The 45596-nt window shown below is 67.4% G+C and carries 46 protein-coding genes (1 of these 46 only partly in view); 35 read left to right on the forward strand and 11 right to left on the reverse strand.

Features of this window, described 5'->3' with window-relative positions; translation table 11 throughout:
* Both EWE75_RS12870 and EWE75_RS12875 read left to right on the forward strand, forming a co-directional pair.
* On the forward strand, nucleotides 1-1604 hold the 3' portion of the coding sequence (locus EWE75_RS12870) for an efflux RND transporter permease subunit (RefSeq protein WP_130158089.1). The gene continues 1576 nt to the left of window position 1, outside the view; only the last 1604 of its 3180 coding nucleotides appear in the window; its start codon lies off the left edge, out of view; its stop codon occupies nucleotides 1602-1604.
* Nucleotides 1605-1616: 12 nt separating this feature from the next.
* Nucleotides 1617-3059, forward strand: coding sequence for an efflux transporter outer membrane subunit (locus EWE75_RS12875; protein WP_130158091.1), 1443 nt, complete (start codon nucleotides 1617-1619; stop codon nucleotides 3057-3059).
* Nucleotides 3060-3166: 107 nt separating this feature from the next.
* Here the strand turns inward: EWE75_RS12875 and EWE75_RS12880 are convergent, their stop codons facing one another.
* Nucleotides 3167-4180: a polyprenyl synthetase family protein gene (locus EWE75_RS12880; RefSeq protein WP_130158093.1), complete on the reverse strand. Its 1014-nt coding sequence runs from the start codon at nucleotides 4178-4180 to the stop codon at nucleotides 3167-3169.
* A 106-nt stretch (nucleotides 4181-4286) separates the two neighbouring features.
* Between EWE75_RS12880 and EWE75_RS12885 the strand changes: the two genes are divergently transcribed.
* A complete protein-coding gene (locus EWE75_RS12885; protein ID WP_130158095.1) occupies nucleotides 4287-4571 on the forward strand; it encodes a chorismate mutase in 285 nt (94 codons plus the stop codon).
* Between the two features lie 6 nt (nucleotides 4572-4577).
* On the opposite strand, the gene EWE75_RS25080 is transcribed toward EWE75_RS12885, so the two are convergent.
* The 7 genes from EWE75_RS25080 to EWE75_RS12915 all read right to left on the reverse strand — a co-directional run bounded on the left by EWE75_RS25080 (nucleotide 4578) and on the right by EWE75_RS12915 (nucleotide 11821).
* A complete protein-coding gene (locus tag EWE75_RS25080) occupies nucleotides 4578-4724 on the reverse strand; it encodes a hypothetical protein (protein WP_165388373.1) in 147 nt (48 codons plus the stop codon).
* 139 nt (nucleotides 4725-4863) lie between these two features.
* On the reverse strand, nucleotides 4864-7395 hold the full coding sequence (locus EWE75_RS12890) for a TonB-dependent receptor (RefSeq protein ID WP_231708338.1): 2532 nt from the start codon (nucleotides 7393-7395) through the stop codon (nucleotides 4864-4866).
* A 57-nt stretch (nucleotides 7396-7452) separates the two neighbouring features.
* Nucleotides 7453-7725 (reverse strand): ribbon-helix-helix domain-containing protein, encoded by a 273-nt coding sequence (locus EWE75_RS12895; RefSeq protein ID WP_130158097.1) that lies wholly within the window; start codon nucleotides 7723-7725, stop codon nucleotides 7453-7455.
* Nucleotides 7726-7729: 4 nt separating this feature from the next.
* Nucleotides 7730-9562, reverse strand: a complete 1833-nt coding sequence (gene cobT, locus EWE75_RS12900) for a cobaltochelatase subunit CobT (RefSeq protein ID WP_130158099.1) — start codon at nucleotides 9560-9562, stop codon at nucleotides 7730-7732.
* A gap of 114 nt (nucleotides 9563-9676) precedes the next feature.
* Entirely contained in the window at nucleotides 9677-9973 is a 297-nt protein-coding gene (locus tag EWE75_RS12905) for a nucleotidyltransferase family protein (RefSeq protein WP_130158101.1), read from the reverse strand.
* 37 nt (nucleotides 9974-10010) lie between these two features.
* Nucleotides 10011-11015, reverse strand: a complete 1005-nt coding sequence (gene cobS, locus EWE75_RS12910) for a cobaltochelatase subunit CobS (protein WP_130158103.1) — start codon at nucleotides 11013-11015, stop codon at nucleotides 10011-10013.
* 134 nt (nucleotides 11016-11149) lie between these two features.
* Complete coding sequence (locus tag EWE75_RS12915) at nucleotides 11150-11821, reverse strand: winged helix-turn-helix transcriptional regulator (RefSeq protein ID WP_130158105.1); 672 nt, start codon at nucleotides 11819-11821, stop codon at nucleotides 11150-11152.
* A gap of 65 nt (nucleotides 11822-11886) precedes the next feature.
* Here EWE75_RS12915 and EWE75_RS12920 point away from each other — a divergent pair, with 65 nt between their 5' ends.
* The 6 genes from EWE75_RS12920 to EWE75_RS12945 are packed head-to-tail and all read left to right on the forward strand — an operon-like array spanning nucleotide 11887 to nucleotide 14847.
* Complete coding sequence (locus tag EWE75_RS12920) at nucleotides 11887-12318, forward strand: VOC family protein (protein ID WP_130158170.1); 432 nt, start codon at nucleotides 11887-11889, stop codon at nucleotides 12316-12318.
* A 23-nt stretch (nucleotides 12319-12341) separates the two neighbouring features.
* A complete protein-coding gene (locus EWE75_RS12925; RefSeq protein WP_130158107.1) occupies nucleotides 12342-12743 on the forward strand; it encodes a DoxX family protein in 402 nt (133 codons plus the stop codon).
* Nucleotides 12740-13108: a DUF1428 domain-containing protein gene (locus EWE75_RS12930; protein WP_427915783.1), complete on the forward strand. Its 369-nt coding sequence runs from the start codon at nucleotides 12740-12742 to the stop codon at nucleotides 13106-13108. Before EWE75_RS12925 ends, EWE75_RS12930 begins: the two co-directional genes overlap by 4 nt.
* A 22-nt stretch (nucleotides 13109-13130) precedes the next feature.
* Nucleotides 13131-13907 (forward strand): VOC family protein, encoded by a 777-nt coding sequence (locus tag EWE75_RS12935; RefSeq protein WP_130158109.1) that lies wholly within the window; start codon nucleotides 13131-13133, stop codon nucleotides 13905-13907.
* Nucleotides 13904-14404: a VOC family protein gene (locus tag EWE75_RS12940; RefSeq protein ID WP_130158111.1), complete on the forward strand. Its 501-nt coding sequence runs from the start codon at nucleotides 13904-13906 to the stop codon at nucleotides 14402-14404. The genes EWE75_RS12935 and EWE75_RS12940 overlap by 4 nt, the downstream gene beginning before the upstream one ends.
* Nucleotides 14401-14847 (forward strand): SRPBCC family protein, encoded by a 447-nt coding sequence (locus tag EWE75_RS12945; RefSeq protein ID WP_130158113.1) that lies wholly within the window; start codon nucleotides 14401-14403, stop codon nucleotides 14845-14847. The genes EWE75_RS12940 and EWE75_RS12945 overlap by 4 nt, the downstream gene beginning before the upstream one ends.
* 95 nt (nucleotides 14848-14942) lie before the next feature.
* Here the strand turns inward: EWE75_RS12945 and EWE75_RS12950 are convergent, their stop codons facing one another.
* The gene (locus EWE75_RS12950) at nucleotides 14943-15569 is read right to left on the reverse strand and encodes a J domain-containing protein (RefSeq protein ID WP_130158115.1); all 627 of its coding nucleotides are present in this window, start codon (nucleotides 15567-15569) and stop codon (nucleotides 14943-14945) included.
* A 40-nt stretch (nucleotides 15570-15609) separates the two neighbouring features.
* Between EWE75_RS12950 and EWE75_RS12955 the strand changes: the two genes are divergently transcribed.
* The 22 genes from EWE75_RS12955 (at nucleotide 15610) to EWE75_RS13060 (ending at nucleotide 37089) form a co-directional block, all read left to right on the forward strand.
* Complete coding sequence (locus EWE75_RS12955) at nucleotides 15610-15894, forward strand: BolA family protein (RefSeq protein ID WP_130158117.1); 285 nt, start codon at nucleotides 15610-15612, stop codon at nucleotides 15892-15894.
* A gap of 1 nt (nucleotide 15895) precedes the next feature.
* Entirely contained in the window at nucleotides 15896-16606 is a 711-nt protein-coding gene (locus EWE75_RS12960) for a glutathione S-transferase (protein WP_130158119.1), read from the forward strand.
* The gene (locus tag EWE75_RS12965) at nucleotides 16603-17058 is read left to right on the forward strand and encodes an NUDIX hydrolase (protein WP_130158121.1); all 456 of its coding nucleotides are present in this window, start codon (nucleotides 16603-16605) and stop codon (nucleotides 17056-17058) included. Before EWE75_RS12960 ends, EWE75_RS12965 begins: the two co-directional genes overlap by 4 nt.
* Nucleotides 17055-17954: a pirin family protein gene (locus EWE75_RS12970; RefSeq protein WP_130158123.1), complete on the forward strand. Its 900-nt coding sequence runs from the start codon at nucleotides 17055-17057 to the stop codon at nucleotides 17952-17954. The genes EWE75_RS12965 and EWE75_RS12970 overlap by 4 nt, the downstream gene beginning before the upstream one ends.
* The gene (locus EWE75_RS12975) at nucleotides 17951-18796 is read left to right on the forward strand and encodes an alpha/beta fold hydrolase (protein WP_345789382.1); all 846 of its coding nucleotides are present in this window, start codon (nucleotides 17951-17953) and stop codon (nucleotides 18794-18796) included. Before EWE75_RS12970 ends, EWE75_RS12975 begins: the two co-directional genes overlap by 4 nt.
* Before the next feature lie 123 nt (nucleotides 18797-18919).
* Nucleotides 18920-20566 carry a GGDEF domain-containing protein gene (locus EWE75_RS12980; protein ID WP_231708339.1) on the forward strand — a complete coding sequence of 549 codons (1647 nt, stop codon included), beginning with the start codon at nucleotides 18920-18922 and terminating at the stop codon, nucleotides 20564-20566.
* Between the two features lie 53 nt (nucleotides 20567-20619).
* Nucleotides 20620-20817 (forward strand): hypothetical protein, encoded by a 198-nt coding sequence (locus EWE75_RS12985; RefSeq protein ID WP_130158129.1) that lies wholly within the window; start codon nucleotides 20620-20622, stop codon nucleotides 20815-20817.
* Nucleotides 20818-20944: 127 nt separating this feature from the next.
* Nucleotides 20945-22081, forward strand: a complete 1137-nt coding sequence (locus tag EWE75_RS12990; RefSeq protein ID WP_130158174.1) for a bile acid:sodium symporter — start codon at nucleotides 20945-20947, stop codon at nucleotides 22079-22081.
* Nucleotides 22078-23409, forward strand: coding sequence for an AtzE family amidohydrolase (locus EWE75_RS12995; RefSeq protein WP_130158130.1), 1332 nt, complete (start codon nucleotides 22078-22080; stop codon nucleotides 23407-23409). The genes EWE75_RS12990 and EWE75_RS12995 overlap by 4 nt, the downstream gene beginning before the upstream one ends.
* On the forward strand, nucleotides 23406-24752 hold the full coding sequence (locus EWE75_RS13000; RefSeq protein ID WP_130158131.1) for an NCS2 family permease: 1347 nt from the start codon (nucleotides 23406-23408) through the stop codon (nucleotides 24750-24752). The genes EWE75_RS12995 and EWE75_RS13000 overlap by 4 nt, the downstream gene beginning before the upstream one ends.
* Entirely contained in the window at nucleotides 24749-25684 is a 936-nt protein-coding gene (locus EWE75_RS13005) for a 5'-methylthioadenosine/S-adenosylhomocysteine nucleosidase (RefSeq protein WP_130158132.1), read from the forward strand. The genes EWE75_RS13000 and EWE75_RS13005 overlap by 4 nt, the downstream gene beginning before the upstream one ends.
* A gap of 5 nt (nucleotides 25685-25689) precedes the next feature.
* Nucleotides 25690-27270: a gamma-glutamyltransferase family protein gene (locus EWE75_RS13010; protein WP_130158133.1), complete on the forward strand. Its 1581-nt coding sequence runs from the start codon at nucleotides 25690-25692 to the stop codon at nucleotides 27268-27270.
* Entirely contained in the window at nucleotides 27264-28646 is a 1383-nt protein-coding gene (locus EWE75_RS13015; protein ID WP_130158134.1) for a Zn-dependent hydrolase, read from the forward strand. Before EWE75_RS13010 ends, EWE75_RS13015 begins: the two co-directional genes overlap by 7 nt.
* A 50-nt stretch (nucleotides 28647-28696) precedes the next feature.
* Nucleotides 28697-29878: a pyridoxal-phosphate-dependent aminotransferase family protein gene (locus tag EWE75_RS13020; RefSeq protein WP_206364762.1), complete on the forward strand. Its 1182-nt coding sequence runs from the start codon at nucleotides 28697-28699 to the stop codon at nucleotides 29876-29878.
* A 103-nt stretch (nucleotides 29879-29981) separates the two neighbouring features.
* Nucleotides 29982-30863, forward strand: a complete 882-nt coding sequence (gene puuE, locus EWE75_RS13025; RefSeq protein WP_130158137.1) for an allantoinase PuuE — start codon at nucleotides 29982-29984, stop codon at nucleotides 30861-30863.
* Nucleotides 30860-31240: an oxalurate catabolism protein HpxZ gene (gene hpxZ, locus EWE75_RS13030; protein ID WP_130158139.1), complete on the forward strand. Its 381-nt coding sequence runs from the start codon at nucleotides 30860-30862 to the stop codon at nucleotides 31238-31240. The genes puuE and hpxZ overlap by 4 nt, the downstream gene beginning before the upstream one ends.
* A complete protein-coding gene (gene uraD, locus EWE75_RS13035; protein WP_130158141.1) occupies nucleotides 31237-31677 on the forward strand; it encodes a 2-oxo-4-hydroxy-4-carboxy-5-ureidoimidazoline decarboxylase in 441 nt (146 codons plus the stop codon). Before hpxZ ends, uraD begins: the two co-directional genes overlap by 4 nt.
* Nucleotides 31674-33089, forward strand: coding sequence for an FAD/NAD(P)-binding protein (locus EWE75_RS13040; protein WP_130158143.1), 1416 nt, complete (start codon nucleotides 31674-31676; stop codon nucleotides 33087-33089). The genes uraD and EWE75_RS13040 overlap by 4 nt, the downstream gene beginning before the upstream one ends.
* Nucleotides 33086-33412 (forward strand): hydroxyisourate hydrolase, encoded by a 327-nt coding sequence (uraH, locus tag EWE75_RS13045; protein WP_130158145.1) that lies wholly within the window; start codon nucleotides 33086-33088, stop codon nucleotides 33410-33412. The genes EWE75_RS13040 and uraH overlap by 4 nt, the downstream gene beginning before the upstream one ends.
* 1 nt (nucleotide 33413) lies before the next feature.
* A complete protein-coding gene (gene guaD, locus EWE75_RS13050) occupies nucleotides 33414-34706 on the forward strand; it encodes a guanine deaminase (protein ID WP_130158148.1) in 1293 nt (430 codons plus the stop codon).
* 194 nt (nucleotides 34707-34900) lie between these two features.
* Entirely contained in the window at nucleotides 34901-35914 is a 1014-nt protein-coding gene (locus tag EWE75_RS13055) for an adenosine deaminase (protein WP_130158150.1), read from the forward strand.
* Between the two features lie 104 nt (nucleotides 35915-36018).
* Entirely contained in the window at nucleotides 36019-37089 is a 1071-nt protein-coding gene (locus EWE75_RS13060) for a nucleoside hydrolase (protein ID WP_231708340.1), read from the forward strand.
* A gap of 195 nt (nucleotides 37090-37284) precedes the next feature.
* Here EWE75_RS13060 and clpA read toward each other — a convergent pair whose 3' ends face one another.
* Together clpA and EWE75_RS13070 are read right to left on the reverse strand one after the other, a co-directional pair.
* Complete coding sequence (clpA, locus tag EWE75_RS13065) at nucleotides 37285-39603, reverse strand: ATP-dependent Clp protease ATP-binding subunit ClpA (RefSeq protein WP_130158152.1); 2319 nt, start codon at nucleotides 39601-39603, stop codon at nucleotides 37285-37287.
* Nucleotides 39604-39739: 136 nt separating this feature from the next.
* Nucleotides 39740-39937, reverse strand: a complete 198-nt coding sequence (locus EWE75_RS13070) for a DUF1192 domain-containing protein (protein WP_130158154.1) — start codon at nucleotides 39935-39937, stop codon at nucleotides 39740-39742.
* 103 nt (nucleotides 39938-40040) lie between these two features.
* On the opposite strand from EWE75_RS13070, the gene EWE75_RS13075 reads away from it, so the two are divergent.
* The 4 genes from EWE75_RS13075 (at nucleotide 40041) to EWE75_RS13090 (ending at nucleotide 45392) form a co-directional block, all read left to right on the forward strand.
* On the forward strand, nucleotides 40041-41024 hold the full coding sequence (locus tag EWE75_RS13075) for an NAD(P)H-quinone oxidoreductase (RefSeq protein ID WP_130158178.1): 984 nt from the start codon (nucleotides 40041-40043) through the stop codon (nucleotides 41022-41024).
* Between the two features lie 3 nt (nucleotides 41025-41027).
* A complete protein-coding gene (locus EWE75_RS13080; protein WP_130158156.1) occupies nucleotides 41028-41624 on the forward strand; it encodes a hypothetical protein in 597 nt (198 codons plus the stop codon).
* Nucleotides 41625-41721: 97 nt separating this feature from the next.
* Nucleotides 41722-42741, forward strand: coding sequence for a sensor histidine kinase (locus tag EWE75_RS13085; protein WP_130158158.1), 1020 nt, complete (start codon nucleotides 41722-41724; stop codon nucleotides 42739-42741).
* A gap of 161 nt (nucleotides 42742-42902) precedes the next feature.
* Nucleotides 42903-45392: a glycoside hydrolase family 9 protein gene (locus tag EWE75_RS13090; RefSeq protein ID WP_130158160.1), complete on the forward strand. Its 2490-nt coding sequence runs from the start codon at nucleotides 42903-42905 to the stop codon at nucleotides 45390-45392.
* Nucleotides 45393-45596 lie beyond the last annotated feature (204 nt).

Genomic DNA, 45596 nt, shown 5'->3' on the forward strand with positions numbered 1-45596 from the left:
AGCGGCTGAGCAATGGCTATGCGAAGCTGACGCTGCGGCTGGTGCAGGCGCCGCGCAAGATGATGCTCGCCTATGCCGGCATGATCGCGCTGACCGTGGGGGTGTTCTGGGCGACGCCGACCGGGTTCATCCCGGCGCAGGACCAGGGCTACTTCCTGACGGTCATCCAGTTGCCGCCCGGCTCGTCGGTCGATCGCACCGACAAGGTGATGCAGAAAGTTGCCGCGCGCATCCTGCCGCTCGCGGGCGTCAAGGGCGCGGTGATGCTCGCCGGGTTCGACGGCCCCTCGCAAACGCTCGCCCCGAATGCCGCCGCCGCCTATATCCCGCTCAAGAGCTTCGAGGAGCGCGCCAAGCTCGGCGTGACGCTCGGCAGCATCATGGCGGAGGCGGGCAAGGCGACCGCCGACATCAACGAGGCGCGGCTGCTGATCGTGCCGCCGCCGCTGATCCAGGGTATCGGCTCGGCCGGCGGCTATCGCATCATGGTCAAGGATCAGGAGGCGCGGGGTTACACCCAGCTTGCCGGTGCCGCCTATGGGCTGATCGGCAAGGCCAACCAGACCAAGGGCCTCAAGCAGATCTACACCTTCTTCGAAACCTCGACGCCGCGCATCTTCGCCGATGTCGATCGCGCCAAGGCCAATATGCTCGGCGTGCCGCCCGAGCGCGTGTTCGAAGCGTTGCAGGTCTATCTTGGCTCGGCCTTCGTCAACGACTTCAACCTGCTCGGGCGCACCTACCGCGTCACCGCGCAGGCCGACGCGCCGTTCCGCCGCACGCCCGCCGATATCGCCAACCTCAAGACGCGGTCGAACTCGGGGCAGATGGTGCCGGTCGGATCGGTCTCGACCTTCGAGGACAAGACCGGGCCGTACCGCGTGACGCGCTACAACCTCGCGCCGGCCGTGGAGGTGGATGGCGACACCGCGCCGGGCTTCTCCTCGGGCCAGTCGCTGGTGACGATGCAGAAGCTCGCCGACGATACGCTCCCCAAGGGCTATTCGACCGAATGGACCGGCATCGCCTATCAACAGCAGGCGGCGGGCAGCACGGCGGGTATCGTCTTCGGCATGGCGGTGGTGTTCGTCTTCCTCGTGCTGGCGGCGCAATATGAAAGCGTGACGCTGCCGCTCGCGATCGTGCTGATCGTGCCGATGTGCCTGCTCGCGGCGATGATCGGCGTGAACCTGCGCGGCATGGACAACAACGTCCTCACCCAGATCGGCCTTGTCGTGCTGATCGCGCTGGCGGCGAAGAATGCGATCCTCGTGGTCGAGTTCGCCAAGCAGGCGGAGGAACAGCAAGGCCTCACCCCGATCGAGGCGGCGGTGCAGGCGGCGCGGACGCGGTTGCGGCCGATCCTGATGACCTCGTTCGCGTTCATCCTCGGCGCGGTGCCGCTGGTGACGGCGAGCGGCGCCGGCTCGGAGCTTCGGCAAGCCCTTGGTACGGCGGTGTTCTTCGGGATGATCGGGGTGACGGCGTTCGGCCTGATCTTCACGCCGACCTTCTACGTGGTGTGCCGGGCGCTGGCTATGCGCCTCGCCCGCCGCCGGCCCACGCCTGAGCCAAACCATCCCCAGCTTCATCCCGCCGAATAGGAGCGGACTGCCATGAAGAAGACCCTGTTAGCCACGATCTCGGCGCTGGCGCTCTCCGCCTGCGCGGTTGGCCCGAACTATGTCGCGCCGGTGCCCACGCCCAAGGCGGTCGGCGGCTTCGCCGGCGCCGCCAATTCGGCGGTCGCCGCGACCGCGCCCGATGATCTTTGGTGGAAGCTTTACAACGATCCGGTACTCGACCGGCTGGTCGGCGATGCGCTCGCCGCCAACACCGATATCCGCGTCGCGGTGGCGCGGCTCGACGCGGCGCGGGCCTCGCTGAAGGGCGCGCGCAACGATCGGCTGCCGCAGACCGCGTTGAGCGCGCAGCCGGGCTATGGCCGCCTGCCGGCGCTGCAAAGCGGGACGGGCGGTGCGCGTGAGACCGAGCAGATCGCGCTGGGGCTGGACGTGTCCTACGAACTCGATCTTGCCGGGCGCGTGCGCCGCAATATCGAGGCGGCGCGGGGCGATGTCAGCGCGGCGGCGGCGGATGCCGATGCGGTTCGCGTTGCCATCGTCGCGCAGACGATCCTCGCCTATGTCGATGCCGCCGGCGCGGCCGAGCGGCTCGCGGTGGCGAAGCGCGTTGTCGATCTGCTCGACACATCGGTGCGGTTGACCGGCAAGCGTTTCGACGCGGGCCGCGCCGAGAAGCTCGACGTGATCCGCATCCAGACGCTGCGCGACCAGCGCGCCGCTTTGGTGCCCGAAATCGCGGGCGAGCGACAATCCGCGCTGTTCCGGCTGGCGACGCTGACCGGGCATACGCCGCAGGAACTGCCGGTGGATGCGGGGCTCCGTGCCGATCCACCTCGGCTCGATCAGCCGATCCCGGTCGGTGATGGCCAGACCTTGCTCGCGCGGCGCCCGGACGTGCGCGCCGCCGAGCGCCGGCTGGCGGCGGCGACCGCGCGGATCGGCGTGGCGACGGCGGACCTCTATCCACGCATCACGCTCGGCGGTTCGGTCGGTTCGACCGGCACCAGCTTCAGCGACATCTTCGGCGGCGGGCCGTTCCGCTGGCTGGTCGGCTCGCTGATCAACTGGTCGTTCCCCAACACCAGCGCCGCGCGCGCGCGGATCGCGGGGGCGGAAGCGAACAGCCGCGGCGCGCTCGCCAGCTTCGACGGCACGGTGTTGCAGGCGCTGGAGGAAACCGAGACGGCGCTGTCAACCTATGCGCGCGAGATCGACCGGCGACAGGCGCTGGTGGCGGCACGCGACGGGGCCGAGCGAGCGGCGAAGATCGCCCGCGCGCGGCAGCGCGAGGGCACGATCGACTTCCTCGCGGTGCTCGATACCGAACGGACTTTCGCCGATGCCGACGCCGATCTGGCGAGCGCGGACGTGCGGATCGCCGACGCGCAGGTCGATCTGTTCCGCTCATTGGGCGGCGGCTGGGGTGCGCCGGTGGTCGCGAAGGCGGCGGGTTGGGAGCGGGCGGGGCGGTAGAAGCCTATCGTGTTTTCCCGCGAAAGCGGGAATCCAGAGCCAAGCAAAACAACAATGTGCGGCTCTTGGGACTCTGGACTCCCGCTTTCGCGGGAGAACAGAGGACTTTAAAACGCCCGCGCGATCGCGAAGTCGACCGCTTCGACCATCGCGTCCTTGGCCTTGCCGTTGGGGAAGATTGCGAGCGCGTCGATTGCGCGCTGGCCGTAGTGGCGGGCGCGGGCGAGCGTGTCGTCGATCGCGCGGGTGGCGCGGACCAGGTCCAGCGCGTGCGCGAAATCCGCGTCGCTGGCGCGGTGGCCCTCGATCGCGGCCTTCCAGAACGTGCGGTCCTCGGCATTGCCGCGCGCATAAGCGAGGATGACGGGCAGGGTGGCCTTGCCGTCGCGGAAATCGTCGCCGGCATCCTTGCCCATCGTGTCAGCGTCCGAAACATAATCGATCGCGTCATCGACGAGCTGGAACGCGACACCGAGGTTGCGGCCATAGGCGTCGAGTGCGGCTTCCTCGGCCTCGCTGCGCTCCGCCACCACCGCCGCGATTTTGCAGGCGGCGGCGAACAATGCGGCGGTCTTGGCGACGATGATGTCGAGGTAGCGTTCCTCGGGCGTGTCGATGCGCCGCGCGGCGGTGAGCTGGTTGACCTCGCCCTCGGCGATGATCGCGCTCGCGCTCGACAGGATCTTGAGCACCTTGAGGCTGCCGTCCTCGACCATCAGCTCGAACGAGCGGCTGAACAGGAAATCGCCGACCAGCACGCTCGCCGGATTGCCCCAGATCAGGTTGGCGGTGCGCTTGCCACGCCGCAGGTCGGAGCCGTCGACGACATCGTCGTGGAGCAATGTCGCGGTGTGGATGAACTCGACCGCCGCCGCCAGCCGGTGATGGCGCGAGCCGGTGTAGCCGAGCAGTTTCGCGCTCGCGAGCGTCAGCATCGGGCGCATCCGCTTGCCGCCGCCGGCGATCAGATGCCCGGCCAGCGTGGGAATCAACGGGATGTCGGACTGCATGCGATCGAGGATGACCGCGTTGACGAGGTTCATGTCCGCAGCGATCAGCGCAACCATCGGGTCGAGCGATGGGGCCGGGCGCTGGTCGAGGCGGTGGATCGTTGCGCTCATGGCCGGGCGATGTGGCGGGAGTGGCGCGCAAAGGCAAGCCCGCAATGGACTTGCGTACCGATCCTAGCCTGCGCAAAAGGCGCGCGATTGGCGGATGGAGGCCCTTATGAGCGACGGCACGCTGGCAGGATATCGCCAGAGCATCGACAATATCGACGCGGCATTGGTGTTCCTGCTCGCCGAGCGCTTCAAGGTGACTCAGGCGGTCGGCCGCCACAAGGCCACTACCGGGCTGCCGCCGGCCGATCCGGGGCGCGAGGAGGCGCAGATCGCGCGGTTGCGCGGCCTCGCCAAACAGGCCGATCTCGATCCCGATTTCAGCGAGAAATTCCTGCGCTTCATCATCGACGAGGTGATTCGCCACCATGAGCGCGTGCGCGACGCGGGGTAGCGCGGCTTAGCGGCAGAGCCATATCGCGCCGATGATGGCGGCCCAGAACGCGATGCCGAGCGGCAACGCGATCACGATGCCGGTCATCGCGCCGATCGCGGACGTGTCGGCACGGGCGCTGCGATTGTCTACGATGTTGCGCGAATGGAACATTCCGTCTCTCCTCGCACACCCGGTAGGGCGGCGTGTCCACGACGGAAATTCTGTACATGTACCTTACGGGTTTATGCGTATCCCGGCCCCGCCCCGGCAAGATGGCGCCTGCGCCCGCCGGGCGCAGGCGCCATCCGCATCAGAATTTCGCCGTCACCGTGCCGAACACCGTCCGGCCCGACGCGATCGAGGCGTAGTGCGATGCATAGGTCTGGGTGAAATAGACCTTGTCGGTGAGGTTCTGGACGTTGACGCTCACCTGCAGGTTGCGGCTGAGCTTGTATTGCGCGTTGAGATCGAACCGCCAGTAATCGGGGATGCCGCGTGACAGAACGGTGGCTGCCGGCGTGAACGTGACGACTCCGGCGGCGTTTTGCGTGTACTTCCGGTTATCGGCATAGCCGCCATATTGCCGCCCCATGTAGATCGCCGTGCCGCCGAACGAGAAGCGCTTGGTGAACTGATAGCTCGATGTCGCGGTGAAGCTGTTCTTCGCGGTCTGGGGCATTTGCTTGCCGGTGTTGACTGACGGCACCAGGAACGTCTTGGCGGTCTGTACCGTGGCGCCGTTCACTACCACGGCGGGGGCGGTGAGTGCGGTGGAGCCGCCGTCGATGATCTTGGGATCGAGATAGGTATAGCCACCGAACACCGACCATCCCGGCAGGATCTGCCCCGAAACCGAGAGTTCGACGCCGCGGATACGCGATTTCCCGATGAAGGCTACGGTGTTGCTGTCATCCAGCACGCGCGCGTTGGCGATGTCGGTCTGGAACACCGCGACACTCATGCCGAGCCGTTCGTGGAAAAGATTGGCCTTGGCGCCGACCTCGTAGGATTTGGTCTTCTGCGGCTTGAGCGCGTCGATCACGGTCGCGGGTGCGAAGGTGGTCGGCAGCGCATTGTCCTCGCGGCCTTCGCCGAGCAGCGAATTGGGCGGCGTCGCGGCGGTCGCGTAGCTGGCGTAGAGGCTGGTGTCCTTGGTCGGCTTGAACACCAGACCGGCCTGCCAGTTGAACAGTTCGTCCGTCCGGGTAAGGCGCTGCGCGGTCAGGCCGGCGGTGAACGGCAGCGTGACGGTCGATTTGAAGCGATCGTAGCGGGCGCCGAGGTTGAGGATCAGCGACGGCAGCAATGTGATCGAGTCGAAGCCGTAAACGGCGACGGTTTGCGCGTCGTTCTGCGTTTCGGTGTTGGATGCGCCCTTCACGATCGGCGTTTGCAGGTTCGAGGTGTCGCTGGTGTAATTGACCCACGGATCGTTCGGGTTGGGGGTGAACAGGCTGGTGCAATAATAGCGCGCCAGCGTCGTGCTGTCGCAGCGCGGTGTGATCGTCGATCCGGTCGCCTCGACGAAGGTGCCGCGCCGGGACTTCTCCCACGAGATTTCGGCGCCGGCGGCGAAGCTGTGCTCGATCGCGCCGGTGCTGAATTTGCCCGAGAGATCAAGCTGATCGACCAGCGCCTTGCTGTAGCCATAGCGCGTGTTGCCGCGCCGCCAGACATAGCCGCCGCCGCTCAGCGCGCCGCCGCCGGTGACCGGGTTGATCGTACCCGGCGCCGGGGTGATCGCGCCGGTGCTGCGGTTGAGCAGGCCGAACACGTTGCCTGTCGAATCGTCGGGCAGCAGGAAGATGTAGGATTGCGTGCTGTAATTGTAGCGCGCGGTGTTGCGCAGCGTGATGTCGCCGAAATCATGTTCGGCGCGGATCATCGCGGTCTGCGTCTTTGTGTCGCGGAAATCGCGATCCCTCAGGCCGTAGAAGGTCGAGCGATCGACGGTGCCGGTGCTGCCGTCGGCGAGCGTGATCTTGCCGATCGTCGGCGTGGTGAACACGTTGCCGGTGGGCGCGTTGCACACGCTCGTCGAGCAGGCGTAGAGATAGGGGATGCCGCTGTCGGGAAGCTCGTGGCTTTCCATCTGGTAATAGCTCGCGGTCAGCCGGGTCGGCGTGCCGAGGCCGATCGTCACCGACGGCGCGAAGCCCCAGCGGCGATTCCAGATCGCGTCGCGGCCGGCGACATCCTGATCGTGCCACATGCCTTCGAGGCGGAAGGCGATCGTGTCGGTGATTTTGAGGTTCACGTCGCCGGTGATGCGCTTGTAATCGGCATTGCCGTAGCTGGCGTTGAGTGACCCGAAATTCTCCGCCTTGGGCAGTTTGGTCATGATGTTGATCGTGCCGCCGGCGCTGCCGCGCCCGCCCAGCGTCGAGTCCGACCCGCGCACGATCTGCACCGAGTCGATCGCGAACACTTCTCGGCTCTGCGATGCGAGATCGCGCACGCCGTCGATATAGATGCTGCCCTGGCTGTCGAAGCCGCGGATGAAGGGGCGGTCGCCGATCGGGTTGCCGCCCTCGGCCGCGCCGAAGGTGATGCCGGGCACGGTGCGCAGCGCATCCTGCAGGCTGGCCGAGCCGGTCTGCTCGATCACTTCGCTCGGCAGGACCACGATCGACTTGGGCGTGTTGATCAGCGGTGCGACCTGCTTGGGATCACGCGGGCCGGTGTCACGCTGGCCGTTGACGATCACATCATTGCGGCTCTGGTCATCGGCGACGAGCGGAGCGGCGGTGGTGTCGGCGAAGGCCGGCACGGCCGCGAACGCGCCCACGCAGGACAGGGCAAGGAACGCAGGCTTGGCGGCGCGGCTGGTGTGACTCGGCAATGGTTATCCCCTTTTCGTTGCGGGGTCAGCTATTGCGAGTCACTCTCACTGTCAATGTTATTGAGAGTAAGTCTCACTGTCAGAGAACGATTTCGTGAATAACCAGCTTCGGATCGCGCTGGCGAGGTTGGGGGGATCGGCAGCGCCAATCCGCACCGCGTCGATCTCCGCGATCAACGCGCTGAGCGGCAGCGCGTGCGCGTGCGCCGCCTGTTCCAAAGCCTGCCAGAACACGGGTTCGAGGCTGATCGATGTGGGATGGCCGGCGATCGTTACCGATCGTTTGACTGGCCCGGTGAACCCGCCGGGCGGTGCGGCGATCCCGCTCACGCGGTCAGGGCGTGTCGAACAGCGCCGCGAGCTGCTCGATGATCGCGCCGCCAAGCTGCTCGGCATCCATGATCGTGACCGCGCGCGCATAATAGCGCGTCACGTCATGGCCGATGCCGATCGCGACGAGTTCGACCGGCGAGCGGTTCTCGATCCAGCCGATCACCTGGCGCAGATGCCGTTCGAGATAGCTGCCCGAATTGACGCTGAGCGTGGAGTCATCGACCGGCGCGCCGTCCGAGATCACCATCAGGATCTTGCGTTCTTCGTGCCGCGCGATCAGCCTTTGGTGCGCCCAGAGCAGCGCCTCGCCGTCGATATTCTCCTTAAGCAGCCCCTCGCGCATCATCAGCCCAAGGTTGGTCTTGGCGCGCCGCCACGGCTCGTCAGCCTGTTTGTAGACGATGTGGCGAATGTCGTTGAGCCGGCCGGGCTGGGTGGGGCGTCCGGCGGCGAGCCACGCCTCGCGGCTTTGCCCGCCCTTCCACGCGCGCGTGGTGAAGCCGAGGATCTCCGTCTTCACGCCGCACCGCTCCAGCGTGCGCGCGAGGATGTCGGCGCAGATCGCCGCGATCGAGATCGGCCGGCCGCGCATCGAGCCGCTATTGTCGATCAGCAAGGTGACGACCGTGTCGCGGAATTCGGTCTCGCGCTCGATCTTGTAGCTCAGCGACAGCATCGGATTGACGACGATCCGCGCCAGTCGCGCCGCATCGAGCAGGCCTTCCTCCTGATCGAAATCCCAGCTTCGGCTTTGCTGCGCCATCAGCCGGCGTTGCAGCCGGTTGGCGAGTTTGGTGACGGCGCCCTGCAAATGGACGAGTTGCTGGTCGAGATAGGCGCGCAGCCGCACCAGTTCGTCGGCGTCGCACAAATCGGTCGCGGCGATCACCTCGTCGAAGCGCGTCGTCCACGCCTTATATTCGAACTGCGGGGGGAAATCGGACATCGGGCGGTTGGGGCGGACCGGCAACATGCCGTCCTCGCCGTCGTCGCCGGGTTCGCCATCGCCGTCTTCGAACTGGTCGTCGTTGCGCTCGTCGCCATCGCCGTCCTGCTGATCGCTTTCGCTCTCGGAACCGCGCGCCTCGATCTCGCCCTGACCCTGCTCGGTATCGCCGTCGCCTTCGTCGGCGTCGTCGGTCTGCTCCTGCTCGTCAGCGCCTTCGTCTTCTTCGCCGCCCTCGTCGGTTTCCTCGGGGATGAGCTCGCCTTCGATGAGGTCGAGATCTTCGAGCAACCGGGTCGTCAACGTCGCGAACGCGCGCTGGTCGTCGATCGCGAGCGCCAGCGAATCGAGATCGGCGCCCGCCTTCTGCTCGATCCAGTCGCGCACCAGCGCCATCGCGGGCGCGGCGGCGGCGGGCGGCAGTGCGCCGGTGAGCCGCTCGCGCACGACCAGGCCGAGCGCGGTCGACAGCGGCACCTCGTCACGGTTGCGCGCGCGCGTGATCGGGTCGGAGCGCAGCCGCGCGTCGAGCGCCGTCGCGAGGTTGTCGGTGATACCGGCATAGCCGCGCGCGCCGAGCGCCTCGACCCGCGCGCTCTCGACCGCATCGAACACCGCCCGCGCGACCGCTTCGGCAGGGGCTTGTCGCGCGTGCAGCTTGATATCGTGATGCCGCAGCCGCAGCGCGAACCCGTCAGCGAACCCGCGCGCCTCGGCGACCTGATCGGCGGGCAGGTTGCGCGCGGGCATCGGCACCTTGACGTGCTTGCCCGACTGAACCGGCGCATCGGAGGTGAAGCCGAGCTCGATCTCCGGCTCCCGCGCGAGCGCGCGCGTTGCGCCGCCGAGCACGGTCTTGAAACGGTCGAGTGGGGTGTCGGTTGACATGATTATTCTCGTTCCAGCGCAGCGACGCACCACGCGCGCAAGTTCGGCAGATTTGCGGAAACGGTCCGATGTATGACCGCAAGATCGATATCGCGCAGCCGCTGCGGCTCGCGATTAGAAGACAATGACTCGGTCCCGATCAATCTCGGTCTGGAGCCGCGCCTTGCGAGCGGGTTCGGTGACGAGATCCACCTTTTTGCCGAGCATCCGTTCGAGCTGTTGTTCGATATCAACAAACTCAAAAAGCCCGATCGCTCGGCGTGGGTCGAGTGACGCGGCGAGATCGACATCGGATTCAGGAGTCTCGTCGCCTCGCGCAGTGGAACCGAAGATCGACAACCTGTCGATGCCAAGCCGTCTGATATCGGCTTCGCGGCGCTTGAGAACGGCAAGGGCCTCGGCTTTGGTCATGGCCGCACTTTAGCCCAAACGACCGCCGCGCGAAACCTCACCCCTTCGCCGCCACGCTCTCCGGCAAGTCCTTGCCGAACACGCGCTGGTAATATTCCGCCACCAGCGGCCGCTCGGCCTCGTCGCACTTGTTGAGGAACGACAGGCGGAACGCGAAGCCGACATCGCCGAAGATCAGCGCATTCTGTGCCCAGGTGATGACGGTGCGCGGGCTCATCACGGTCGAGATGTCGCCGTTCATGAAGCCGCGCCGGGTCAAATCGGCGACCTTGACCATCTGGTCGACCACCTGCTTGCCCTCGGGCTTGTCATACTCGCCCGACTTGGCGAGCACGATCCGCGCCTCGATCGCGGCGGGCAGATAGTTGAGCGTGACGACGATGTTCCAGCGGTCCATCTGGCCCTGGTTGATCTGCTGCGTGCCATGATACAGCCCGCTGGTATCGCCGAGGCCGATCGTGTTGGCAGTGGCGAACAGCCGGAACCACGGGCTTGGGCGGATCACGCGGTTCTGGTCGAGCAGGGTCAGCTTGCCTTCGGTTTCCAGCACGCGCTGGATGACGAACATCACGTCGGGGCGACCGGCGTCATATTCGTCGAACACCAGCGCGGTCGGGGTCTGGAGCGCCCACGGCAACAGCCCCTCGCGGAACTCGGTGACCTGCTGGCCGTCCTTGAGCACGATCGCGTCGCGGCCGACCAGATCGATCCGGCTGATATGCGCGTCGAGGTTGATGCGGATGCACGGCCAGTTGAGCCGCGCCGCGACCTGCTCGATATGGCTCGACTTGCCGGTGCCGTGATAGCCCTGCACCATCACGCGGCGGTTGTGCGCGAAGCCGGCGCAGATCGCGATCGTGGTGTCCTTGTCGAACACATAGGCCGGATCGAGATCGGGCACGCGCTCGTCCGCTTCGCTGAACGCGGGGACTTCCATGTCCGAATCGATCCCGAACAGATCGCGGACTTTCGCCATACGATCGGGCGCGTCGAGAATCGTCGTCTCGCGGCTGTCGGGCTGGGTGTTGGGAATGTCGGTCATGGATGTGCGTACCGTGTTATGGGCTGTCGAGAAGCCCCGATAACGCATGACGCGCACGAACGGCACTTCGTGCGATGCTCAGTGCGAACGATCGCGCGGCGCGTCAAGCATCATCGGGCCTTTCGGCTGCAAACTCACGCCGTCTTGGGCGGCAACGGGAACACAGTAACGAAGCGTTCGGCGAGCGTGCGGTCGCCAGTGAGCGTCAGCATATCGGCGGCCTCGGCGTTGGCCAGGGGCAGTCCGCCGTAAACGATCGCGGCGATCGCGGGCGGGGTGCTAGCGAAGGTGACGGCGGCATCGTCGGGTTCGGCGCGCTCGACCGCGAAGCCGGTCGAGTCGAGCCGCGTGCGGAACACGTCCGGGCCGAGCCGGAAGCCGATCACCGCATCGAGATCGCCGACCGCCTCGCGCGCCAGCATCGTGCGGAACGACATCATCAGCGAGGCGGGCGAGAGTGGCAGCGTCGGATCATGCGCGGGGGAGCGCACCGCCCAGCGGCCAAGCTCCTGGATCGCGGTCTCGCTCTGATAGCCCCATTCGGTCAGCTCATAGACTTGTACCGATGCCGGCGGCGGCAGTTTGCGGCGGGTGAGGATGCCGGCCGCCTCCAGCCCGTCCAGCCGCTGCGTCAGCACGTTCGCGCTGATCCCGCCAAGCCCGCCTTTGATCTCGCCGAAGCGGCGCGGGCCGAACATCAACTCGCGCACGATCAGCAGCGACCAGCGCTCGCCGACCAATTCCATCGCCAGCGCGGTGCCGCAGGCGTCATCGTACCAACGCTTTGTTACTTTTTCTAACTTCATGGTTGCTTTTGATAACTGAAAGCCGCATCAGATGCAAAGCGCGAGTCGCAAAGGAGTGTTTGGTGATGCCCAAGGCTATCTTCGTGAACCTGCCCGTCGCAGACGTGGCGAAATCGACGGCCTTCTACGAGGCAATCGGCTGCGTGAAGGACGCGCGCTTCTCCAACGCGATGGCGTCGGCGATGCGATATTCGGACACGATATCCTTCATGCTGCTCGGGCATGATTTCTATCGCACCTTCACCCCCAAGCAGATCATCGACGCGAAGACGACCAGCGGCGCGCTGATCGCGCTGTCGTTCGACAACCGCGCAGAGGTCGATGCCATTACCGAGGCGGCGATCGCGGCGGGTGGACGCGAGGCGCACGACCCGGAGGACATGGGCTTCATGTACAGCCGGGCGTTCGAAGATCCCGACGGGCACGGCTTCGGGCCGTTCTGGATGGATGTCGATGCGGCGGTCGCCGCGATGCCGCCCGCGGCGGACCCAGCCTGATCCTTGCTCCGGGGGTGACGACGATGACGAAGCGGGTCTGGGCAGGGTGGGTGCTGAGCGGTCTCACGGTGCTGTTCCTGGCGATGGACGCGGGCGGCAAGCTGTTCGTGCCCGATCTGATGATCGCCAACAGCCCGCCGCTCGGCCTGCCGGCCGATCCGGCGTTCTACCGGCTGCTCGGCGCGATCCTCGCGGTCTGCACCGCGCTCTATGCCTGGCCGCGCACGGCGATGCTGGGGGCGGTGTTGCTGACCGGCTATCTCGGTGGCGCGGTCGAGGCGCATCTGCGGGTCGGCAGTCCGCTGCTCGGCTTCACGCTGTTCGGGGTGTATATCGGACTGATCCTGTGGGGCGGCCTGTGGCTGCGCGAGTCGCGGCTGCGGGCGCTGTTGCCGCTCATCGTGAAGCACGAGGAGAAAGCATGATGGCCTATATCGACGGATATGTCTGCCCGGTGCCAGCGGCGAACAAGCAAGCCTATCGCGACATGGCCGAGCGCGTCACGCCGCTGTTCCGCGATCACGGTGCGCTGCGCATCGTCGAGACCTGGGGTGTCGATGTTCCGCACGGCACGCACACCGATTTCTACAAGGCGGTGAAGGCCGAGGCGGGCGAGGCGATCGTCTTCTCCTGGGTGGTGTGGCCGTCGAAGGATGCGCGCGACGCCGGCTGGGCGGCGATGCTGAAAGACGAGCGAATGCAATCGCCAGAACCGCCGATCTTCGACGGCAAGCGCATGTTCTGGGGTGGGTTCGAGCCGCTGTTCGACAGCGACGACGCGAGCGCCTGATACAACCAACGGGAGAGAGACGATGCCGACGCCTTACGGACTGCCGATCTGGTACGAACTCATCACCGGCGATGCCGCCGCCGCCAAAGCTTTCTACAGCGGGATCGTCGGCTGGACGATCACCGAATTCGGGCCTCCCGGCGGTACGCCGTACACGATCTGGAACGCGGACGGTGTCGGCGTCGGCGGGCTGGTCGAGATGGCCGATGCGCCGGGCGGCCCCGCGTGGGTCGGCTATTTCCATGTCGCCGACGTCGATGCCAAGGTTGCCGTTAACACGGCGGCGGGCGGCAAAACCCATATGGGGCCGCTCGATCTGCCCAACGTCGGCCGCATCGCGCTGATCGCCGATCCGCAAGGGGCGCCGCTCTATCTGATGACGCCAGACTCCGCGATGGGCGATCAGGAGAGCACCGCATTCTCACGAACCTTGCCGATGCGCTGCGCGTGGCACGAACTGACCACGCTCGACACGTCCACGGCGCTGCCCTTCTATGGCGATCTGCTCGGGCTGGTCTCGACCGAGACGATGTCGATGGGGCCGATGGGCGACTACCTGTTCCTCGACGTCGGCGAGACGCGGATCGGCGCGATGATGAACCGCCAGTCGCCCGAACAGCCGGTCAAATGGAGCTTCTACTTCCGCGTCGCCGATGTCGATGCGGCGGCGGAGCAGGTCAAGGCAGGCGGTGGCACCGTCATCATGGGTCCGATGGATGTGCCGGGTGGCGAGCGTATCGTGATCGCGATCGATCCGACCGGCGCCTCGGTCGGCTTCGTTTCGGGTGTACAGCAATGACCGCGCCCGGGAGCAAGATTACGACCTGCCTCTGGTTCGACGGCAAGGCCGAGGAAGCCGCCCATTTCTACGCGAGCGTCTTCCCCGACTCAGCCGTCACGGCTATCCACCGCGCGCCGGCGGACTATCCTGCGGGCAAGGCGGGCGACGTGCTGACGGTCGAGTTCACCGTCTGCGGTCAGGCGTTCGTCGGGCTGAATGCGGGCGGCGGGAACCCTTTCACCAACGCGGTCTCGTTCCAGATCTTCACCGACGATCAGGCCGAGACCGATCGCTACTGGAACGCGATCGTCTCGAACGGGGGCGACGAGAGCGCCTGCAGTTGGTGCCACGACCGCTACGGCCTCGCGTGGCAGATCGTGCCGCGCGTGCTGACGGCCGCGCTCGCCAATCCCGATCAAGCGGCGGCGAAGCGCGCGATGCAGGCGATGATGACGATGCGCAAGATCGATATCGCCGCGATCGAGGCGGCGGTCGCCGGGGAGGCTGTGGCATGAGCGAGGGCAACGATTTGTCGATCACCCGGCTGATCGACGCGCCGGTCGATCGGGTTTGGAGCATCGTCACCGAGCGGCTCACCGAATGGTGGTGCCCCAAGCCGTGGACGACCGAGATCGTCGAGCTGGACTGGCGCGCTGGCGGGCGCTCGGCGATGGTGATGCACGGCCCGAACGGCGAAGCCCATGCGCAGGAAGGCGTGTTTCTGGAAGTGGCGCCGGGCGAGCGCTTCGTCTTCACCGATGCCTATGCCGTCGGGTGGGTGCCGCAAGCGCCGTTCATGACCGGCATCTTTGACTTCGCCGACGAAGGCGGCAAGACCCGCTACACCGCCACTGCCCGCCACTGGACCGCCGAGGCCAAGGCGCAGCATGAGACGATGGGGTTTGCGCAGGGCTGGGGTGCGGTCGCGGACCAGCTCGCGGCGCTGGCGGAGGGCTGACCCAAGCGTCGCCCCGGCGAAGGCCGGGGCCGTTGCGTGTTGGGCGAACCGGGTGCCAAGCTACGCAGCGGCCCCGGCCTTCGCCGGGGCGACGGTTAGGCAAACGCTGCCGCACCCTTGAGCTGGGTGTACGCCGCGATCACGTCCTGCAGCTTCTTTTCGAAGCTGCGGTCGCCGCCGTTGCGATCGGGGTGATAGCGTCGCACCAGTTCGGCATAGCGCTGGCGCAAGCCCCGCCGGTCGATGTCGGTGGGCAGATCGAGCACTTTCAGCGCGCGGCGGTCGCTGTCGGATAGCGGACGGCCGTCCTTGCGGGCGCCTGCCGCCGCCGTCGCGCCACGAAAACGTGCGCCGATCGCGTCGAGCGGGTCGGCGAAATCGGCCCAGCGCGGCGGGCGGTCGGCGCCGCCATTGCCGGTGAAGGCGCGCGTCTCGCGTTCCCAGCCCGCGAACGGGCGCTGCGCGTCGTGGATCTCGTCGGGGCTCATGCCTGAGAAGAAATTGTAGCGCGCGTTGAACGCGCGGACGTGATCGAGGCAAAACCAGCGGTACGGGCGCGGACCCCCAGAATCATTGGCGAAGTCGTTGCTCGGCCCGTCCGCCGGCGCGCGGAATTCACCCGGCAACTGGCAGCCGGGTTCGTCGCACACGCGTCCGCTCCCCTCCACGCGACCGTGGAAGCGGATATTGGGTCGGTCTTTCTTTTCGGTCTGGCGTGCCACCCCGGCTCCCTGAATTGGCGAAACGGCGTATATAGGGGCGATGAACACGCTCGCCACCAGTCCCGTCGCGGATCAGATCACCGCCCGTCTCACCGCCGCGCTCGCGCCGTCGTATCTGGAGGTGGTCAACGACAGCCACCACCACGCCGGCCATATGGGCGACGATCGCTCGGGCGAATCGCATTTCAGCGTGATCGTCGAAAGCGCGGCCTTTACCGGCCTGTCGCGCGTTCAGCGCCAGCGGCTCGTCAACCAGGCGCTGGCCGATCTGCTCGCCGAGCGCATCCACGCGCTGGCGATCAAGGCGCGCGCGCCGGGAGAATGAGATGAGCTATCGGCTGTGGTATTGGCCTGACATTCAGGGGCGCGGCGAGTTCGTTCGGCTCGCGCTCGAGGCGGGCGGCATCGCCTATGACGATTGCGCGCGCGATCAGGGTGCCGAGGCGCTGATGGCCAACCTCGACAGCCATGCCAGCGGACGCGGCGCGTTCGCGCCGCCGTATCTGGAGACCGGCGACGGCGTCGTCTCGCAGGTCGCCAACATCCTCGCCTATCTCGGCGAGACGCATGGCATCGCGCCGTCGGGAGTGGCCGACCGGCAATGGCTGAACGGCATCCAGCTCACCATCGCCGATCTCGTCGCCGAGGCGCACAACGTCCACCATCCGGTCGCGATGATGGACTATTATGAGGACCAGAAGCCCGAAGCGGCGCGCGCCGCCGCGCAGTTTCGCGCCGAACGTATCCCTAAGTTCCTCGGCTATTTCGAGGCCGCGCTCGCCGCGAACGCGGGCGATTGGCTGATGGGCGAGGCGTGGAGCTACGGCGACACCGCGCTGTTCCAGAGCGTGGCCGGGCTGCGCTATATGTTCCCCAGGCGGATGGCGGCGATCGAAGGTGCCTATCCCAAGCTGATCGCGCTGCACGACCGCGTTGCGGAACTGGACGGCATCAAGGCGTATCTCGCCAGCGACCGCCGGATCGCGTTCAACACGCAGGGCATCTTCCGCCATTACCCCGAACTGGACGCGGCATGAGTGCCAAGGGGATTGGGCGTGTGCCGCGTCCCGCCGCGCGCATCCTGCTGCTCGACGGGGCGGGGCGTATCCTGCTGTTCCGTTTCGATCCGGCCGACCGGCCGCCCTTCTGGTGTACGCCCGGCGGCGCGGTTGATCCCGGTGAAAGCTATGAGGCGGCGGCGCGGCGCGAGTTGTTCGAGGAAACCGGCATCGTCGCCGAGCCGGGCGAGGAAGTGGCGCGCCGCGTCGTCGAGTTCGTCACGCTGGAGGGTGTACCCGTCACCGCCGACGAACGCTATTTCCGCATCGATGCCGGCGCGGTCGAGGTCGATACCAGCGGCCACACTCCGCTCGAACAGCGCGTGATGCGCGAATGGCGCTGGTTCGCGCCCGACGAGATCGCCACCTTCCATGAGCCGATCTTCCCCGAGGATCTGCTAGACATGATCGCGACGCGAGAGGCCCAATGACCGACGATCTTATCATCCAGACGTTGCTGCCGACGACGCACGATCTCGGCGGCTTCAAGGTCCACCGCACCCTGCCGGCCAAGCCGCGCACGATGGTTGGCCCGTTCATCTTCTTCGACCAGATGGGGCCGGCGCATCTCGCAGTGGGGCAGGGCATCGACGTGCGGCCGCACCCGCACATCAACCTCGCCACCGTCACCTATCTGTTCGGCGGCGCGATCGAGCATCGCGATTCGATCGGCAGCGAAGCGCGGATCGCGCCGGGCGCGGTCAATCTGATGACCGCCGGGCACGGCATCGTCCATTCCGAACGCTCGCCCGCCGACGAGCGCGCGGGTGGCCCCGAACTGTCGGGCATCCAGACCTGGCTCGCGCTGCCCGAGAAGGACGAGGAGATGGACCCGGCGTTCGAGCATGTCGCGGAAACCGCGCTGCCGGTCGTCGGCGACGGCACGGTCCGGGCGCGCGTCATCATGGGCGAGCTCTGGGGCGCGCGCGCGCCGACCACGACCTATGCGCAGACGATCTACGCCGACATCGTGCTGGGCGCAGGCGACAGCATTCCGATCGATTCGTCCGCCGACGAACGCGCGCTGTATGTCGCGCTCGGCGAGGCGACGCTCGACGGGATGACGCTGGAGCCGATGACGCTCTACGTGCTGCGCCCCGGCACCACGCCGACCTTGCGCTCGGCAACCGGGGGGCGCGTGATGCTGGCCGGCGGTGAGGCCTTCGCCACGCCGCGCCATGTCTTCTGGAATTTCGTCTCGTCACGCCGCGAGCGCATCAACGATGCCAAGCGCGCGTGGAAGGCGCAGGAATTCCCCAAGGTGCCGGGCGACGATAAGGAATGGATTCCGCTGCCCGAGGTGCCGCTTACGGTCAGCTATCCGTGATCCGCGTTTCGCTCGCCACCGGCGTCGAGCTCGATGTCGCGGTGGCGGGCGATCCGGCGCACCCGGCGATCGTGTTGCTGCACGGCTTCCCGGAATCGCATCGCACCTGGCGGCATCAGATCCCCGAACTCGCTAAGACGCATTTCGTGATCGCGCCCGATCAGCGCGGTTATGCGCGCTCGTCCAGGCCGGCGGCGGTGACGGATTACAAGCCTGACAAGATCATGGCCGACGTGTTCGCGCTGGCCGATCATTTCGGGCGGTCGCGCTTCACATTGGTCGGCCACGACTGGGGTGGGGCAATCGCCTGGGGCGCGGCGCTGACCCAGCCGGAGCGGGTGGAACGGCTGGTGATCCTCAACGCGCCGCATCCCTACCGATTCCAGCAAACCCTGCGCGACGATCCGGCGCAGCAGCGCGCGAGCGGCTATATCGGCTTCATCCGTAACACCCGGATCGATCGGTCGCGGCTGCTCGCGGCGACCTTCGGCAACCGCATTGTTCAGCGCTTCGCCGCGCTGGCGGTGGGGCGCGAGCGCGCCGCGCATCTCGACGAATGGAGCCAGCCCGGCGCGATGACGGCGATGCTCAACTGGTATCGCGCCGCCGCGATGATGACCCCCGCCGGTGATGCGACGCCGGCACCGATCGTCAGCCAGCCGACACTGGTGATCTGGGGTATGCGCGACCGCTATTTGCTGCCGGTGCAGATCGAAGGGCTGGACGCGCTCGTCGCTGATCTGACGCTGGTCAAGCTCGACGCGGGGCATTTCACCCCCTGGGCGGCGGCAGGCGCGGTCAACGCCGCGCTGTGCGACTGGCTTGAGGCGAACAGTGTGTAACGTAACCGACCCATTTTGGTTCCATGACATGTAAAAATTTACCGATTGTTGGGCATATTCGGCTAATAGCCTTCTGCAATGCCGTGGCGCTCGCCCCTTCGCTGTCTTGCCTGGCTCCTCGCGATGCTTCTCTCGCTGTGCGCGGGCGCGGCGAATGCGCAGGTCGGGCCGGTCGGTATCCCGATGCGGACGTGCGTGCTGCGCGACGCGCCCGGACTGACGGCGGCGAAACTGTTCCACGCGCCCGCGCGGTTCGCCTGCGCGACGCCGCAGGCGCGCCTGGGCGGCGGTGATTTCTGGTTGCTCAGCCAGCCGCTCGACATTCCCGCCGACGGCACCCGGCTCGCGGTGCGCTCGTCGAGCGTGTGGCAGCGCGCGATGACCATCCACGCCCTGTACGCCGACGGCACGATCGTCTCGATCCGCAGCGATGATGTCGCGGCTTCGCGCCACCTCAGGCTCGGCGCGATCTTCCAGCGTTGGTTGCCACTGCGGCCGGCGCGATTGGTGCGCGTGCTCTGGCATGTCGAGGGTGCGGCCAATCTGCGTGGCATCCTGCTCGCACCGACGCTGGCGACGAGCGAGGAGGTTTCGCGATCCGACACGCATCTCGCCGCGCTATACGCCGGGGTCGGCGGTGCGTGCGCGGCGCTGCTGCTGTTCAACCTCGGCCTCGCCTATGCGCTGCGCCACCGCTTCATGCCGTTCTACTGCCTGATGATGATCGCGCTGCTCGCCTATGACATGAGCTCGTCGGGTACGCTCGCGTGGATATTCCCGGATATCGCCAACACCGCGCGGATACGGATCAATTATGTGCTGCTCGCGCTGGTGGCGGTGTCGGCGCTCGCGTTCCTGCGCAACTTCTTCGAGCAGCGGGTGATAACGCCGCGGCTCAAGCGAGTCGGAATCTTGGCCTCAGTATCGGTCGGGATACCGGCGGTCGGAATCGCGCTGTTCGCGCCGGTCGCGCTCCGCCTGTTCGATACCCTCTACGCGTTCGGTTTCCTGTTCCTGCTCGGGTCGGTCGTGCCGATCCTCGTCAATGCGTGGCGCCGGCACAGCGCGTTCCTGCCGTTCTTCACGATCGCCTGGGCGCTGCCGATCGCCTTCGCGGTCCTGCGCGCGGCGTCGAGCCTGTTCGGCTGGTCGTATGATTTCTGGATCGACAATTCGTCGGTCATATCGATGACGTTGGAGGCGCTGCTGTCGAGCCTTGCGATCGGCCACCGCGTGCTGTTGCTCACCCGCGAGCGCGACGAGGCGCGCGAGCAGGAGATCGCCGCGCGGCTGCTCGCCGATACCGATCCGCTCACCGGCTTGCTCAACCGGCGCGCGTTCCTGCGTGGCGCGGTCGGGCAGGAAGGCGATTTCACGCTTCTGCTCGCCGATCTCGACCATTTCAAACACGTCAACGAGACGATCGGCCACGACGGCGGTGACGAGGTGCTGCGCATCTTCGCGCGCACGCTGCGTCAGGCATTGCCCGCCGGCACGTTGGTCGCGCGGCTCGGCGGTGAGGAATTCGCGGTGGTGATCGCGAACCACAAGGACACGCTCGCCGACGATGTTCTCGACCGGCTACGCCATGCGCGCATGCCCTTCGACATCACGGTGACGGCGAGCATCGGCCAGTGTCGCGGCCCGCTGATGCGCGAGGCCGACTGGAAGGCGCTGTACCGATCAGCCGATGCCGCTTTGTACGAGGCGAAGAAGGCCGGTCGCGACCGTGCGCGCGGCGCACCCCCGCTCCGCCGCTTCGCCGCCTGAGCCGCTTGCCGCTCCTCTGTGCTTACGGTAAGCGGGCGGGAGGAGACCAAGCCATGCGCAATCGACGGATCGCCCTTTTCGTTGCGCTGGCGCTGGTGATGGTCGCGGTGGCGCGGCACCCCTCCGCCAATCTCCGCATCCTGCTGCACGATCCCTCGGACCTCGCGCCGCATCGCGTGCAGGCGGCGATCGATCTTGGTGTCATGGCGATATCGGTTCTCATCACCTGGACATCGCACCGCTTCGCGTAAATGCGACACGGCCCGGCGACCTTCCCGTCATGCGACGGTTGGGGGGGGGCACCCGCGCGCTTTTTTGCAACGATCCGTGTTCGTCATTGTGTTGGATCGGTAGGGCGGGAGCGGGCATAGCGCGATGATGGGGCGCGCGTTCAAGCTGGTACTTTCGATCGACCGATTCCTGCTGCTGCTGATCGCGGTGGTGGTGGGGGCGTCGCTGTTGCCCGTGCGCGGGGTGGCGGCCGGCTGGGTCGATCTCGCCGCCGATCTTGCCATCGCATTGTTGTTCTTCCTGCACGGCGCGAAGCTGTCGCGCGCGGCGATCGTGCAGGGCATCGGCAATCTCAGGCTGCACGCGCTGGTGCTCGCCTCGACCTATCTGCTGTTCCCGCTGCTCGGGCTGGCGCTGGTCGCGCTGCTGCACGGCTGGGGCAATCCGCTGCTGCTGTCGGGGCTGTTGTTCCTGACGCTGCTGCCGTCGACGGTGCAATCCTCGATCGCCTTCACCGCGATCGCGCGCGGCAATGTCGCCGCCGCCGTGTGCAGCGCGTCGTTGTCCAATCTGCTCGGCATCTTCCTGACGCCGCTGCTGGTCGCGCTGTTCATGCAGGTCGATGGCAAAGGCGCGGTGTCGTCCTGGCATTCGATCTGGACGATCGCGGTGCAATTGCTGCTGCCGTTCGTTGCCGGGCATCTGCTGCGCCCGGTGATCGGCGGTTTCGTCGATCGCAACAAGAAGCTGCTCCAGCCGGTCGATCGCGGGTCGATCCTGCTCGTCGTTTATTCGGCGTTCAGTGCGGCGGTGGTGAACGGCATCTGGACTCAGGTGAACCTCGCCGATCTCGCCGGGTTGCTCGGCCTGAGCGCGGTGCTGCTGGCGGCGGTGCTGGGCGTGAACGTGCTGACGGCGCGGCTTGCGGGGCTGTCGCGCGAGGATTTCATCGTGCTGCTGTTCTGCGGATCGAAGAAGAGCCTCGCCTCGGGCGTGCCGATGGCGGGGGCGTTGTTCGCGCCGGCGCATGTCGGGCTGATCGTGCTGCCGCTGATGATCTTCCACCAGTTGCAATTGTTCGTCTGCGCGGCACTGGCCGGGCGCTTCCGCAGCGCCGCTGAGGCACGCGAGGCGGCGGTGACGATCCCGCGCACCGAGGCGGAGATCGCGGCGGCAGCGCAGGGGGTCGGCTTGCCGATCCCCGAAGCGTGCCTGCCCGGCGTGACCGCCAACCTCGCTTTGCTCGACAAGCATGCCGCGACGCTGCGGGGTACGCCGCAATGAGGCAGGCGATCGACATCGCCGCCGATGTGCGCGCCGGGCGCATCACCGCTGCGGCGGTCGTCGAAGCGTGCCTTGCCGCGCTTGGCCGGGACGAGCTGGTCGCCGTCACCCGCATCCTCTCCGAGCGCGCGCGGGCCGAGGCGGCGGAGGTCGATGCGCAAATCGCCGCCGGGCGCGATCCGGGGCCGCTCGCGGGTGTGCCGTACGGCGTCAAGGATCTGTTCGACGTCGCCGGGCTGCCGACCACCGCCGGCTCGACGCTCTACGCCGATGCCGCCCCGGCGCGCGCCGATGCCGAGGCGATCCGCCGGTTGCGCGACGCCGGCGCGGTGCTGGTCGCGACGCTCAACATGGATGAATTCGCCTACGGCTTCGCGACCATCAACGCGGCCTATGGCACCACGCGCAACCCGCACGATCCGGCACGGCTGGCGGGTGGTTCCTCGGGCGGCTCGGCGGCGGTGGTCGCGGCCGGGCTGCTGCCGTTCGCGCTCGGATCGGATACCAACGGCTCGATCCGCGTGCCCGCCAGCCTGACCGGCGTGTATGGCATCAAGGCGACTCACGATGAGTTGCCGATGGCGGGCGTGTTCCCGTTCGCTGAGAGTTTCGACGATATCGGGCCATTCACCGTCTCGGTCGCGGATATGCGCGTGGTGTGGGACGTGCTGAGCGGCACCACCGCCGAGCCAACCGACCAACCCTTACGTATCGCATTGCTCGGCGGGCGGTTCCGCGAGAATGCCGATCCCGACCAGCTCGCCGCGATGGCCGAGATCGCGCCGGACGCGCCGGTCATCGAACTCCCCGACATCGCCCGTGCCCGCTCGGCGGCGTTCGTCATCACCGCTTTCGAGGGCGGCAAACTCCACCGCGCCGCGCTTGCTGAACAGGCGATGGCGTTCGACCCGCAAGTCCGCGACCGGCTGATCGCCGGCGCGCTGCTGCCGCAGGCGCTGTATGACGAAGCGCAGGCGTTCCGCGCCGCCTTCAAGCAGCGCATCGCCGATCTGATCGCGCCGTATGACGTGCTGCTCGCGCCGGCGACGCCGTGCGTCGCGCCGCTGATCGCCGATCCGCGCATCATGATCGATGGCGCGCTCAGCCCGGCGCGCGCCGATCTCGGTATTCACAGTCAGCCGATCAGCTTCCTCGGCCTGCCGTCGCTGGCGGTGCCGCTCGCGCGGCCGGGGCGGCTGCCGCTCGGGCTGCAAGTGATCGGCCGCGCCGGCACCGAGCGGACGCTGTTCCGCTTCGCCGCGCGGCTGGAGGAATTAGGGGTGGTCGGCGTGTCGCCGGCGGGGGCGTTGCAGGGGGAAATGGCATGAGCGAACCACAGGCGGCGGCGCCAGCATCGGCGGGGCTGCTGGAACGCTATTTCGGGCTGGCGCAACGCGGCACGACGGTGCGGACCGAAGTGCTGGCTGGTGCCACCACCTTCCTGACGATGGCCTATATCGTGCTGGTCAACCCGGCGATCCTCGGCCTCGCCGGCATGCCGGTCGCCTCGGTCGCGGCGGCGACGTGCTTTGCCGCCGCCTTCGCCTCGATCCTGATGGGGCTGGTGGCGAACACCCCGCTCGGCCTCGCGCCCGGCATGGGGCTCAACGCCTATTTCAGCTTCACCGTCGTCCAGCAGATGCATGTGCCGTGGCCGGTCGCGCTCGGCTGCGTGTTCATCTCCGGCGTGTGCTTCCTGATCCTGACGCTTACGGGCGTGCGCCAGTTGATCGTCGCGGTGATCCCGACCTATCTGTTCGCCGCCGTCGCGGGTGGCATCGGCCTGTTCATCGGCTTCATCGGGCTGAAGGACGCCGGCATCGTCGTCGCCAACCCGGCGACCTTCGTCGCGCTCGGCAATCTGCGCGAACCGGCTGCGGCGGTGGCGCTGTTCGGGTTGCTGTTGATCGGCGCACTGAGCGTATGGGGCGTGCGCGGCGCGATGCTGATCGGCATTGTCGGCACGACCATCCTCGGCTGGATGGCCGGGCTGGTCGCGTTCAAGCCCGAACCGTACAGTCTCGCCGCGCTGACCGGCACCGCGTTCAAGCTCGATCTGCCGGGCGTGTTCAAGCTCTCGGGCGGGGTGTTCGAGATCGTCTTCGTGTTCCTGTTCGTCGATCTGTTCGACAATATCGGCACGCTCGTCGCCGTCACCAAGCGCGCCGGGCTGATGGATGCCGCCGGGCGCATCCCCGGCCTCAACCGCATCCTCATCGCCGATGCGACCGCGACGATCGTCGGATCGATGGCGGGCACCAGCACCGTCACGTCGTATGTCGAAAGCGCGGCGGGCGTGCAGGCCGGCGGGCGCACCGGGTTGACGGCGGTCGTCACCGGGCTGCTGTTCTTCGCGACGATGTTCGTCGCCCCTTACGCGCAGATCGTGCCGCTGGCGGCGACCGCGCCCGCGCTCATCATCGTCGGCGGGCTGATGCTGCTGCCGCTGACCGAGGTCGAGTGGGAAGACCCGCTCTCGGCGATCCCCGCCTTCCTGACCGTGGCGATGATCCCGTTCACCTTCTCGATCGCCAACGGCCTCGCCTTCGGCATCACCGCGCACGCCGCGCTGAAGCTGCTGCGCGGGAGCGTCAAAAAGGCCGACTGGTTCCTGTTCATACTGGCTGGCCTGTTCGTGGTGCGCTTCGTGTGGATGAGCGCGGGGGCATGAGGCGCGCCATCCTGGCATTGCTGATGCTCGCCGCGACGCCGGCGGCGGCCGAGACGATCGACCGCACGCCGCGCACCGTCGTGATGACGGCGTTCCCGCCGGAGTTCGCCGCTCTGGTGTCCTCGGTGAAAGCGCCGAAGCGATATACGCGCAACGGCCTCACCTTTGTCGCCGGCACGATCGCGGGCAAGCCGGTGCTGCTGATGCAGAGCGGCGTGTCGATGGTGAACGCGGCGATGAACACGCAATTGGTGCTCGATCGCTTCACGGTCAAACGCATCGTCTTCTCGGGGATCGCGGGCGGGGTCGATCCCGGCCTCACTATCGGCGATGTCGTGGTGCCGGAGGATTGGGCGCAATATCTGGAGGTGTCGTTCGCGCGCAAGACGGCGGACGGCTGGGTGGTGCCCGAGGCGGTCGACAAGGAGGCGCCCGCGCCGTTCGGGATGATGTTCCCGCGCGGTGTGCGGTTGGGCAATGCCGCAGAGCCGGTGCGGCGGCATTACACGATAGCCGTTGATGCCAAGCTGCTCGCGCTCGCCCGCACGGTTGCCAGCACGGTGACGTTGCGCCGTTGCCTCGCCAAGCCGCTCGCTGCCGCCACCCACGAGCCGATGGCGGCATCGCCCTGTCTCGCGGCTCAGCCCAAGATCGTCGTCGGCGGCACCGGCGTCAGCGCCGGGGTGTTCGCCGACAATGCCGAGTTCCGCGACTATCTCTCGGTCGCGTACAAAGCGCGCGTGCTCGACATGGAGAGCGCCGCCGTCGCGCAGGTCGCCTACGCCAATCGCACGCCGGTGATCGTGTTCCGCAGCCTCTCCGATCTCGCCGGCGGCGATGCGCGCGCGAACCAGATGAACACCTTCATGGCACTCGCCTCGGTCAATTCCGCCGATGTCGTCCGCGCCTTCGTCGCGGCGCTGCCGGATTGAGCGCGGTGCTGAACACCGTCACCGGCACGCGCGGCATCGTCACCGCGCCGCATCACCTCGCTGCCGAGGCGGGGTTGGCGGTGTTGCGCGTCGGCGGCAACGCGGTCGAGGCGTGCGTCGCGGTCGCGGCGTGTCTGGCGGCGGTGTATCCGCACATGACGGGACTTGGCGGCGACGGCTTCTGGGTGATCGCCGAACCCGATGGCCGGGTCCATTCGGTGCATGGCTGTGGCGCGGCGGCGGCGCGGGCCGATCTGTCGCTCTACACCGGGCTGGCGGCGGTGCCGACGCGCGGGCCGCTCGCGGCGAATACGGTGGCGGGCACCGTCTCCGGCTGGGCGGCGGCGCTGGCGGCGAGCGGTGGCACGCTCCCGCTCGACCGGCTGCTGCGCGACGCGATCGGGCACGCCGAGGCGGGCGTCGCGGTGACGGCGGGCGGCGCGGCGATTGCCGCCGCCAAGGGTGCGGAGCTACGCGTGCAGCCCGGCGCCTATGCCAGCGTGTTCGAACCGGCGGGGCGGCCGCTTGTCGAGGGCGATAGGCTCGCGCAGCCGCTGCTTGCCGAAACGCTGCGCGCGCTGGCGGCGAACGGTCTCGACGACTTCTATCAGGGCGCGCTCGCCGACCGGATCGCGGACGACCTCGCCGCGCTCGGCAGCCCGGTGTCGCGCGCCGATCTGGCGGCGCATCGCTCGACCACGCCTGCACCGCTGTCGGTGGGGATCGCCGGCGCGACGCTCTACAACAGCCCGCCGCCGACGCAGGGCATCGCCTCGCTGTTGATCCTCGCGCTGTTCGACCGCTTGCAGGCGACCGAATGCGACGGGTTCGACCATGTCCACGGGCTGGTCGAGGCGACCAAGCAGGCGTTCCTGTGGCGCGACCAGCATTGCGGCGATCCCGCGTGGATGCACGGCGAACCACAAGCGTTGCTCGACGGCCGGCATGCGCTCGACGCGATGGCCGCGCACATCGATCCGGCCCGCGCGCTGGCGTGGCCGCAGCTGCCGCAATGGGGTGATACCTGCTGGTTCGGCGCTGCCGATGCCGAAGGCCGCGTGGTGAGCTGCATCCAGTCGACCTATTTCGAGTTCGGATCGGGGCTGGTGCTGCCGCAGACCGGCATCACCTGGCAGAATCGCGGCAGTTCGTTTCGGCTCGCCGAAACCGGCTGGAACGCGCTCAAACCCGGCCGCAAGCCGTTCCACACGCTCAACCCCGCGCTCGCCCGCTTCGACGATGGCCGCGTGATGGCCTATGGCACGATGGGCGGCGAGGGCCAGCCGCAGACGCAGGCGGCGCTGTTCACCCGCTATGCGCGCTACGGCGTGGACTTGCAGGACGCGATCAGCGCCCCGCGCTGGCTACTCGGGCGCACCTGGGGCGAGCAATCGACCACGCTCAAGCTTGAGGACGGTTTTGACGACACGCTCTACGCGCAGCTTGCGGCGGCGGGGCATGATGTCGAGCGCGTCGGCCCGCTGACCGCGATGATGGGCCACGCCGGCGCACTCGTCCGCCACGCCGACGGTGCGCTGGAGGGCGCAACCGATCCACGCAGCGACGGCGGGGTGGCGGCATGGTAGGCGGCGCCCGCGCGGTGGCGCGCTGTGATGCGCTCGGCGTTGCGCCGTACAGCGACATGGCTGGCGGGCTGTATCGCGGCTATCTGACGCCGGCCTATGTCGCCGCACAAGAGACACTCGCTGGCTGGATGGCGGAGGCCGGCATGACGGTGCGCCGCGACCCCGCCGCCAATCTGATCGGCCGCTACGAGGGTGACGACGCGCAGGCGCCGGCTTTGCTGATCGGCAGCCACCTCGACAGCGTCCGCGATGGCGGGCGGTATGATGGGCCGCTCGGCATCATGCTCGGCGTCGAGGCGGTCGCGGCGCTGCACGCGGCGGGTCGGCGGATGCGCTTCCCGATCGAGGTGATCGCGTTCGGCGACGAGGAAGGCTCGCGCTTCCCCGCCGCGATGCTGACCAGCCGCGCGGTGGCGGGGACGCTGGAGGCGGCGGCGCTGGACATGGCGGATGGCGAGGGCGTTACGCTGGCCGAGGCGTTGGCCACTCTCCCGCCGCTCGTCCCGAGCGAAGTCGAGGGACACGACCCGCACGCAGGTGCCTCGACTTCGCTCGGCACGAACGGGTTGGGCTACGATCGTCACCCCAGCGAAGGCTGGGGTCTTCCGGGGGAGGGCGCGCCAGAGCCGCGAGAGACCCCAGCTTCCGCTGGGGTGACGCATTACTTGGAAGCGCGCTACCCGCCCGCGCTCGCCTATCTCGAAACCCATATCGAGCAAGGCCCGGTCCTCGACGTCGAGGGCCTCGCCATCGGCACCGTCACCGGCATCGCCGCGCAGCTCCGTTTCCAGGCGAGCGTCATCGGCGTGGCCGGGCACGCGGGCACGGCGTCGATGCCGTTGCGCCGCGACGCGCTCGCCGGCGCGGCCGAGATGTTGCTTGCGATCGAAACCATCGCGCGCCGGGACGTCTCCGATCTGGTCGCGACCGTGGGGAAGATCGACGCGCTGCCCGGCGCCGCCAACGTCATCCCCGGCGAAGTGCGCTTCACGATCGACATCCGCTCGGGCGATGTGGCACGGCGGGACCGCGCGGCGGAAGACATTCTGGATGCGATCGCCGCCATCGCGGATAAACGTGGCCTCGATTTCGACGTCGAGCATATCCACGATCTCCCCGCCAGCCCGTGCGACCCCGCGCTGATGGACCTGCTCGACGCAGCCACCGTCACCGCCGGCCAACCGATCCGTCGGCTCGTCTCGGGCGCGGGGCATGACGCGATGGTGATGGCGGCGCTCTGCCCGACCGCGATGCTGTTCGTGCGCTGCCGTGGCGGCATCAGCCACAACCCCGCCGAGCATGTCGACCCCGCCGACGCCGAAATCGCGTTGCAGGTCATGCTCGGCTTCATCGATCGCCTTGGAGATGCCTCGTGACCCTCGACCCCCTCCTGTTCGGCGAGATCGATCCGCCGCAGCGGCTGCTGATGGGGCCTGGCCCGGTCAACGCCCACCCGCGCGTGTTGCGGGCGATGTCGGCGGATCTGCTCGGACAGTTCGATCCCGAGATGACCGGCTATATGAATCAGGTGATGGCGCTGTACCGCCCGATCTTCGGCACGGCGAACCGCTGGACGATGCTGATCGACGGCACCGCGCGCGCGGCGATCGAGGCGGCGTTGGTCAGCCTCGTCGCGCCGGGTGAGACCGTGCTGGTGGTCAATTTCGGCCGGTTCGGGCTGCTGCTCACCGAAATCCTCGGCCGCATCGGCGCGCGGATCGAAAGCGTCGAAGCGCCTTGGGGCGAGACGGTGCCGCTCGACGCGATCGCCGCCGCGATTGAACGCACCGCGCCGAAAGTCGTCGCCACCATCCACGGCGACACCTCGACGACGATGGCGCAGCCGCTCGACGGGTTGGGCGATCTCTGCCACGCGGCCGGCGCGTTGCTCTACGTCGATGCCACCGCGACGCTCGGCGGCATGGACATCGCCGCCGATCGCTGGGGCGCGGATATCGTCACCGGCGGTTTGCAGAAATGCCTGGGTGGCCCGTCCGGCTCGGCGCCGATGACGATTTCGGATGCCGCTGCCGAGCATATCTTCACGCGCCGGCATACCGAGGCGGGCATCCGCGCCACCGGCACGGTCGATGGCAAAGGCCCGCGCATCGGTTCGAACTATTTCGATCTCGCCATGATCATGGATTACTGGTCTGAAAAGCGCCTCAACCACCATACCGAGGCGACCTCGATGCTCTATGCGTCGCGCGAATGCGCGCGGGTGGCGCTCGGCGAGGGGCTGGAGGCACGCTACGCCCGCCACGCCGCCGCCGGCCGCGCGGTGACGGCGGGGCTGCGCGCGATGGGGCTGACCGTGTTCGGCGACGATCGCTTCCGCATGACCAATGTGACCGGCGTGTACATCCCCGACGGCGTCGACGGCGAACGCGTGCGCGCGGCGATGCGCGACCATTTCGAGATCGAGATCGGCACCGCCTTCGGCCCGCTCGCCGGGCGGATCTGGCGGATCGGCGCGATGGGGTACAATGCGATGAAGCATAAGGTGCTGATTACCTTGGGCGCGTTGGAGGCGTGTCTGCGCGCGGAAGGGTTCGTGCTGCCGGCGGGTGCGGCGGTGACGGCGGCGCTTGAGGCGTGGGAGGCGTGATGCGGGCGCGCTCCGGCTCCCCTTGTGCTCCCGCGAAGGCGGGAGCCCAGACTGGGCTCCCGCTTTCGCGGGAGCACATCCTTGCATCGGGAGGGCGCCCACAATGACTCGCGACCTCACCGGCTACGGGGCCGCACCCCCCGACCCCCATTGGCCCAGCAGCGCGCGCATCGCCGTGCAGTTCGTCATCAATTACGAGGAGGGCGCTGAAAACAGCGTCCTCAACGGCGACGCCGGCTCGGAGAAGTTCCTGTCCGAAATGGTCGGCGCGGGCAGCCATCCGGCGCGGGCGATGGCGATGGAGAGCCTCTACGAATATGGTAGCCGCGCCGGCTTCTGGCGGCTGCACCGGCTGTTCACCGCGCGCGATCTGCCCGTTACCGTATTCGGCGTGGCCAAAGCGCTGGAGATGAACCCGCCAGCGGTCGAGGCGATGCGCGCCGCCGATTGGGAGATCGCCAGCCACGGCCTGCGCTGGATCGACTATCAGGACGTGCCCGAAGCGACCGAGCGCGCGCACATCGCCGAGGCGATCGCACTGCACACGCGGCTCACCGGCACTCGCCCGCTGGGGTGGTATCAGGGCCGCACCTCACCCAACACCGCGCGGCTCGTCGTCGAGGAAGGCGGCTTCGTCTATGATGCCGACAGCTACGCCGACGACCTGCCCTATTACGATACCCGCTTCGGCGCGCCGCAACTGATCGTCCCCTATACGCTCGACGTCAACGACATGAAGATCGTCGCCTTGAACGGCTTCACCGAGGGCGAGCAGTTCTTCCGTTATCTGCGCGACACGTTCGACCAACTCCTTGAGGAAGGCGGGCGGATGATGTCGGTCGGCCTGCACGCGCGCATCGCCGGGCGGCCCGGCCGCGCGCGCGCGCTGGCGCGCTTCCTCGATCACGTCATCGCCAGCGGCGACGCATGGGTCGCGCGGCGCATCGACATCGCCCGTCACTGGCTGGAGGTTCACCCGCAATGAAGATCGACGATCCGGTTTTGCTCGCCGAAATCACCGAGGCATTCCAAGCCTACGAACGCGCCTTGATGGCGGACGACGTGCCGGCGATGGACGCCTTGTTCCACGCTGCGCCGACCACCAACCGATACGGCGTCGGCGAGGTGCTGTACGGCATCGAGGAGATCCGCGAGTTCCGCAAAGGCCGTGGCGGTTCGCCGCAGCGCACGCTCGGGCGGGTCGCGATCACGGTCTATGGCGACAGCTTCGCCACCGCCGACGCCGAGTTCTTCCGCGAGAACAGCGACCGGCGCGGCCGGCAGACGCAGGCGTGGGTCAAGTTCGCCGACGGCTGGAAGGTGGTCTCCGCGCATGTCAGCCTGGAGGGGAGCACGCATTGAGCGCGCTTTTCGAACATAGCCCGTGGGTGGAAGCGCGCGCCGATGCGCGGCCATCGACGGGCAACCGCCATCACGATTTGATGGAAGTGGTCTACGATGCCACGCCCGCCGAAAAGCTGGCGCTGATCCGCGCGCATCCCGAACTCGCCGGCAAGGCGGCGATCGACGGCAGCCTGACCGAAGCCTCGGCGGCCGAACAGGCTTCGGCTGGCCTCGACCAGCTCACGCCCGCCGAGTTCGAACGCTTCCACGCGCTCAACACCGCCTATCGCGAGCGGTTCGACTTCCCTTTCATCATCTGCGTGCGGCTGACCGACAAGGCCGGCATCCTCGCGGCGATGGAGCGGCGGCTGGCGCACGACCGCGACACCGAGATCGCCACCGCCATCGCCGAGATCGGCAAGATCGTGCTGCTCCGGCTGGAAGACCCGGCATGAGCCTCGACGCGCTCGAAGCCGATCTCGCCCGCCAGCTTGCACTGATCGGCCACGGCGGTGCTGACTGGACGCGGCCGCGCACGCACCCGGATGGCCATGTCTACGATGTCGTGATCGTCGGCGGCGGGCAGAGCGGGCTGGCCGCCGCGTTCGGGCTGCTGCGCGAGCGTGTCTCGAACATCCTCGTGCTCGACGAGAATCCGCCGGGGCTTGAAGGGCCGTGGGAAACCTATGCGCGGATGCTGACGCTGCGCACGCCCAAGGATCTCACGCCCATAGACTTCGGCGTGCCCGCGCTCACCTATCGCGCATGGTGGGAGGCGCAGCACGGCGCGGAGGGCTGGGCGGCGGTCGACAAGATCGCGCGTGGCGACTGGATGGCCTATCTGCGCTGGTATCGTCGCGTGCTCTTTCTGCCGGTGCGCAATGCGTGCCGGCTGGCGACGATCGAGCCGCTCGGCGATGGATTGCACCGGCTGCATGTGGCCGAAGGTGCGCCGCTGCTCGCGCGGAAAGTCGTGCTGGCGACCGGCATCCAGGGCGGCGGCGAATGGCATACGCCCGACATGATCCGCGATGCGCTGCCCCGTGCGCGCTACGCGCACACCAGCGAGGCGATCGATTTTGCCGCACTCGCCGGCAAGCGCATCGGCATCCTCGGCGGCGGCGCGTCGGCGTTCGACAATGCCAATGCCGCGCTGATGCTCGGCGTGGCCGAGGCGCATGTCTTCATGCGGCGCAAAGTGCTGCCGCGCATCAACCCGATCCGTTTCATGGAGCGGGTCGGCTTCACCGGCCGCTATCCGGCACTATCGGATGCCGAGAAATATGCCGTGATGGCGAGCTTTCTCGGCCACAACCAGCCGCCGACCAATGACACCTTCACGCGCGCCGCCGCATGGCCGGGGTTCGAACTCCACCTCGGCGCGCCGTGGCTGTCGGTCGCGGATGTGGATGGGGTGGTGCGCGTGACGACGCCGCACGGCAGCCATGACTTCGATTTCGTCGTGCTCTCGACCGGCCTGATCAGTGATCCCGGCCTGCGCCCCGAATTGCGGCTGGTGGCGGACAGAATCGCGCGCTGGGCGGATCGTTTCGCCCCTGCGCCGGGCACCGAGAATGCGCTGATCGACGCGCATCCCTATCTCGGGCCGGGCTTCGAACTGCTGCCCCGCGACGCAGCCGACGCCGATGCGCTGCACGGCCTGTTCGCGTTCAATTACTCGGCGCTCATCAGCCTTGGCCTCTCCGCCTCAGCGCTGTCGGGCCTCCAGACCGCGTTGCCGCGTGTGGTGAAAGGCGTCACCGACCAGCTCTTCCTCGACGATCGAGAGCAACTCGTCGCCGATCTGATCGCCTATGAGGAAGCCGAATTCCTCGGCGAATGGCCGCCCGAAAGACCGACCGCATGACCAGCCTCTCGACTCACGTCCTCGATACCGCCCACGGTCGCCCCGCAGCCGGCGTGGCGGTGCGGCTGCTCGGCGCGGATGGTGCGGAGTTGTTCGCCGGCGAGACCAACGCCGATGGCCGCTGCCCCGGCCTGCCGCCGGTCACGGCGGGCCGCTATCGGCTCGAATTCGCGGCGGGCGCGTATTTCCGGGGGCAGGGCGTCGCGCTTGCCGATCCGCCGTTCCTCGACGTGATCGGACTCGATTTCGGTATCACCGAAGGCCATTATCATGTGCCGCTGCTCGTCTCGCCCTATAGCTATTCGACCTATCGCGGCAGTTGACATGACCCTCCACGCTTTCCGAGGCGAACTGCTGTCGGTGCCGCGCGACCCGCTTCGCGATTCCAATGCGGTGCGCCACGAACCCGACGGGCTGCTCGTCGTTGAGGACGGTATCGTCGTCGCGCGCGGTCCCTACGCCGATCTCGCCGAACGCTTCGCCGACGTGCCGGTCGAGCCGCTGTCCGGCCTGATCGTGCCGGGCTTCATCGACGCGCACGTCCATTACCCGCAGATGGACCGGATCGCTTCGCACGGCGAGCAGTTGCTCGACTGGCTGACCCGCCACATCTTCCCCGCTGAGAAAGCCTTCGCCGATCGCGCGCATGCCGATGCCGTTGCCGATGCTTTCCTCACCGAATTGCTCCGCAACGGCACGACCAGCGCTCTGGTGTTCCCGACCGTCCACGAACAGTCGGTCGATGCGCTGTTCGAGGGCGCGCTGGCGCGGCGGATGCGGATCGTGTCGGGCAAGGTGCTGATGGACCTCGGGCCGGAGGGCCTCGCCGACACGCCCGAAACCGCGCGCGGCGAAAGCGAGGCGCTGATCGCGCGGTGGCGCGGGCGCGGGCGCGGGCGGCTCGGTTATGCAGTGACGCCGCGTTTCGCGCTGACCTCGTCGGACGCGCAATTGCAGGTCGCGGGCGATCTGGTCGCCGCGCACCCGGAGGTGCTGATGCACACCCACCTCGCCGAAAACGTGCGCGAGTGCGAGGCGGTCGCCGCGCGCTTCCCCGATGCATACCATTATCTCGACGCTTACGATCGCTTCGGGCTGGTGACGCCGCGTTCGGTGTTCGCGCATGGCGTTCACCTGTCCGATCGCGCCTGCACGCGCCTCGCGGAGACGGGCGCGGGGATCGCGGTGTGCCCGAGTTCGAACCTGTTCCTCGGCTCGGGCTTCTTCGATTTCGGTCAGGCCGACGCGCATGGCGTCGCGTTCGGGCTCGGCACCGATGTCGGCGCGGGTACGAGCTTTTCGATGCTTCACACTGCCGGTCTCGCCTATCAAGCGGCGCTGGCGCGCGAGTATCCGCTCGATCCGTTCCGCGCTTTGTATCTGGCGACAGCGGGGAGCGCGGCGCTGCTCCACATCGCCGATCGCGTCGGCGCGCTGGAGGTTGGGCAGGAGGCGGATTTCGTCGTGCTCGACTGCACCGCGACGCCGCTGCTCGCGCGGCGCACGGCGGGCGCTGGGTTGGCGGAGCGGCTGTTCGCTTTGCAAATCCTCGCCGACGATCGCGCGATCACGCGGACCTATGTAATGGGAGAGTGCGCGTGGAGCCGTTCCGCCTGAATCCCTCTCCCTTTGGGAGAGGGAAGGGGCCCGCCGCGAAGCGGCGGGAAGGGTGAGGGTGATCTGGCCTCACCCTTCCGCCGACTGCGTCGGGCTCCCTCCCTCTCCCAACGGGAGAGGGACATGCTTTTGCGCAACGCAGTCGCACAATCATTGCATTTGATGCCGCACCGCAGCACCCCTAAGCTGCCCGCATGACCGATCTCGACACCTTCATCACCGGCTTGCCCAAGGCCGAGCTTCACCTCCATATCGAAGGCAGCCTCGAACCCGAACTGATGTTCGCTCTCGCCAAGCGCAATGCGGTGACGATCCCCTATGCCTCGGTCGAGGACGTCCGCGCGGCGTATGCGTTCGGCAACCTTCAGGATTTCCTCGATATTTATTATGCCGGTGCCGACGTGCTGCGCACCGCCCGAGATTTCCACGATCTCGCCGCAGCCTATTTCGACCGCGCGGCGGCGGACGGCGTGGTCCATGCCGAGATCATGTTCGATCCGCAAACGCACGCCGCGCGCGGCGTCGCGTTCGCGACCGTCATCGAGGGCCTGCTTTCGGGCATGGCCGCGGCGGAGGCGAAACACGGCATCACCAGCAGCCTCATCATGAGCTTTCTGCGCCACCTCAGCGAAGACGACGCCTTCGCGACGCTCGCCGAGGCCGAACCGTGGCTCGAGCGCATCGCGGCGGTTGGCCTCGATTCCTCTGAAGTCGGCCACCCGCCCGAGAAGTTCGCGCGCGTCTTCGCCGCCGCTGCCGCCAAGGGCCTCAAGCTGGTCGCGCACGCCGGCGAGGAAGGCCCGCCCGCCTATGTGTGGGAAGCGCTCGATCTGCTCTACGTCGACCGCATCGACCACGGCAACCGCGCGCTGGAGGACGATGCGCTGGTCGCGCGGCTCGCTGCGGATGGGATGACGCTGACGGTCTGCCCGCTTTCCAACCTCAAATTGTGCGTCGTGCCCGAAATCGCCGCGCACCCGATCGACCGGATGCTTGCGCTGGGCCTCAAGGCTACGGTCAACTCGGACGATCCCGCCTATTTCGGCGGGTATGTCGGCGACAATTACCGTGCGATTGCTGGCGGCCGGGGGCTGGACCGCGCCGCGCTGGCGACACTGGCGCGCAACAGTTTTACCGGATCGTTCCTGCCGGCGGAGGCAGTGGCGGCGCATCTCGCGCGTCTCGATGCGTTCGTGGCGGCGCAGTGAAGCCCGCGCCATTCGTTCCCCCGCGAAGGCGGGGGTCCAGAGCCACGAACGCTGGCGCTGCTTGGCTCTGGACCCCCGCGTTCGCGGGGGAACTGGTGTGTGTGGTGCTGGCGCTGCTCTTCGTCATCGGCACGGCGCACGCGCAAACGCCCAAGCGCAAGGTCATCATCGACGATGAGGGCTTCGGGTTGATGCACCTGATGCTGCTCGAAGACCCTGACGTCGAGGTGCTCGGCCTCACCACCGTCTCGGGCAACGTCTGGGCGAACCGCGCGACCGCGATGGCGCTGCGCGGGCTGGAGATCGCGCACCGCAGCGACGTGCCGGTGGTGCAGGGCGCGACCTACCCGCTCGTCAACACCGAGGCAGCGACCGATCGGTGGGAGGCGCTGTACGGCAAACTCACCTGGAAGGGCGCGTGGATGAAGCATTGGGTCGAGCCGACCCAGCAAAGCACGCCCGCCTATTTCGGCCCCAATGATCCGGTCGATCTGCCCGGCGGCAACCCGACCCATAAGGCGGCGGACGAAATCGCCGCCAATTTCCTGATCCGCATGGTGCACAAATATCCCGGCGAGGTGACGATTCTCGCCGCGGGGCCGTTCACCAATCTCGCGCTGGCCCAGCGGCTCGATCCGGCGTTCGCGGGGCTGGCCAAGGAACTGGTCTATATGGGCGGCAGCCTCAACCCGCATCAGGTGCTGACCGGCACCTCGGCAACCGATTTCGCGCGCGAATATACCAACACGCCGCGCCGCGAGTTCAATGTGCGCTTCGATCCCGAGGCGGCGAGCATCGTCGCGCGCGCGCCGTGGCGCAGAATCGTCGCGGTGCCGGTCGATCCCGCGACCGCGACCGAACTCAGCCCGGCACTGCTCGCGCGGCTGGCGAAGGTCGCGCCGGCTGATGTGGCGACGTTCATCGCCGTGATGGAGCCAGGCTTTCCGTTGTGGGACGAGACGGCGGCGGCGGTTTGGCTCGATCCGTCGATAGTGACAGAGCGGGAGACGTTGTTCGTGGATTACAACACCGTCTTCTCGGCGGGGTACGGCGATATGCTGTCGTGGCGCGACGGCTATCAGCCGGGGCTGGGCGAGCAGAAGGCCGAGGTGGTGCGCGCGGTCGATCCGAAGCGGCTCGAGGCGCTGATGGTGCGAGAAATCGGGCGGAAATAACCCCCCCCTCCGTTCGCCCCGAGCGAAGTCGAGGGGCAAACCCGGAGCGCAGGTGCCTCGACTTCGGCCCCTTGGGCCGAAGTTCATCCTGAGCGGCTGGCTTGCCAGCCAGCCGAAGGGCCCGGCACGAACGGTTTGGGTTGGCAGTGCTGTCAAAGAAAAGCAGGCCCGGTCTCGCGACCGGGCCTGCTTGGATCACTCGCTCGGCGTTTCCGCCTTGGCGATCGATTTGCCCTTCTTCGGCTTCTTCGGCGCTGCGGGCACGATCTCGAACGAGAGCGCGCCATCCTTCATCTTCACGCTGACCTCGCCGCCATGCACCAGCTTGCCGAACAGCAGTTCCTCGGCGAGCGGCTGCTTGATCTTTTCCTGGATCAAACGGCCCATCGGGCGGGCGCCGTAGAGCTTGTCATAGCCCTTGGTCGTGAGCCACGCCTTCGACTCATCGTCGAGGTTGATGTGGACGTTACGGTCCGCCAACTGCAGTTCGAGCTGGAGGATGAACTTGTCCACCACCCGCGCGACCACTTCGGTCGGCAGATAGCCGAACGGCACGATCGCATCGAGCCGGTTGCGGAATTCCGGTGTGAACATCTTCTGCACCGCCTGCTCGTCCTCGCCCTCGCGGGTGAGGTTGCCGAAGCCCAACGTCTCGCGCGCCATGTCGGAGGCGCCGGCATTGGTCGTCATGATGAGAATGACGTTGCGGAAATCGACCGTCTTGCCGTGCTGGTCGGTCAGCCGCCCGTTGTCCATCACCTGCAACAGGATGTTGAACAGGTCGGGATGCGCCTTCTCGATCTCGTCGAGCAGCAACACGCAATGCGGCTGCTGGTCGACCGCATCGGTCAGCAGACCGCCCTGATCGAACCCGACATAGCCGGGAGGCGCGCCGATCAGCCGCGAGACCGAATGCCGCTCCATATATTCGCTCATGTCGAAGCGCTGGAGCGGAATGCCCATGATCGTGGCGAGCTGCTTGGCGACTTCGGTCTTGCCGACGCCGGTCGGGCCGGTGAACAGATAGTTGCCGATCGGCTTTTCGGGGTCGCGCAGGCCCGCACGGCTGAGCTTGATCGCCGAGGCGAGCTTCTCGATCGCGGCGTTCTGGCCGAACACCACCCGCTTGAGATCGATTTCAAGCGACTCCAACGCCTTGGTATCGTCAGTCGAAACCGATTTCGGCGGGATGCGTGCCATCGTCGCGATCACGGCTTCGATCTCGCGCGTGGTGATCGTCTTCTTGCGCTTGGCGAGCGGCACCAGCATCTGCATCGCGCCAACCTCGTCGATCACGTCGATCGCCTTGTCGGGCAATTTGCGGTCGTTGATGTAGCGCGCCGACAGCTCGACCGCCGCCTTGATCGCGTCGGGGGTGTATTTGACCTTGTGATGGTCCTCGAACGCCGAGCGCAGCCCGGCGAGGATCTTGATCGTGTCCTCGATCGTCGGCTCGTTGACGTCGATCTTCTGGAACCGGCGCAGCAGCGCGCGATCCTTCTCGAAGTGGTTGCGGAACTCCTTGTACGTGGTCGAGCCGATGCAGCGGATCGTGCCGCCCGACAGCGCCGGCTTGAGCAGGTTCGAAGCGTCCATCGCGCCGCCGCTGGTCGCGCCCGCGCCGATGACTGTGTGGATCTCATCGATGAACAGCACCGCATGCGGCAGCTTCTCGAGTTCGTTGACGACCGCCTTCAGCCGCTCTTCGAAATCGCCGCGATAGCGCGTGCCAGCCAGCAGCGCGCCCATGTCGAGCGAATAGATCACTGCCGGCAACAGCACCTCGGGCACGTCGCCCTCGACGATCTTGCGCGCCAGACCCTCGGCGATCGCGGTCTTGCCGACGCCGGGATCACCCACGTAGAGCGGGTTGTTCTTCGAACGGCGGCACAGGATCTGCACCGTGCGATCGACCTCGGGGCCGCGCCCGATCAGCGGATCGACCTTGCCGTTTTTCGCCTTCTCGTTGAGATCGACGGTGAACTGCTTCAGCGCGGATTCCGACTTGCCCTTGGCTTCCGCCTTGGGCTTCTCTTCTTCCGCGCCCTTCACTTCACGAGGCTCGGGAGCGGCGCCGCCCTTGCCGACGCCATGCGATATGAAGCTGACGGCATCGAGACGGCTCATGTCCTGCTGCTGGAGGAAATAGACGGCGTAGCTCTCGCGTTCGGAGAACAAAGCGACGAGCACGTTGGCGCCGGTCACCTCGTCGCGGCCCGACGACTGGACGTGCAGGATGGCGCGCTGCACGACGCGCTGGAAGCCGCTGGTCGGCGACGGATCGGTCGCGGTATCGACCTTGAGCGCTTCGAGCTCGGTATCGAGATATTGCGCGACGGTGGTCTTGAGTTCGCCGAGATCGACCCCGCACGATGCCATCACCTTGGAGGCATGTTCATCATCGACCAGCGCGAGCAGTAGATGCTCGAGCGTGGCATATTCGTGGCGCCGCGACGACGCGGCTTCAAGCGCCTTGTGGAGCGTGGTTTCCAGCGCGGAGGCGAAAGAGGGCATTATGATACTCCATGCGGGCCGCAAGCAGACGCGCGGCCCTTTCCGACTATGTTGGAAGGCGAGGGGTTCGCATCAAGCACTTGAAATGCGCCTGCCCGCCCTGTTTCGCGTTCGCCGCCCGGTCTGGCGGGGCCGGTCATCTCCGAAAGAGATCGTCGGCGATGGTGCGGTGCTTGCTGGCGCGGTCGATCTGCTGCCGGCTGCGCGCGATTTCGCCCTCAAGCGCCGCGATGCGCGCGGCGAGCTCGTCGAGCGAGAGGCGTTCGAGATCCTGCCGCACCAGTTGGGAGAGCGGATCGGTCGGGTTTTTCGCGAGAATCTCGTCGAAGTCCATGTGCCGATCGTTGACCGATGCGCGAGCGATGTCAATAAGACCGGGCGACGGGGCGGCGGTCCCGCAGGGGGGCAGCTTACCGATGCATGCGATACCGACGATGATGCGGGCGATCGACCCTGAGTCGCCCGGCGGGCCTGACGTGCTGCGCATCGTCGAGCGGCCGGTGCCGCCGGTCGCCGCGGGCGAAGTGCTGGTCCGCGTGGCGGCGGCGGGGGTCAATCGCCCCGACGTGCTCCAGCGCAAGGGCGGCTATCCGCCGCCGCCGGGTGCGCCCTCGATCCCCGGCCTTGAAATCTCCGGTGAGGTGGTCGCGGTGGGCGAGGGCGTCGGGGCAGAACTGCTCGGCCAGTCGGTCTGCGCGCTGCTCGCGGGCGGCGGTTATGCCGAATATGCCGCCGTGCCGGCCGGACAGTGCCTGCCCGTGCCTGAGGCGCTGTCGATGATCGAGGCGGCGGCGCTGCCCGAGACATTGTTCACCGTCTGGACCAATCTGTTCGAGCGCGCCTATGCGATCGAGGGCGATATCGTGCTGGTGCATGGCGGCACCAGCGGCATTGGCACGATGGCGATCGGCCTTGCCAAGCTGTTCGGGCTGACGATCATCGTCACCGCCGGCAGCGATGCGAAATGCGCCGCCGCGCTCGGCCTCGGCGCGGATCACGCGATCAATTACGCCACGCAGGATTTCGTCGCCGAGGTCCGCGCGATCACCGGCGGGGCCGGGGTGGCGGCGGTGCTCGACATGGTCGGCGGTGATTATCTGCCGCGCAACCTCAAATGCCTCGCCGACGACGGCCGCCACGTCTCGATCGCGGTGCAGCGCGGCGCCACCGCCGAAATCCCGATCTTCGAGATCATGCGCCGCCGGCTGACGCTGACCGGATCGACGCTGCGCGCGCGAGACACTGCCTTCAAGTCGCTGGTCGCCGACGAACTGCACCGCACCGTCTGGCCGCATGTCGAGGCCGGGCGGCTGCGCCCGGTGATGGACCGCAGCTTCCCGCTCGCCGAGGCGGCCGACGCGCACCGGCGGATGGAAGCCGGCGACCATATCGGCAAGATCGTACTGACGATGGACGCCTGACCCGTGGCGCACGCCGACCCGGTCGTCGCGCGCGACCAGCATATCCGCAGCGCGATCCTCGGCGTGATCGTGCTGTATGCGGCGGCGGTGCTGCTGTTCACCGACCGCGCCCTGGTGATCGGCAGCCGTCCCGTGGTGATGCCCGGCGCCAGCATCCCGGTGTCCGCCGCGCCCAAGGGCTATGTCGATGCGCTCGACCAATATGGCGTGCATTCGCCGAAGCTGGCGCACAGCCCGTTTTATCTGTCGCGCAAGCCCGGCATCGCGCCGCCGCCGGTCGAACGCGCGCCGCTCGCGGTGGAGCGGCTGCATTTCGGCTATTCGATCATCGAGACGAGCATCCTCGGCGCGCCTTATTGGTACAGCAAGGATGACGGTTACGTCGTCTATTACGAAACGCTGCGCGAATATGTCTATGCGCCTGTCACCGACGATTACATGCGGCAGGTGAAGCTGTCGGGGCCGACGCCGCTGTCCAGCCAGTCGTTCCCGTGGTGGCAGCATGTCTGGGGTTGGGTCTTCCCGCTGGCGCTCGCGGGGTGGGGGTGGTTCGAACTCGGCGCGATGCGGCGCCGGCGCGAGGCCGAAGGGCTGATCTGACCGGCCAGGTGCGCGCCGCGCGTCGCATAATGTTTACGCAGGTTAGGAGTCGCGCGATCCGCCTTGACTTGGTCCGGGGCGGGCCTGAGATGATCCCATGCGTCGCGTGGGGGAAATCGACCTGCCGGATCGACTCGCGCCGGGCATTCCCGCGTGGGTGACGCAGATTGGCGTCGGCGTGCTGTGCGCGTGCGGCGGCGGTGTGGTGCGCTTCTTCTTCGATCTGGTTTCACCCGGCACCGGGCCGTTCGCGCTCGTCTTCCCGGCGCTGATCCTCGCGACGTTGTTCGCGCGCTGGCAGGCGGGTGTGCTGACCGCGGCGATTTCGATCTTCTACGCTTGGCGGGTCGTGCTCGTCAAAGAAGGCCCTACCGCCGCCTCATTGTCCGATCCGACCGGAATTCACCGCATGCTGGTGATTGCGGCAGCGTCGGCGATCACGATCTTCATCGCCGAAGCGTTCCGCCGCGCGGTGCGCCATGCCGCCGCCGAGCGCGACCGCGAGATCGCCGACCGCGACCTGTTCCTCGCCGAGTTCGATCACCGCATGAAGAACAATTTCGCGATCGTCGCGGGGCTGCTCGACATGCAGAAGCGCCGCGCCGAAGACCCCGCCACCGTCGCCGCGCTGGAGAGCGCGCGGATGCGGGTCGAGAGCATCGCGCAGGCGCATCGCCATCTTTATCGCGGTGGCGACCGGCTCGGCGTGGTCGAGATGGGGGATTACCTGCACCAGCTCTGCGGCGCGCTGGCCGAGGCGCTGTTCCTCAGCGGCAAAGTGACTCTGGTGTGCGAGGCGGAAGCGGCGCAGGTGCCGCGCGACCGCGCGGTGTCGATCGGGCTGATCGTCAACGAACTCGTCACCAACGCCGCCAAGCACGCTTTCGTCGGGCGTGACTCGGGGCGGATCGAGGTGACGTTCCGCAATCGTGACGGTGGCGGCTGGACGCTCGGCGTGTCCGACAATGGCGTCGGTTTGCCGCCCACGGGCGCCGCCCTGTCGCCCGGCAGCCTCGGCACGCGGCTGATCGACGCCTTCGCCCGCCAGGCGCAGGGACGGTTGCACACCGAAAGCGGGCCGACCGGCACGCGAGTCACGCTCGACCTGCACGCCTGACGACCGACAAATCCTGTTGCCCGGTGCCGGCCTTTCGTCCAAAAGAAAGGTAGCGGTCACATGGCGTTAGCCGGGTCGTCCGTCTCCTCGGAAATTTCGCACGATCGTTCCAGATGCGAAATGTCGGGGCAATGATGATAACGCTAACAGGAGAGGCGTCGATGCGTTACCATGTGCTTGCCAAGCTGCTTGCGACCGTCAGTCTGGTCGCCGCCACCCACGCCGCTGTCGCGCAGTCGCTCAAGACCGGCCCCAACGACACACTCGAGACGCAGGGTCTCAGCGTCATCGTCGATCAGAACCAGTTCAGCCCGATCTTCTTCGATGAGAAGAACGCCGGCATCCAGCTCGTCCTCCACGGCGACCGCATCGCCACCGACGGCGCCGTCCGGCTCGATCGCACGCCCGAGCAATGGGCGCCGGTCCCCGCCTTCATCAGCCGCGAGCGCGGCAGCGAACCCAATCAGATCGTGGTGCGCTCCGCCTACAAGGACCAGAACCTCGCCTACCGCGTGAAGGTGACGGCCGAAGGGACGGGCTTCCGCATCGCGGTCGATCTCGATCAGCCGTTGCCGCACGCGCTCGCGGGCAAGGCCGGCTTCAACCTGGATTTCCTGCCGACCGCCTATTTCGGCAAAACCTATCTGATGGACGCCGCCCCCGGCCTGTTCCCGCGCCACCCGACCGGCGAGATGGCGCTCGACGGCTCGGGCGATCCGCTGCCGCTCGCCACCGGCGGCAAGTCGATCACGCTCGCCCCCGAAGACCCGCTCACGCGCGTTTCGATCACGTCGGATGCCGGCGCGCTGTCGCTCTACGATGCCCGCGCGCGGGCGCAGAACGGCTGGTTCGTGGTGCGCTCGCTGATCGCGGAAGGCGCCAAGGAGAATGCGGTCGTCTGGCATGTCCGCCCCAATGTCATCAAGGGCTGGACGCGCGCCCCGGTCATCTCGTTCAACCAGGCCGGCTACACGCCCGCGCGTGACAAGGTCGCGCTGATCGAACTCGATCCCGCCTTCAAGGCACCCGGCGAGGCCGAACTGGTCAAGCTCGCGCCCGATGGCAGCCGGCAGGTCGTGCTGCGCGCGAAGACGCAGCCGCGCGGCCGCTTCCTGCGCTATGACTATGCCGCGTTCGATTTCTCGACGGTGCGCGATCCCGGCATCTACGCCATCGCGTACGCGGGCAACACCACCAACCCGTTCCGCATCTCGCCCGACGTCTACGACCATGTTTGGCAGACCTCGCTCGACACCTTCCTCGCCGAGCAGATGGACCATGTCGGCGTGCGCGAGCAGTATCGCGTCTGGCAGGCGCCCTCGCATCTCGACGATGCGCGGCAGGCGCCCGCCAACCATGTCCATTTCGACGGCTATCGGATGGGGCCGAACCTCGATTCGCCGTTCAAAGCGGGCGAGCATATCCCCGGCCTCGCCGTCGGCGGGTGGCAGGATGCCGGCGACTATGACATCCAGACGCCCGACAACGCCTGGGTGGTGCGCGATCTCGTCTGGGCGCACGAGCTGTTCGGGCTGAAGTGGGACCAGACCAGCGTCGATGAGGCGGCGCGCGCGGTCGAAATCCGCAAGCCCGACGGGATCGACGATTCGCTCCAGCAGATCCGCCACGGCACGCTGCAATTGCTCGCGCAGTACAAGGTGTTCGGCCACGCGATCGTCGGCATCATCGATCCGACGCTGCGGCAATATGCCCATCTCGGCGATGCCGGCTCGCAGACCGACGGCAAGCTCTACGATGCCAAGCTCGGGCCGCTCGACGATACCGGCGCGACCTCGGGCAAGCCCGACGATCGCTGGGCGTTCACCACCGACATACCCGCGACCAACCTCTACGTCGTCGGCGCACTGGCGGGGGCGAGCCGCGCGCTCGCCACGCTCGATCCCAAAATGTCGGCTGAGGCGCTGGCCACCGCCAAGGCGTTATGGGCCAAGCAGCAGCCACGGCTGGTCGACAGCGGTGCGGCCCGCGAGAACGGCTTCGCCTCCCGCTTCCCCGAAGTCGCCAACGTCGCCGCGACGGTCGAGCTGGTCATCACCACCAAGGGCGATCCGACCTACACCGCCAAGCTGAAGGCGCTGCTGCCGACGATCAGCGAGCGGTTCGCCTTCATCGGCAGCGCGGCGGTGCGGGCGATTCCGTATATGGATGCCGATTACCGCGCGGCGCTGGTGCCGCTGGTGCAGGCGGCCAAGGCGAAGATCGATGCCGACATGGCGAAGAACCCGTTCGGCGTGCCGGTGAGCATGGGGACCTGGGCGGGCTCGCACGATGTCGCCACCTTCGGCAGCACGATGTACATGCTCCACACCGCCTTCCCGGAGATCGTCGGGCCGGAATATTCGCTGCGCGCGCTCGATTACATGCTCGGCCGGCACCCGGCCAACAATCTGTCGCTGGTCTCGACCGTCGGCACGCAATCGCGGCTGATCGGCTACGGCCACAACCGCGCCGACTATAGCTTCATCCCCGGCGGGATGACGCCCGGCGTGATCGTCATCAAGCCCGACTTCCCCGAGGTGAAGACCGACTGGCCGTTCCTGTGGTTCGAGAACGAATATACCGTGAGCACGACCTCGGCCTATATCCTCGCCGCGAATGCGGCGGCGGCGGCGGCGAAAGAGGCTAAGTAACGTCTCCCCGTTCATCCCGAGCGAAGTCGAGGGATATGCCGCAAGCGCTGCGGCAGGTGTCTCGACTTCGCTTGTGCGTTGGAAATGTGCATACTGGCGATTGCCGGGACGGGGTGGCCACCCCGTCCCGGCGGCGGATGTGAGGCCGTTCGACTTCGCGATCTTGCAAGATCGTTGCTGAGCAGGGCCGCATCCGTCTTCCCA

It is taken from the genome of Sphingomonas populi, assembly GCF_004208535.1.
GTDB classification, from domain to species: Bacteria; Pseudomonadota; Alphaproteobacteria; order Sphingomonadales; family Sphingomonadaceae; genus Sphingomonas; species Sphingomonas populi.

Coding starts and splice junctions, on each gene's coding strand:
- EWE75_RS12875 (WP_130158091.1), top strand. CDS start 1,617: ATGAAGAAGACCCTGTTAGCCACGATCTCGGCGCTGGCGCTCTCCGCC.
- EWE75_RS12880 (WP_130158093.1), bottom strand. CDS start 4,180: ATGAGCGCAACGATCCACCGCCTCGACCAGCGCCCGGCCCCATCGCTC.
- EWE75_RS12885 (WP_130158095.1), top strand. CDS start 4,287: ATGAGCGACGGCACGCTGGCAGGATATCGCCAGAGCATCGACAATATC.
- EWE75_RS25080 (WP_165388373.1), bottom strand. CDS start 4,724: ATGTTCCATTCGCGCAACATCGTAGACAATCGCAGCGCCCGTGCCGAC.
- cobT (WP_130158099.1), bottom strand. CDS start 9,562: ATGTCAACCGACACCCCACTCGACCGTTTCAAGACCGTGCTCGGCGGC.
- EWE75_RS12905 (WP_130158101.1), bottom strand. CDS start 9,973: ATGACCAAAGCCGAGGCCCTTGCCGTTCTCAAGCGCCGCGAAGCCGAT.
- cobS (WP_130158103.1), bottom strand. CDS start 11,015: ATGACCGACATTCCCAACACCCAGCCCGACAGCCGCGAGACGACGATT.
- EWE75_RS12915 (WP_130158105.1), bottom strand. CDS start 11,821: ATGAAGTTAGAAAAAGTAACAAAGCGTTGGTACGATGACGCCTGCGGC.
- EWE75_RS12920 (WP_130158170.1), top strand. CDS start 11,887: ATGCCCAAGGCTATCTTCGTGAACCTGCCCGTCGCAGACGTGGCGAAA.
- EWE75_RS12925 (WP_130158107.1), top strand. CDS start 12,342: ATGACGAAGCGGGTCTGGGCAGGGTGGGTGCTGAGCGGTCTCACGGTG.
- EWE75_RS12930 (WP_427915783.1), top strand. CDS start 12,740: ATGATGGCCTATATCGACGGATATGTCTGCCCGGTGCCAGCGGCGAAC.
- EWE75_RS12935 (WP_130158109.1), top strand. CDS start 13,131: ATGCCGACGCCTTACGGACTGCCGATCTGGTACGAACTCATCACCGGC.
- EWE75_RS12940 (WP_130158111.1), top strand. CDS start 13,904: ATGACCGCGCCCGGGAGCAAGATTACGACCTGCCTCTGGTTCGACGGC.
- EWE75_RS12945 (WP_130158113.1), top strand. CDS start 14,401: ATGAGCGAGGGCAACGATTTGTCGATCACCCGGCTGATCGACGCGCCG.
- EWE75_RS12955 (WP_130158117.1), top strand. CDS start 15,610: ATGAACACGCTCGCCACCAGTCCCGTCGCGGATCAGATCACCGCCCGT.
- EWE75_RS12960 (WP_130158119.1), top strand. CDS start 15,896: ATGAGCTATCGGCTGTGGTATTGGCCTGACATTCAGGGGCGCGGCGAG.
- EWE75_RS12965 (WP_130158121.1), top strand. CDS start 16,603: ATGAGTGCCAAGGGGATTGGGCGTGTGCCGCGTCCCGCCGCGCGCATC.
- EWE75_RS12970 (WP_130158123.1), top strand. CDS start 17,055: ATGACCGACGATCTTATCATCCAGACGTTGCTGCCGACGACGCACGAT.
- EWE75_RS12980 (WP_231708339.1), top strand. CDS start 18,920: ATGCTTCTCTCGCTGTGCGCGGGCGCGGCGAATGCGCAGGTCGGGCCG.
- EWE75_RS12985 (WP_130158129.1), top strand. CDS start 20,620: ATGCGCAATCGACGGATCGCCCTTTTCGTTGCGCTGGCGCTGGTGATG.
- EWE75_RS12990 (WP_130158174.1), top strand. CDS start 20,945: ATGGGGCGCGCGTTCAAGCTGGTACTTTCGATCGACCGATTCCTGCTG.
- EWE75_RS12995 (WP_130158130.1), top strand. CDS start 22,078: ATGAGGCAGGCGATCGACATCGCCGCCGATGTGCGCGCCGGGCGCATC.
- EWE75_RS13000 (WP_130158131.1), top strand. CDS start 23,406: ATGAGCGAACCACAGGCGGCGGCGCCAGCATCGGCGGGGCTGCTGGAA.
- EWE75_RS13005 (WP_130158132.1), top strand. CDS start 24,749: ATGAGGCGCGCCATCCTGGCATTGCTGATGCTCGCCGCGACGCCGGCG.
- EWE75_RS13015 (WP_130158134.1), top strand. CDS start 27,264: ATGGTAGGCGGCGCCCGCGCGGTGGCGCGCTGTGATGCGCTCGGCGTT.
- EWE75_RS13020 (WP_206364762.1), top strand. CDS start 28,697: ATGGGGCCTGGCCCGGTCAACGCCCACCCGCGCGTGTTGCGGGCGATG.
- puuE (WP_130158137.1), top strand. CDS start 29,982: ATGACTCGCGACCTCACCGGCTACGGGGCCGCACCCCCCGACCCCCAT.
- hpxZ (WP_130158139.1), top strand. CDS start 30,860: ATGAAGATCGACGATCCGGTTTTGCTCGCCGAAATCACCGAGGCATTC.
- EWE75_RS13040 (WP_130158143.1), top strand. CDS start 31,674: ATGAGCCTCGACGCGCTCGAAGCCGATCTCGCCCGCCAGCTTGCACTG.
- uraH (WP_130158145.1), top strand. CDS start 33,086: ATGACCAGCCTCTCGACTCACGTCCTCGATACCGCCCACGGTCGCCCC.
- guaD (WP_130158148.1), top strand. CDS start 33,414: ATGACCCTCCACGCTTTCCGAGGCGAACTGCTGTCGGTGCCGCGCGAC.
- EWE75_RS13055 (WP_130158150.1), top strand. CDS start 34,901: ATGACCGATCTCGACACCTTCATCACCGGCTTGCCCAAGGCCGAGCTT.
- clpA (WP_130158152.1), bottom strand. CDS start 39,603: ATGCCCTCTTTCGCCTCCGCGCTGGAAACCACGCTCCACAAGGCGCTT.
- EWE75_RS13070 (WP_130158154.1), bottom strand. CDS start 39,937: ATGGACTTCGACGAGATTCTCGCGAAAAACCCGACCGATCCGCTCTCC.
- EWE75_RS13075 (WP_130158178.1), top strand. CDS start 40,041: ATGCGGGCGATCGACCCTGAGTCGCCCGGCGGGCCTGACGTGCTGCGC.
- EWE75_RS13085 (WP_130158158.1), top strand. CDS start 41,722: ATGCGTCGCGTGGGGGAAATCGACCTGCCGGATCGACTCGCGCCGGGC.
- EWE75_RS13090 (WP_130158160.1), top strand. CDS start 42,903: ATGCGTTACCATGTGCTTGCCAAGCTGCTTGCGACCGTCAGTCTGGTC.